The sequence below is a fragment of the Micrococcaceae bacterium Sec5.7 genome (assembly GCA_039636785.1).
Lineage (GTDB): Bacteria > Actinomycetota > Actinomycetes > Actinomycetales > Micrococcaceae > Arthrobacter.
In genome coordinates this window covers 1,840,252-1,897,922 of record CP144169.1, presented here as the reverse complement: position 1 = coordinate 1,897,922, position 57,671 = coordinate 1,840,252, and the positions used below count along the sequence as shown (strand labels likewise).

52 protein-coding genes (2 of these 52 only partly in view) are annotated in these 57,671 nt (G+C 63.9%); 41 read left to right on the top strand and 11 right to left on the bottom strand.

Annotated elements, in window-relative coordinates; all coding sequences use genetic code 11:
- From alaS to nusB, 10 genes are all read left to right on the top strand, one after another.
- Nucleotides 1-461, top strand: partial view of an alanine--tRNA ligase gene (gene alaS, locus V3C33_09020; protein ID XAS69370.1) — the end only. It extends 2,218 nt beyond the left edge of the window; 461 of the gene's 2,679 nt are visible here — the last part of the coding sequence; the start codon falls outside the window, past its left edge; its stop codon occupies nt 459-461.
- 7 nt (nt 462-468) lie between these two features.
- A complete protein-coding gene (gene ruvX, locus V3C33_09015) occupies nt 469-1,068 on the top strand; it encodes a Holliday junction resolvase RuvX (GenBank protein ID XAS69369.1) in 600 nt (199 codons plus the stop codon).
- Nucleotides 1,065-2,837: an endolytic transglycosylase MltG gene (gene mltG / locus V3C33_09010; GenBank protein XAS69368.1), complete on the top strand. Its 1,773-nt coding sequence runs from the start codon at nt 1,065-1,067 to the stop codon at nt 2,835-2,837. The genes ruvX and mltG overlap by 4 nt, the downstream gene beginning before the upstream one ends.
- Complete coding sequence (locus V3C33_09005) at nt 2,834-3,694, top strand: shikimate dehydrogenase (protein XAS69367.1); 861 nt, start codon at nt 2,834-2,836, stop codon at nt 3,692-3,694. The genes mltG and V3C33_09005 overlap by 4 nt, the downstream gene beginning before the upstream one ends.
- 26 nt (nt 3,695-3,720) lie before the next feature.
- Nucleotides 3,721-4,920: a chorismate synthase gene (aroC, locus tag V3C33_09000; GenBank protein XAS69366.1), complete on the top strand. Its 1,200-nt coding sequence runs from the start codon at nt 3,721-3,723 to the stop codon at nt 4,918-4,920.
- Entirely contained in the window at nt 4,920-5,489 is a 570-nt protein-coding gene (locus V3C33_08995) for a shikimate kinase (protein XAS69365.1), read from the top strand. The genes aroC and V3C33_08995 overlap by 1 nt, the downstream gene beginning before the upstream one ends.
- Nucleotides 5,486-6,577, top strand: coding sequence for a 3-dehydroquinate synthase (gene aroB, locus V3C33_08990; protein ID XAS69364.1), 1,092 nt, complete (start codon nt 5,486-5,488; stop codon nt 6,575-6,577). The genes V3C33_08995 and aroB overlap by 4 nt, the downstream gene beginning before the upstream one ends.
- Nucleotides 6,577-7,095, top strand: a complete 519-nt coding sequence (locus V3C33_08985) for a tetratricopeptide repeat protein (GenBank protein XAS69363.1) — start codon at nt 6,577-6,579, stop codon at nt 7,093-7,095. The genes aroB and V3C33_08985 overlap by 1 nt, the downstream gene beginning before the upstream one ends.
- Nucleotides 7,096-7,253: 158 nt before the next feature.
- Entirely contained in the window at nt 7,254-7,817 is a 564-nt protein-coding gene (gene efp / locus V3C33_08980) for an elongation factor P (GenBank protein ID XAS69362.1), read from the top strand.
- Nucleotides 7,817-8,227, top strand: a complete 411-nt coding sequence (gene nusB, locus V3C33_08975; protein ID XAS69361.1) for a transcription antitermination factor NusB — start codon at nt 7,817-7,819, stop codon at nt 8,225-8,227. The genes efp and nusB overlap by 1 nt, the downstream gene beginning before the upstream one ends.
- A gap of 84 nt (nt 8,228-8,311) precedes the next feature.
- Here the strand turns inward: nusB and V3C33_08970 are convergent, their stop codons facing one another.
- Entirely contained in the window at nt 8,312-9,484 is a 1,173-nt protein-coding gene (locus V3C33_08970) for a PrsW family intramembrane metalloprotease (GenBank protein XAS69699.1), read from the bottom strand.
- Nucleotides 9,485-9,775: 291 nt separating this feature from the next.
- On the opposite strand from V3C33_08970, the gene pyrR reads away from it, so the two are divergent.
- The 13 genes from pyrR (at nt 9,776) to V3C33_08905 (ending at nt 24,879) form a co-directional block, all read left to right on the top strand.
- The gene (pyrR, locus tag V3C33_08965; protein XAS69360.1) at nt 9,776-10,360 is read left to right on the top strand and encodes a bifunctional pyr operon transcriptional regulator/uracil phosphoribosyltransferase PyrR; all 585 of its coding nucleotides are present in this window, start codon (nt 9,776-9,778) and stop codon (nt 10,358-10,360) included.
- Nucleotides 10,357-11,355, top strand: coding sequence for an aspartate carbamoyltransferase catalytic subunit (locus V3C33_08960; protein XAS69359.1), 999 nt, complete (start codon nt 10,357-10,359; stop codon nt 11,353-11,355). Before pyrR ends, V3C33_08960 begins: the two co-directional genes overlap by 4 nt.
- Nucleotides 11,355-12,719 carry a dihydroorotase gene (locus V3C33_08955; protein ID XAS69358.1) on the top strand — a complete coding sequence of 455 codons (1,365 nt, stop codon included), beginning with the start codon at nt 11,355-11,357 and terminating at the stop codon, nt 12,717-12,719. The genes V3C33_08960 and V3C33_08955 overlap by 1 nt, the downstream gene beginning before the upstream one ends.
- A complete protein-coding gene (locus tag V3C33_08950; protein ID XAS69357.1) occupies nt 12,719-13,237 on the top strand; it encodes a hypothetical protein in 519 nt (172 codons plus the stop codon). Before V3C33_08955 ends, V3C33_08950 begins: the two co-directional genes overlap by 1 nt.
- Nucleotides 13,238-13,259: 22 nt before the next feature.
- Complete coding sequence (gene carA, locus V3C33_08945; protein XAS69698.1) at nt 13,260-14,486, top strand: glutamine-hydrolyzing carbamoyl-phosphate synthase small subunit; 1,227 nt, start codon at nt 13,260-13,262, stop codon at nt 14,484-14,486.
- Entirely contained in the window at nt 14,486-17,797 is a 3,312-nt protein-coding gene (carB, locus tag V3C33_08940) for a carbamoyl-phosphate synthase large subunit (protein XAS69356.1), read from the top strand. Before carA ends, carB begins: the two co-directional genes overlap by 1 nt.
- 7 nt (nt 17,798-17,804) lie before the next feature.
- A complete protein-coding gene (gene pyrF, locus V3C33_08935) occupies nt 17,805-18,671 on the top strand; it encodes an orotidine-5'-phosphate decarboxylase (protein ID XAS69355.1) in 867 nt (288 codons plus the stop codon).
- 109 nt (nt 18,672-18,780) lie between these two features.
- Nucleotides 18,781-19,098, top strand: coding sequence for an integration host factor, actinobacterial type (mihF, locus tag V3C33_08930; GenBank protein XAS69354.1), 318 nt, complete (start codon nt 18,781-18,783; stop codon nt 19,096-19,098).
- A gap of 25 nt (nt 19,099-19,123) precedes the next feature.
- Entirely contained in the window at nt 19,124-19,696 is a 573-nt protein-coding gene (gene gmk / locus V3C33_08925; GenBank protein XAS69353.1) for a guanylate kinase, read from the top strand.
- A gap of 39 nt (nt 19,697-19,735) precedes the next feature.
- Nucleotides 19,736-19,996, top strand: a complete 261-nt coding sequence (gene rpoZ / locus V3C33_08920; GenBank protein ID XAS69352.1) for a DNA-directed RNA polymerase subunit omega — start codon at nt 19,736-19,738, stop codon at nt 19,994-19,996.
- A 40-nt stretch (nt 19,997-20,036) separates the two neighbouring features.
- Entirely contained in the window at nt 20,037-21,335 is a 1,299-nt protein-coding gene (locus V3C33_08915) for a bifunctional phosphopantothenoylcysteine decarboxylase/phosphopantothenate synthase (protein XAS69351.1), read from the top strand.
- A 79-nt stretch (nt 21,336-21,414) separates the two neighbouring features.
- A complete protein-coding gene (gene metK / locus V3C33_08910) occupies nt 21,415-22,650 on the top strand; it encodes a methionine adenosyltransferase (protein ID XAS69350.1) in 1,236 nt (411 codons plus the stop codon).
- 129 nt (nt 22,651-22,779) lie between these two features.
- Nucleotides 22,780-24,879: a primosomal protein N' gene (locus tag V3C33_08905; GenBank protein XAS69349.1), complete on the top strand. Its 2,100-nt coding sequence runs from the start codon at nt 22,780-22,782 to the stop codon at nt 24,877-24,879.
- Here the strand turns inward: V3C33_08905 and V3C33_08900 are convergent.
- The 4 genes from V3C33_08900 to V3C33_08885 are packed head-to-tail and all read right to left on the bottom strand — an operon-like array spanning nt 24,876 to nt 28,753.
- Nucleotides 24,876-25,952, bottom strand: coding sequence for a glycosyltransferase family 1 protein (locus V3C33_08900; GenBank protein ID XAS69348.1), 1,077 nt, complete (start codon nt 25,950-25,952; stop codon nt 24,876-24,878). The two genes, V3C33_08905 and V3C33_08900, sit on opposite strands and share 4 nt — an antisense overlap.
- A complete protein-coding gene (locus V3C33_08895; GenBank protein ID XAS69347.1) occupies nt 25,949-26,872 on the bottom strand; it encodes an alpha/beta hydrolase in 924 nt (307 codons plus the stop codon). Before V3C33_08895 ends, V3C33_08900 begins: the two co-directional genes overlap by 4 nt.
- A 13-nt stretch (nt 26,873-26,885) precedes the next feature.
- On the bottom strand, nt 26,886-27,755 hold the full coding sequence (locus tag V3C33_08890) for an aldo/keto reductase (protein XAS69346.1): 870 nt from the start codon (nt 27,753-27,755) through the stop codon (nt 26,886-26,888).
- Nucleotides 27,756-27,790: 35 nt separating this feature from the next.
- Entirely contained in the window at nt 27,791-28,753 is a 963-nt protein-coding gene (locus V3C33_08885) for a sugar-binding domain-containing protein (GenBank protein ID XAS69345.1), read from the bottom strand.
- Between the two features lie 124 nt (nt 28,754-28,877).
- On the opposite strand from V3C33_08885, the gene V3C33_08880 reads away from it, so the two are divergent.
- The 8 genes from V3C33_08880 to holA all read left to right on the top strand — a co-directional run bounded on the left by V3C33_08880 (nt 28,878) and on the right by holA (nt 41,098).
- Nucleotides 28,878-30,695, top strand: a complete 1,818-nt coding sequence (locus V3C33_08880) for a glycerol-3-phosphate dehydrogenase/oxidase (GenBank protein ID XAS69344.1) — start codon at nt 28,878-28,880, stop codon at nt 30,693-30,695.
- Nucleotides 30,696-30,857: 162 nt separating this feature from the next.
- Nucleotides 30,858-31,607, top strand: a complete 750-nt coding sequence (locus tag V3C33_08875) for an MIP/aquaporin family protein (protein ID XAS69343.1) — start codon at nt 30,858-30,860, stop codon at nt 31,605-31,607.
- Nucleotides 31,608-31,655: 48 nt separating this feature from the next.
- The gene (glpK, locus tag V3C33_08870) at nt 31,656-33,170 is read left to right on the top strand and encodes a glycerol kinase GlpK (GenBank protein XAS69342.1); all 1,515 of its coding nucleotides are present in this window, start codon (nt 31,656-31,658) and stop codon (nt 33,168-33,170) included.
- 342 nt (nt 33,171-33,512) lie between these two features.
- Nucleotides 33,513-36,044 (top strand): leucine--tRNA ligase, encoded by a 2,532-nt coding sequence (gene leuS, locus V3C33_08865; protein ID XAS69341.1) that lies wholly within the window; start codon nt 33,513-33,515, stop codon nt 36,042-36,044.
- A 57-nt stretch (nt 36,045-36,101) separates the two neighbouring features.
- Nucleotides 36,102-37,148, top strand: a complete 1,047-nt coding sequence (locus tag V3C33_08860) for a DegV family protein (GenBank protein XAS69340.1) — start codon at nt 36,102-36,104, stop codon at nt 37,146-37,148.
- 48 nt (nt 37,149-37,196) lie between these two features.
- Nucleotides 37,197-38,081: a helix-hairpin-helix domain-containing protein gene (locus tag V3C33_08855; protein ID XAS69339.1), complete on the top strand. Its 885-nt coding sequence runs from the start codon at nt 37,197-37,199 to the stop codon at nt 38,079-38,081.
- Between the two features lie 216 nt (nt 38,082-38,297).
- Nucleotides 38,298-40,148 carry a ComEC/Rec2 family competence protein gene (locus tag V3C33_08850; protein XAS69338.1) on the top strand — a complete coding sequence of 617 codons (1,851 nt, stop codon included), beginning with the start codon at nt 38,298-38,300 and terminating at the stop codon, nt 40,146-40,148.
- Entirely contained in the window at nt 40,082-41,098 is a 1,017-nt protein-coding gene (gene holA / locus V3C33_08845) for a DNA polymerase III subunit delta (protein ID XAS69337.1), read from the top strand. Before V3C33_08850 ends, holA begins: the two co-directional genes overlap by 67 nt.
- Before the next feature lie 175 nt (nt 41,099-41,273).
- Here holA and rpsT read toward each other — a convergent pair whose 3' ends face one another.
- Both rpsT and V3C33_08835 read right to left on the bottom strand, forming a co-directional pair.
- Nucleotides 41,274-41,534, bottom strand: coding sequence for a 30S ribosomal protein S20 (rpsT, locus tag V3C33_08840; GenBank protein ID XAS69336.1), 261 nt, complete (start codon nt 41,532-41,534; stop codon nt 41,274-41,276).
- A 168-nt stretch (nt 41,535-41,702) separates the two neighbouring features.
- Nucleotides 41,703-42,266, bottom strand: a complete 564-nt coding sequence (locus V3C33_08835; GenBank protein XAS69335.1) for a type II toxin-antitoxin system PemK/MazF family toxin — start codon at nt 42,264-42,266, stop codon at nt 41,703-41,705.
- A 160-nt stretch (nt 42,267-42,426) separates the two neighbouring features.
- On the opposite strand from V3C33_08835, the gene lepA reads away from it, so the two are divergent.
- Both lepA and hemW read left to right on the top strand, forming a co-directional pair.
- Complete coding sequence (gene lepA, locus V3C33_08830) at nt 42,427-44,280, top strand: translation elongation factor 4 (GenBank protein ID XAS69334.1); 1,854 nt, start codon at nt 42,427-42,429, stop codon at nt 44,278-44,280.
- 42 nt (nt 44,281-44,322) lie between these two features.
- Nucleotides 44,323-45,552, top strand: coding sequence for a radical SAM family heme chaperone HemW (gene hemW / locus V3C33_08825; GenBank protein ID XAS69333.1), 1,230 nt, complete (start codon nt 44,323-44,325; stop codon nt 45,550-45,552).
- A gap of 55 nt (nt 45,553-45,607) precedes the next feature.
- Here hemW and V3C33_08820 read toward each other — a convergent pair whose 3' ends face one another.
- Together V3C33_08820 and V3C33_08815 are read right to left on the bottom strand one after the other, a co-directional pair.
- Nucleotides 45,608-46,027, bottom strand: a complete 420-nt coding sequence (locus V3C33_08820; protein ID XAS69332.1) for a DUF4870 domain-containing protein — start codon at nt 46,025-46,027, stop codon at nt 45,608-45,610.
- Nucleotides 46,028-46,175: 148 nt separating this feature from the next.
- The gene (locus V3C33_08815; protein ID XAS69331.1) at nt 46,176-47,033 is read right to left on the bottom strand and encodes a DUF3097 family protein; all 858 of its coding nucleotides are present in this window, start codon (nt 47,031-47,033) and stop codon (nt 46,176-46,178) included.
- Nucleotides 47,034-47,222: 189 nt separating this feature from the next.
- On the opposite strand from V3C33_08815, the gene hrcA reads away from it, so the two are divergent.
- From hrcA to V3C33_08800, 3 genes are read left to right on the top strand one after another with little or no spacing between them, the layout of a single operon-like run.
- On the top strand, nt 47,223-48,236 hold the full coding sequence (gene hrcA / locus V3C33_08810; protein ID XAS69330.1) for a heat-inducible transcriptional repressor HrcA: 1,014 nt from the start codon (nt 47,223-47,225) through the stop codon (nt 48,234-48,236).
- Between the two features lie 58 nt (nt 48,237-48,294).
- Entirely contained in the window at nt 48,295-49,419 is a 1,125-nt protein-coding gene (gene dnaJ / locus V3C33_08805; protein XAS69329.1) for a molecular chaperone DnaJ, read from the top strand.
- A gap of 2 nt (nt 49,420-49,421) precedes the next feature.
- Nucleotides 49,422-50,189: a 16S rRNA (uracil(1498)-N(3))-methyltransferase gene (locus tag V3C33_08800; GenBank protein XAS69328.1), complete on the top strand. Its 768-nt coding sequence runs from the start codon at nt 49,422-49,424 to the stop codon at nt 50,187-50,189.
- A gap of 17 nt (nt 50,190-50,206) precedes the next feature.
- On the opposite strand, the gene V3C33_08795 is transcribed toward V3C33_08800, so the two are convergent.
- Entirely contained in the window at nt 50,207-51,076 is an 870-nt protein-coding gene (locus V3C33_08795) for a GerMN domain-containing protein (protein ID XAS69697.1), read from the bottom strand.
- A 460-nt stretch (nt 51,077-51,536) separates the two neighbouring features.
- On the opposite strand from V3C33_08795, the gene V3C33_08790 reads away from it, so the two are divergent.
- From V3C33_08790 to V3C33_08770, 5 genes are all read left to right on the top strand, one after another.
- On the top strand, nt 51,537-52,625 hold the full coding sequence (locus V3C33_08790; protein XAS69327.1) for a PhoH family protein: 1,089 nt from the start codon (nt 51,537-51,539) through the stop codon (nt 52,623-52,625).
- A complete protein-coding gene (gene ybeY / locus V3C33_08785) occupies nt 52,622-53,095 on the top strand; it encodes an rRNA maturation RNase YbeY (protein XAS69326.1) in 474 nt (157 codons plus the stop codon). Before V3C33_08790 ends, ybeY begins: the two co-directional genes overlap by 4 nt.
- Nucleotides 53,092-54,423 carry a hemolysin family protein gene (locus tag V3C33_08780; protein ID XAS69325.1) on the top strand — a complete coding sequence of 444 codons (1,332 nt, stop codon included), beginning with the start codon at nt 53,092-53,094 and terminating at the stop codon, nt 54,421-54,423. Before ybeY ends, V3C33_08780 begins: the two co-directional genes overlap by 4 nt.
- On the top strand, nt 54,407-55,366 hold the full coding sequence (gene era / locus V3C33_08775) for a GTPase Era (protein XAS69324.1): 960 nt from the start codon (nt 54,407-54,409) through the stop codon (nt 55,364-55,366). The genes V3C33_08780 and era overlap by 17 nt, the downstream gene beginning before the upstream one ends.
- 102 nt (nt 55,367-55,468) lie before the next feature.
- The gene (locus V3C33_08770; protein XAS69323.1) at nt 55,469-57,058 is read left to right on the top strand and encodes an LCP family protein; all 1,590 of its coding nucleotides are present in this window, start codon (nt 55,469-55,471) and stop codon (nt 57,056-57,058) included.
- 101 nt (nt 57,059-57,159) lie between these two features.
- Here V3C33_08770 and V3C33_08765 read toward each other — a convergent pair whose 3' ends face one another.
- A protein-coding gene (locus V3C33_08765) for a M13-type metalloendopeptidase (protein XAS69322.1) crosses the window boundary here: on the bottom strand, nt 57,160-57,671 show its 3' end. It continues 1,441 nt past the right edge of the window; only the last 512 of its 1,953 coding nucleotides appear in the window; its start codon lies off the right edge, out of view; it ends in the stop codon at nt 57,160-57,162.

Sequence of the window (57,671 nt, the reverse complement as noted above, 5' to 3'; positions counted from 1 at the left end):
GCCTGCTCGCGGACCGGGTTGCCACGACCCTCACCAAGCTGAAGACGGCCGAAAAGGAGTTGGAGCGATTGCGCAGGGAACAGCTGACGGCCGCGGCAGCCCAGCTCGTTGGAACTGCGCAGGACGCCGCCGGCATCAGTGTCATCGCACACGACGCAGGTCAGGTCAGCGGCGCTGACGACCTCCGGGGCCTCGCACTGGACCTGCGCAACCGCCTCGGGTCAGCAGCCTCAACTGTCGCCGTGGCCGGTGTCAGCAATGACCGCCCAGTAATTCTGGTGGCCACGAACGAGGCAGCCCGTGAGGCTGGCGTGAAGGCCGGTGCGCTGGTCCGGCTGGCGGCCGGAGTTCTTGGCGGCGGCGGCGGCGGTAAGGACGACGTCGCCCAGGGCGGCGGCACGGACACCGCAAAGGTCGCCCCGGCGCTTGCCGCCGTCGTGGATGCCATTTCTCGGCGATAACCGGCCAATGAACAGTTCCTCTGCGCCCGCCGTCTACCCCCAGGGCATCAAACTGGGGGTGGACGTGGGCACCGTCCGGGTGGGAGTGGCCATCTGCGACCGCGACTCCATCCTGGCAACGCCTTTTAAAACCCTGGACCGGAATCCTAAGAAGAATTCGGACATCCGGGTTATTGTAGCTCTTGCTCAGGAACTCGGGGCGGCGCAGATCATTGTAGGCCTTCCGCGGACCATGAAGGGCGAAGAGCACGCCTCCGCCCGAATGGCCAGCGAATATGCAGAACTGCTGGTCCTGGAACTTGCACGCCGCGGTTCAGACGTTCCGGTGAATCTGGTTGACGAGCGGCTGAGCAGCGTCACGGCGCACCGGAACCTCCACGAGGCTGGCATGAGCAGCAGAAACCACCGTAAAGTAGTGGATCAGGTTGCGGCTGCGGGAATACTGCAGCACGCCATAGACATGCAAAAAGCCAGGGGAACGGATGTAGGACGCCGCGTTGACGTGGTTTCCCAGCCGGGGCATTCCGGAGAGCCTGCAGCGGTTATTCCTGTGCAGTCCATTCCGGGAGACGCGACTCGATCCTCAGAAGATGGAAGGCTACAGTGAGCCCGGTCAATAGCGACGACTCCTCCGGCAGCGCAGACAACGGCGCTGGACGCCCGCTGACACGCAGGGAACTCCGGGCCCGGGAGAAGTCCCAGGGCACAGGAAGCAACAGCGTCATCCCTGAACAGGCATACCAGACAGGTCAGGACATTCCCGCGCCGGCACACACACCGGCGGTTCCCGCTGCGCCCGTGGTTCCGCCAACCGTCCAGATGCCGGCACCTGAACACAGCGATTCGGTTCAGGATCCAGGCGTCCCGGATCACCCGAACCCGGAACCCGACCCTTATGTGGAACCTCCGGAGGATGCGCACCGCGAGGATGCCCACGATGAGCTTGTCGTTGCCGAGGACGTGCAGCACGAAGCCGTCCACCCGGAGGATGTCCACCACGAAGCCGTCCACCCGGAAGATGTGCAGCACGAAGCCGTCCACCACGAAGCCGTCCACCCGGAAGATGTGCAGCACGAAGCCGTCCACCCGGAGGATGTGCAGCACGAAGCCGTCCACCACGAAGCCGTCCACCACGAAGCCGTCCACCCGGAAGATGTCCACCACGAAGGCACCGGAGACGGCGAGTACGCCGGCCACCATGCGGAGCACGCCTACGCGCTGTACGACGATCACCCTGGGTACCACGAGGCTGAACCAGCGCATGAGCACTCCCTGCTTGGCAGCACCCCTGCCGTGGAGCTGTTCTCCGCTCCATCGAAAAAGGTCCGGCGGCGGCGGCGCTTCGTGGCGCTCCTTATTACGCTGACCGTATTTGTTGCCGCCATCGCCGTCGGTGCCCAGTTCCTCAAACCGCTGCTTGGGATGGACAGGCTGACGGACTTTCCGGGCCCGGGAACAGGCCAGGTTCACATATCAGTGCTGACGGGCGAAGGCCCCAGATCAATCGCCACCAAACTGGAAACCGAGAAAGTCATCGCGAACGCCGACACCTTCGCGGAGGCATTCGCCACCGCCGGCGGAACCCTGGCGCCCGGTGACTACACCTTCCGCCAGGAGATGAAGAATTCCGACGCGGTGGCGGTGCTGCTCGGCCAGGAAAAGGGCAAGGTCATGTATTTCGCCCTCAACGCAGGGCTGAGAATCACCGAGTCGCTGGAGGCCATTTCCGAAGGCTCAGGGATCCCCGTTGCGGAGCTGAAAGCGCTCAGCGACTCGGCCTCACAGTTCGGTGTTCCCGCCAAAGCGAAGAATCTTGAGGGATTCCTGGCCCCCGGCGAATACAGGTTCCCGCTGGGTACAGCTGCCAAGGACATCCTCCAGGCCCTTGTGAAGGTCACACTGGACGAACTCAAGGCGCAGGGCATCACGGAGCCCGCCAAGCGGTACGACGCCATTATTGTCGCCAGTATTGTCCAGGCGGAAGGCGGCCAGGCCGAATACGGTGATGTTGCCGGCGCCATCTATAACCGGCTCAAGCCCAAGAACACCGAGACGAACGGCCTGATTCAATCGGATGCCACTGTCACGTACGGTCTGGGCAGAAAAAGCTTCCACATCGATGAAAACGAGAAGGCTGACAAGTCCAATCCCTACAACACGTATGCGAACACCGGGCTGCCGGTTGGCCCCATCGGCTCGCCCGGCAAGACGGCAATAGACGCTGCCGCGAAGCCCAAGGCCAATGACTACCTGTACTGGGTGACCATCAACCTTGATACCAAAGAGACCAAGTTTTCGAAGACTCTGGCGCAACATAACGTCTATGTTGCCCAGTACAACTCCTGGTGTGACGCCCACGCAGGCCGTTGCGTATGAGCCTCCGGGCCGCTGTCCTAGGACATCCGATCAGTCACTCCAAATCCCCGGCTCTCCACCTGGCTGCCTACGCGCGGCTCGGCCTGGAGATCGGCTACACAGCCATTGATGTCACGGAAGACACCCTGCCGGCCTTTATGGAGGCCGTACGGTCCCAGGAAGGCTGGTGCGGACTCTCTGTCACCATGCCGTTGAAAACGGCCATGGTTCCTGAAGTGGACGAAGTCCGCGGGGTGGCCGGCGTCCTGGGCGTCGTCAACACGGTGGTATTTGAAGGCACGGGGGAGTCAATCCGCAGGATCGGCTACAACACCGACGTCGCAGGCATTGTCAACGCCGTCCTCAACGCCGGTGCGGTCAAGGCGCCGGCCGCCGTGATTCTGGGTGGCGGTGGTACGGCGGCAGCGGCAGTAGCGGCGCTGATGGATCTCGGCGCCAAGCACGTGGATGTCTTTGTCCGCGATGTCAGCCGCGCAGCGCAAGCCCGAGCCGCGGCATCCCGCGTGGGTCTGGATATCAGCGTCCGCCCCATATCTGAAGCTGTGTCAGCCATGGCCGCCGCCGACGTCGTGATTTCCACTCTTCCGCCCCGCGCGGCGGACGGCATGGCCGCGGAGCTGGCCGGACTGCGGGCGGATACCTCCGGCGTCCTACTGGATGTGGCCTATGATCCGTGGCCGAGCCGTATTGCCGCGGCCTGGCATCAAGGCGGAGGTTCCGTGGTCCCGGGGCTGGAAATGCTGCTGTACCAGGCCGTCGAACAGGTGCGTTACTTCACCGGGCGTGGCGATGAAGTCAACGCCGGTGTCATAGATGTGATGTGTGACGCAGTCGGGGCTCCCCGACGGGTGTTCTGACAGCCATACGTGGCAGGATGGATTCCATGTTGCGTTGGTTGACTGCCGGTGAATCCCATGGTCCGGCTCTGATGGGAATTATTGAAGGCGTCCCTGCAGGTGTTGAACTCACCAGCGGGCAGATCGCGGACTCTTTGGCCCGCCGCCGCCTTGGTTACGGCCGTGGCGCCCGGATGAAGTTTGAACAGGACGTTGTCACCATCCTCGGCGGAGTCCGGCACGGACTCACCCAGGGCGGACCTGTTGCCGTCCAGGTCGGAAACACGGAATGGCCCAAATGGGAGCAGATCATGTCTGCCGATCCGGTTGCCCCGGAGATTCTTGCCGACCAGGCCCGCAACGCCCCGTTGACGCGCCCTCGCCCGGGCCACGCGGATTTCACCGGCATGCAGAAGTACGGCTTCGATGAAGCCCGCCCCGTCCTTGAGCGCGCAAGCGCCCGCGAGACCGCAACACGTGTGGCGATGGGAACTGTGGCGTCACAGTTCCTCAAGCAGCTTGGCATAGAACTGGTGAGCCACACCGTGTCCATCGCCAGCGTCACTGTCCCTGAAGGGCGCCCGCTTCCGGTCCCGGCCAATGTCCTCGCGCTGGATGCCGATCCCCTGCGCTGTTATGACCGCGAAACCTCAGACGCCATGGTTGCCGAGGTTGATGCCGCCCACAAGGAAGGCGAAACCCTGGGCGGAGTGGTTGAAGTCCTGGCCTACGGACTGCCGCCGGGTCTCGGCAGTTATGTGCACTGGGACCGACGCCTGGATTCGCGGCTGGCTGCTGCCCTTATGGGCATCCAGGCAATCAAGGGTGTGGAGGTCGGCGATGGCTTCCTCACGGCAGCCCGCCGGGGCTCGGCCGCGCATGATGAAATCGTCAAGGACGCCGCCGGCAAGATCATCCGCACCAGCAACCGGGCAGGCGGCATTGAAGGTGGCATGAGCATCGGCGATGTACTGCGCGTTCGCGCCGCCATGAAGCCGATCGCAACAGTGCCCCGCGCGCTCCGGACCATCGACGTGAGCACCGGCGAAGCCGCGAGGGCCCACCACCAGCGCTCCGACGTCTGTGCCGTCCCTGCCGCCGGCGTAGTCGCGGAAGCCATGGTGGCGCTTGTGCTGGCAGACGCCGTCACCGAGAAGTTCGGCGGCGATTCCGTTGCCGAAACGGCGCGAAACATCAAGGGCTACCTGGACAACATTCCGGCTTCCCTGGACTCGATCGGCCTGTAATGCCTGCGAGTCGCAAGGCCGGTGCCGCGGCCGCCGGTCCCATTGTGCTAATCGGACCGATGGCAGTGGGCAAGTCTGCCATCGGGCAGCAACTGGCGCATCAGCTTGGTGCCGCGTTTGTTGATACCGACGTCGTGATCGTGGAAAACAACGGCACTATTGTTGACATCTTTGCCGGCCGCGGTGAACATGCCTTCCGCGAAATTGAAGCCCGGACCGTAGCCCGGGTGGTGGAGGAAGCTGCCGCTACCGCCACGGTGATCTCGCTGGGCGGCGGCGCAGTACTCGACTCCGGCACCCAGCAGCTTCTGGACCACTGCACGGTGGTGTATCTCGAATGTGATGCCGAGACGGTTGCCGGCCGTATTGCGCGGAACTCCGGCCGGCCGCTCCTGGCCGGAGATGCAATGGGCCGCTGGAAGACATTGTTTGCCACACGGCGGCCGGTCTATGAGCGGCTGGCCGACCTCGTTCTGGACGTCCGGCACGGATCCGTAGCTGAGCTTGGACGCCGGCTGGAAGATGAGCTGCGCGAATTCGCAGCCGCCAAAAAGGAAGTTGAAATTTGAGCAGCGAATCAACAGTCATCAAGGTCACCGGCGAGTCGGCGGGGGACAACTACGACGTTGTAGTCGGCCGCGGCCTGCTGGGTTCCCTCCCTGGCCTGCTGGGAGAACGCGTCAGGCGCGTCCTGGTTATCCATCCCCGGGCGCTGAGGCTTACCGGCGATACGGTGCGCGACGAGCTGGCTGCAGCCGGCTTCACCGCCCTCACCGCGGAGATCCCGGACGCCGAGGAAGGCAAGCACATCCAGGTTGCCTCATTCTGCTGGCAGGTCCTGGGACAAAACGATTTCACCCGTTCGGATGCCGTGGTCTCGGTTGGCGGCGGGGCAGTGACAGACCTGGCCGGTTTCGTCGCCGCCACATGGCTACGTGGTGTCAAAGTCATCCACATGCCCACCAGCCTGCTTGGCATGGTGGACGCGTCCGTCGGAGGCAAAACCGGCATCAACACCGCCGAAGGCAAGAACCTCGTAGGCGCCTTCCACCCGCCCGCCGCTGTCCTTGCCGACCTGGACACATTGAATACCCTGCCGAAAAACGAAATCATCTCCGGCATGGCCGAGGTCATCAAGTGTGGCTTCATCGCCGATCCGGCAATCCTGGAGCTTGTCGAGAAGGATCCGGCTGCCGTCTCCGATCCCGGGTCCGACGCCATCCGGGAGCTGATTGAGCGCGCCATCACCGTGAAGGCAAAGGTAGTTTCCGAGGACCTCAAGGAATCCGGACTCCGTGAAATCCTCAACTACGGGCACACCCTGGGCCACGCCATTGAGCTGGTGGAGCGGTACTCATGGCGCCACGGTGCTGCGGTGTCAGTGGGCATGATGTTTGCAGCCGAACTTGCCCGCAGCGTGGGACGCCTCAGCGACGAAGACGCTGACCGGCACCGCAGCATCCTGGAGTCGCTCGGACTGCCGGTTACCTACCGGCGCGACCGCTGGCAGGGGCTGCTGGACGGTATGCGGCGGGACAAGAAATCCCGCGGTGATCTGCTGCGGTTTGTCGTCCTGGACGGCGTGGCAAAGCCGGGCATTCTCGACGTTCCGGATACCTCGCTGCTTTTCGCTGCCTACCAGGAGATTGCCTCCTGATGGAGGACATTCTGGGCGGAACCAGCGAGTGGCCTGACGCCGGATTCCCCGGGGTCAGGATCAGCCCGGATACCCTGCTGCCCCGGATCGTTAATGAAGAATTGTGCCGGACGGCGCTGGAGCGGTCCACGGACCCGGCGGACCGGATCTTTGTTCTCCTGGTCGAAGGCCACGCGGCGGAGGCCGCGGAGCTGCTCGCCGAGGAGAGATACAAGGATCCGGAATCGTTCCGGCTCCGCGCCTTTGAAGCCGAGGTGCTCCGTGTTTCCCACCGCCTCGACCTCGCGGTGGAGCTCTTCCGCCAGCTGCTTACGGAAGTGCAGGGCACCCCCAACGAGGCTCTGGTCCATCAGTTCCTGGGCAGAACCCACTACGCCGCAGGGCATGCGTCTGCGGCCGTGGAATCGTTCGCCCGCGCCCTGGATCTGAGGGTGGCCGGGTCGGCGGATGCGGCATTGATCTATTCGTCCACGGTGGCCCTGCAGCGTGCCCGCAACGTGCTTGATCTGGCTTCCTGAAGACCCTGCATCAGGCCCCCACGGAAAGCTGACCGCTTTTACCGGTAGAATGATTCTTGGATTTTTGATAAACACGCGCTGGCGGGCCGTTTGGCATGCCTGCCTGGCATAGAACGTCTGGCAGATAGAACCAGACAGATAGAAACCAGAGGATACCAGTGGCAACCACAAACGACATCAAGAACGGAACGGTCCTGAAGCTTGAGGGCCAGCTCTGGAACATCATTGAGTTCCAGCACGTAAAGCCGGGCAAGGGTGGCGCGTTCGTGCGTACCAAGATGCGGAACGTCATGTCCGGCAAGGTGGTCGACAAGACCTTCAACGCCGGCCTCAAGATCGAAACTGCAACGGTTGACCGCCGCGACTACCAGTACCTGTACCAGGATGGCGCGGACTTCGTGTTTATGGACACCCAGGACTTCGACCAGATAACGGTTTCCGGGGCCACCGTGGGCGATGCCACCAACTTCCTGCTCGAGAACCAGAACGTCAACATCGCCATCCACGAAGGCAACCCGCTCTACATTGAGTTGCCGCCGAGCGTTGTCCTCGAAATCACCTACACCGAGCCTGGCCTGCAGGGCGACCGGTCCTCCGCCGGCACCAAGCCGGCAACGCTGGAAACCGGCTACGAGATCCAGGTTCCGCTGTTCGTTGAGAACAACACCAAGGTCAAGGTCGATACCCGTGACGGCAGCTACCTCGGCCGGGTCAGCGAGTAGTGAGCGCCCGCGGTAAAGCCCGTAACCGGGCCCTTGACGTCCTCTTCGAAGCGGAGCAGCGTTCCGTTTCGGCCTTTGATGTGCTCCGGGCCCGCCGGGAGAAGACGGACCAGATCATCAACCCCTACACTCTCGAGATCGTCGAAGGCGTGGTCTCACAGCAGGCTGCCATCGACGAATTCCTGGAGACGTATTCCCAGGGCTGGACGCTGGAGCGGATGCCGTCAGTGGACCGCATCATCCTGCGGATCGGCACCTGGGAGCTGCTCTACAACGATGACGTTCCTGACGGCGTGGCCGTGAGCGAAGCCGTGGCACTGGCCAAGACCCTCTCAACGGATGAGTCGCCGTCGTTCATCAACGGTCTTCTTGGCCGTCTGCAGCAGCTGAAGCCGTCGCTGCTGGCCTGATTCGAGGCAGGTTCCAAATCAGGAAGGGGCCGGTGTCCGCCGCAAGGCTGGCAGCGGCCCCTTCTGCTGTTCCCGGCAGATTGCCTAGAGTCCGACGGCGGCACGCATCGCCACAACGTCGTGCAGCTGCTGGCGTTCGTCCGACTGATGTGTCTGGATGTCCCGTCCGCTGAGAATTCTCTGCCTGGTGAAGGCAAGCCGGGTGGCCGCCTTGAGGAAGGTCTTCATCTGAGGCCCGCGGTTGTACGTTTTCGCCCATCGGACAGCTGCCCTTCTGCCGCCTGCAGTGGCCAGCAAGTCCACTTCGGCGGGGGTGAACCATCCCGCCGCCGCGTACTCAAGGAGCCTCTGGCGGGTGAGCCTGTTTTCCGCAATGCGCAAGAGCACGATCATTCCGATGGCCAGCAGAAATATGGGTATCTGGATCAGCACATAGTCCGCGAGGAATCCCTCGCCCATGCTGTTCCATCGGCTGTGCAGGAACATTGCGGGGATCAGCCCGACAAGAAACGCACCCACGGAAACGCCTGGCTGCCAACGGCGGGCCGCGAAGCCCATGATGAGCCCGGTAGCACCGATGAAGATGGCGTGGGCGAACGGGGACATTACGCCGCGGAGGAAGAAGATCCGGGCGAGGTCGGTGGCGGGGCTGCTGGATTCGGCGATCGCCCGGCCGAAGTAGAGGATGTTTTCCGTAAACGCGAATCCGCCGGCGATGGTGAAGGCGAACACCACACCGTCCACGGGGCCGTCAAAGTGTTTCCGCGCCAGCAGCAGAAGGAGCAGCAGGCCAAGTCCTTTGGCGAATTCCTCCACTACCGGCGCCTGCACTGTGGTCATGAAAGTCAGATAGCCCTCGTCTGAAGGTCCGGCATACGCGAGCGCGAAAACAGGCTGAACAAGCAGGGTCACCGCAATGGAGACCGCCGCTCCCCACGTAAACGCGAAAAGCAAAAGGCGTTTCGGTTCGGGCTCCCAGCGGTCGATCACGTAGACGGCCAGCAGTACCGCGGCCAGCGGGACCAGTGACGCCACGAAGCCGATGAAGAATCCTGCGCTTCCGGTGCTGGCCAGCAGAAAGGGGATGACCACGAACAGGCTGAAGAAGGCCAGGATGCCACCACCAACCACCAGGCCCAGCTCCCCGGCGGGCTTCCGCCTGCCGGGGAGCGGCGGCAGCGGCGGGACCCGCTGTTGAACTGGCTGCGCGCTGTTGCCCGGCGCCGGCTGGTAGTTCTGTTCCTGGACGTGACCCATCCAGCTGGGATTGGTCTGCTGCCGGAATCGGCCCTGCAGCCCCGAAGCAGGCCTGCCGGGTTGTCCCGGGTCCGGCATATGGTGGTTCATCGACATAACAGAGAGCCTATGTGCCGCAGCTCGCACCTCCAAGGTGCAGCCGGCGAAGGGAGGCCGTCGCAGCCGTGGCCGGTGTGTGACCCAGAACGCTCTGAGCAGCCGCCGTCTGGAGGGACGCGGTGTGGTAATTTTGGAAGGCAAATTGTTCCTTTTTAATTCCGTCCTGTGAGGCGGGGAAAGGGGAGACGAGCGTTGACTTCTGTCACAGACGCACCGGTTCCGGCCAGGGTTGTACTCAACCAGGCGGATATCGACCGTGCACTAACTCGTATCGCCCATGAGATTCTCGAAGCCAATAAGGGCTCCAAGGATCTGGTCCTGTTGGGCATTCCGCGCCGCGGCTATCCGCTGGCCGTCCGGCTGGCCCGGAAAATTGCCGCCGCAGACCCCACCGTTGATGCCGCCGCGATCGTCGGCCAGCTCGATGTCACCATGTTCCGCGATGACCTTTCACACCACCCCACCCGGCCGCCCTACCCCACCCAGCTGCCGCAATCGGGAATCGACAACAAAGTGGTGGTCCTCATCGATGATGTTCTGTATTCGGGCCGCACCATCCGCGCCGCCCTGGACGCCATCATTGATCTGGGCCGGCCGCGCATTGTGCGCCTGGCAGTCCTGATAGACCGCGGACACCGTGAACTGCCCATCCGCGCTGACCATGTGGGCAAGAACCTCCCCACGTCCTCGTCCGAGAAGGTGCGTGTCCGGCTGGAGGAGACCGATTCCGGCGACGGACAGGCAGTCAACGAAGTAGTCATCGAGGCGGGCGTATGAAGCACCTGCTTTCCACCGAGGACCTGAGCCTCGCCAACGCCGTCCGCATCCTCGATACAGCCGAGGAAATGGCGGCGGTGGGGGACCGGGAGGTCAAAAAGCTGCCGGCACTGCGCGGCCGCACCGTGGTCAACCTGTTCTTTGAGGACTCGACCAGAACACGGATCTCCTTCGAAGCCGCCGCGAAACGGCTCTCCGCGGACGTTATCAACTTTGCTGCCAAAGGATCCTCTGTCTCGAAGGGTGAGTCCCTCAAGGACACAGCCCAGACGCTGGCAGCGATGGGGGCGGACGCCGTCGTCATCCGCCACTGGGCCTCCGGTGCCCCGCACCGGCTTGCATCAACCGACTGGATCGACGCAGCCGTCATCAATGCCGGTGACGGCACCCACGAGCACCCCACCCAGGCTCTCCTGGACGCGTTCACCATGCGGCGGCACTGGTCAAAGCTGGCCGGCACACCTTCCACCGGGGCGGATCTGACAGGAATGCGCGTGGCCATGGCCGGCGACGTTCTGCACTCGCGCGTGGCCCGCTCCAATGTCTGGCTGCTCCGCACCCTTGGTGCCGAAGTCACGCTGGTGGCGCCACCCACGCTGCTGCCCGTCGGCGTCGAAAAATGGCCGTGCAGCATCAGCTACAACCTGGATGAAACCCTTGAAAAGGGTGTGGACGCCATGATGATGCTCCGGGTGCAGGGCGAACGGATGAACGCGTCATTCTTCCCTTCGGCGCGCGAATATTCGCGCCGCTGGGGATTCGATGACAACCGGCTGCAGACCCTGGACCGACTGGGCCTCAAAGACACCATCATCATGCACCCCGGCCCCATGAACCGGGGCCTCGAAATTTCCTCGGCCGCCGCGGATTCGCCCCGTTCCACGGTGCTTGCGCAGGTGCGCAACGGCGTGTCCATCCGGATGGCTGCCCTGTACCTGCTGCTCTCCGGGGACACCCGCGAACCGGCCGCCAACACGAGCAAGGAGAGCCACTGATGGCACAAGATCAAAAGGACGCAGGCAACAGCGGGGCCTACCTCATCAGGGGTGCCGCTATTCTCGGCGGGGCAACGGAAGACCTCCTGATCCGCGACGGCATCATCGCCGGGCGCGGCCAGAACCTCTCCTTCGACGGCGCCACGGTCATCGAAGCCGGCGGCCTTGTCGCACTGCCTGGCATGGTGGACATCCACACGCACCTGCGCGAACCCGGGCGTGAAGACGCCGAAACGGTTGAAACCGGGACCCGCGCCGCGGCCCTGGGCGGCTATACGGCCGTGCACGCGATGGCGAACAGCACCCCCGTGGCGGACACCGCCGGCGTAGTGGAACAGGTGCACAGCCTGGGCCGTGCGGCCGGCTGGGTTGACGTCCGCCCAGTTGGCGCCGTGACCGTCGGGCTCGCGGGGGAACAACTGGCGGAACTCGGTGCGATGGCCGACTCCCGCGCCCGGGTCCGCGTATTTTCCGATGACGGCATCTGCGTGCACGATCCCGTGCTCATGCGCCGCGCCCTTGAATACGTCAAGGCGTTCGACGGCGTGGTGGCCCAGCACGCGCAGGAGCCGCGGCTCACCGCCGGCGCCCAGATGAACGAAGGCGAAGTCTCGGCCGTCCTTGGCCTGACAGGCTGGCCGGCCGTTGCCGAGGAAAGCATCATTGCCCGCGACGTCCTGCTGGCGCAGCACGTGGACTCCCGGCTCCACGTCTGCCACGTTTCCACTGCGGGTTCCGTGGAGATCATCCGCTGGGCCAAGGCACGCGGCATCAAAGTCACGGCGGAAGTGACGCCGCACCACCTGCTGCTCACGGATGAACTGGTCCGCAGCTATGATCCCGTCTACAAGGTAAACCCGCCGCTCCGCACGGACTCCGACGTCCAGGCGCTCCGGGCAGGACTCGCCGACGGCACCATCGACGTCGTCGGCACGGACCACGCCCCGCACCCGAGCGAACACAAGGAATGCGAATGGGCGCAGGCGGCCATGGGCATGACCGGGCTGGAAACCGCACTGTCCGTGGTTCAGGAGACCATGATCGAAACCGGGCTGATGGGCTGGGCGGACTTCGCCCGGGTCACGTCCACTGCCCCCGCCGCAATCGGCGGCGTGGGCGACCAGGGCCGTCCGCTGGAGGCAGGCGAACCTGCCAACGTCACACTTGTGGACCCGGCTGCGCGCTGGACAGTCGACCCTTCTAAGATGGCAACCATGGGCCGTAACTCACCGTTTGCCGGCAGGGAACTCCCCGGCAAGGTGGTGGCGACGTTCTTCAAGGGCCACCCCACCGTCCTGGACGGGAAACTCAACAGCCCCTACCGGTACCCCGCGGACACCAACGCCCCGGCAGGCGCATCCTGATGGACAGAATCCTTCCCGGAATTCTCATGCTGGCGCTGGTTGCCGTTGTGTTTGTCCTGATTGCCATCGGCTGGCGCAACCGCCTCAGGCGGCAGTCCGGCGTCGAACAGCTCCCGGCAGTTCCTGCCGAACTGAGCGCCCCGCTGGTCTCGGCCGACGGCCAGTACGTGGCGTCCACAACCGCCGGCGACTGGCTGGACCGCATTGCGGTCCATGGCCTGGGGATCCGGACCAATGCAGGACTCAGTGTGCACCCCGAAGGCGCGTTGTTTGACCGTGCCGGAGCGCCGGCGGTTTTTATCCCGCTCGCGGCGCTCACCGGCGTCCGGCACGACAGCGGCATGGCCGGCAAATTCGTGGAAAAGGATGGACTGCTGGTTTTGAGCTGGACGCTGGGCTCCCACGAACTGGACACCGGATTCCGGACCCGCCGGGCGGCCGACAAGGACGCCCTCTACGACACTCTTCAAAAATTGATCTCCGCAGCCCCTCATGCAGATGCCCATAGTGGAAAGTAATACAGTGACGGACACCAACGAAATGACAGCAAACACAGGAACTGCGCCGCAGGCAGCAATTTCCACGCCCGCGGCCCTGGTGCTTGAAGACGGCCGGATTTTCCGCGGCAGCAGCTACGGCGCCACAGGCACGGCCCTCGGCGAGGCGGTCTTCGCTACTGGCATGACCGGCTACCAGGAGACCATCACGGACCCCTCCTACGCCCGCCAGCTGGTGGTCCAGACGGCACCGCACATCGGCAACACGGGCGTCAACAGCGACGACGCCGAGTCCCGCCGCATCTGGGTGGCCGGCTACATCGTCCGCGACGCAGCCCGGCGCCCGTCCAACTGGCGTTCCGAGCGCAGCCTCGACTCGGAACTCGTGGAACAGGGGATCGTGGGTATCCAGGGTGTTGACACCCGCGCCATCACCCGCCACCTGCGCGAACACAAAACCATGCGCGCCGGCATCTTCTCCGGCGAGGCCGCCCAGGTCACCGACAAGGAGCTGGTGAACGCCGTGCTGGCGAGCGCGCCGATGGAGGGCTCCCGGCTAGCCGAGGAGGTCAGCATCGATGAGGCCTACGTGGTGGAACCTGCGGACCATGGCTGGGATGGTGAGGCAAAGTTCAGCATCGCCGCGGTGGACCTCGGCATCAAAGCAATGACGCCCGTCCGCTTTGCCGAACGCGGCGTGCGGGTGCACGTGCTGCCGGCCACCTGCACCCTCGAGGACGTCAAAACCGTCAACCCGGACGGTTTCTTCATGTCCAACGGCCCGGGCGACCCCGCCACGGCGGACAACCAGGTCAAGCTGCTTCGCTCGGTGCTGGATGAAAAGATTCCGTACTTCGGCATCTGCTTCGGCAACCAGATCCTGGGCCGCGCCCTGGGGTTCGGCACGTACAAGCTCCGCTACGGCCACCGGGGCATCAACCAGCCCGTCCTGGACCGCCGCACAGGCAAGGTGGAAATCACCTCCCAGAACCACGGCTTCGCTGTGGACGCACCGCTCGACGGCGCCACCCGGGCCCCGGAAGAACGCTACGGTCGTGTTGAGGTCAGCCACATCAGCCTCAACGACGACGTCGTGGAAGGGCTGGCATGCTTGGACATCCCGGCGTTCTCGGTCCAGTACCACCCCGAAGCCGCAGCCGGCCCGCACGACGCCGCCTACCTGTTCGACAGGTTCATCGATCTCATGGCGGACACCAAAAACGCTGCCACTGCCAATAAGACTGAACACAAGACTGAGGACAAGAAGTAATGCCTAAGAGAACTGACCTTAAGAGCGTCCTGGTCATCGGTTCCGGCCCGATCGTGATCGGCCAGGCGGCCGAGTTCGATTACTCCGGTACGCAGGCACTCCGTGTCCTCAAGGAGGAAGGCCTGCGCGTAATCCTGGTCAACTCCAACCCGGCCACCATCATGACGGATCCCGAGTTTGCCGACGCCACCTACATTGAGCCCATCACCCCCGAGGTGGTGGAGAAGATCATCGCCAAGGAGCGCCCGGATGCGCTCCTGCCCACCCTTGGCGGCCAGACGGCCCTGAACACGGCCATTGCCCTGGACAAGAACGGCGTGCTTGAGAAGTACAACGTGGAGCTGATCGGCGCCAACATCGCCGCAATCGAGCTCGGCGAGGACCGCGAAAAGTTCAAGGGTGTGGTGGAGCGCTGCGGTGCCGAGTCAGCGCGCAGCCACATCATCCACAACATGGACGAGGCACTCTCCGCCGCCGAGGACCTGCTGTACCCGATGGTGGTCCGTCCGTCCTTCACCATGGGCGGACTGGGTTCCGGCCTGGCGTACAACGAGGATGACCTCCGCCGGATCGTGGGGCAGGGACTCCAGTACAGCCCCACCAGCGAAGTGCTGCTCGAAGAGAGCATTCTTGGCTGGAAGGAATACGAGCTGGAGATGATGCGCGACAAGAACGACAACGTCGTGGTTGTCTGCTCCATCGAGAACTTTGACCCCGTAGGTGTCCACACCGGCGACTCCATCACGGTGGCACCGGCGCTCACCCTCACCGACCGCGAGTACCAGCGCCTGCGCGACATCTCCATCGCCGTCATCCGCGAAGTGGGCGTGGACACCGGCGGCTGCAACATCCAGTTCGCCGTCGAGCCTGATACCGGGCGTGTGGTGGTCATCGAAATGAACCCGCGCGTCTCGCGTTCCTCGGCATTGGCCTCGAAGGCAACGGGCTTCGCGATCGCCAAGATCGCCACCAAGCTGTCACTGGGCTACACACTCGATGAGATCCCCAACGACATCACCCAGAAGACCCCCGCCTCCTTCGAGCCCACCCTGGACTACGTTGTGGTCAAGGTTCCGCGGTTCGCGTTCGAGAAGTTCCCGGCCGCGGATCCCACGCTGACCACCACCATGAAGTCTGTGGGCGAAGCCATGGCCATGGGCCGCAACTTCACCGAGGCATTGCAGAAGGCGCTGCGTTCCCTGGAGCAGAAGGGCTCTCAGCTCGACTTCAGTTCGGTTCCGGAATGGGAAGTTCCTGAGCTGATCGAGAAATCCAAGCGTCCCACCACCGAACGCCTGCACCAGGTGCAGCGTGCCCTGCTCGGCGGCGCCACCGTGGAGCAGCTGTTCGAGGCCACCAGGATCGACCCGTGGTACCTGGACCAGCTGCAGCTGCTCAACGAGATCTCGCTGGAGATCCGCAAATCCGCTGCCCTGACCCAGGAGATGCTGAAGCGCGCCAAGCGCCACGGTTTCTCCGACGAGCAGATCGGTTCACTGACCCACAATCCGGAAGCCGTGGTCCGCGGAGTCCGCCAGGCCCTCGGCATCCGCCCGGTCTACAAGACCGTGGATACCTGCGCCGCGGAATTCGCCGCCTACACGCCGTACCACTACTCCTCGTATGACGAAGAGGACGAGGTGGCGCTGCACTCCAAGCCGTCCATCATCATCCTGGGCTCCGGTCCGAACCGGATCGGCCAGGGCATCGAGTTCGACTACTCCTGCGTGCACGCCTCCATGGCGCTGCGCAAGGCCGGCTACGAGACGGTCATGGTCAACTGCAACCCCGAGACGGTCTCCACCGACTACGACGTCTCCACGCGTTTGTACTTCGAGCCGCTGACGCTCGAGGACGTCCTGGAGGTCATCGCGGCCGAGGAACGCACTGGCGGCGTCATGGGTGTGTTTGTCCAGCTCGGCGGCCAGACCCCGCTGAAGCTCGCGCAACAGCTGGCCGACGCCGGTGTGCCCATCCTGGGTACCTCTCCCGAGGCGATCGACCTCGCTGAGCACCGCGGAGCTTTTGCGCGCGTCCTGGACGAAGCCGGCCTGATCTCCCCGAAGAACGGCACCGCCGTTTCCTTCGAGGACGCCAAGAAGATCGCCGACGAAATCGGCTACCCCGTGCTTGTCCGGCCGTCCTATGTCCTGGGCGGCCGAGGGATGGAGATCGTCTATGACGAAGCCAACCTTTCCCGCTACATCGCCAACGCCACGGAAATCACGCAGGACCACCCGGTGCTGATTGACCGGTTCCTGGAAGATGCGGTTGAGATCGACGTCGACGCCCTCTTTGACGGCACGGACATGTACCTGGGCGGCATCATGGAGCACATCGAGGAAGCCGGCATCCACTCCGGTGACTCCGCCTGTGTGCTGCCCCCCATCACCCTGGGCAACAATGTGATTGAGCGTGTCCGCGTTGCCACCCGGGCCATTGCCGAAGGTGTGGGCGTCCGCGGTCTCATCAACATCCAGTTCGCCCTGGCCTCGGATGTGCTCTACGTGCTCGAAGCCAACCCGCGGGCCTCCCGCACCGTGCCGTTCGTCTCCAAAGCAACGGGTGTGCAGATGGCCAAAGCCGCGGCCCTGATCGGCACCGGTGTGACCATCGGCCAGCTGCGCAGTGCTTACAAGATGCTGCCGGAAACCGGCGACGGCTCCACGCTGCCGCTGGACGCCCCCGTTTCGGTCAAGGAAGCTGTCCTGCCGTTCAGCAGGTTCCGCACGCCTGAGGGCACCGTGGTGGACTCGCTGCTGGGTCCGGAGATGCGTTCCACTGGCGAAGTCATGGGCATCGACAAGCACTTCGACACGGCCTTCGCCAAGAGCCAGGCGGCGGCCAACAACGCCCTGCCCACCGAGGGCAAGGTGTTTGTCTCCGTCGCGAACCGTGACAAGCGGGCCATCATCATGGCCGTCAAGCGGCTTCACGACCTCGGCTTCGAGATCGTCTCCACCGGCGGCACCGCGGACGTCCTGCGCCGCAACGGGCTCCAGGCCACCACGGTCCGCAAGGTCGCCGAGGGCTCCAGCGCCGAAGGTGAAGGAACCATTGCAGATCTCATCATCGCCGGTGAAATCGACATGGTGTTCAACACCCCCTCCGGCGGCGAAGCCCGCGGCGACGGCTACGAAATCCGGGCGGCGGCGACGTCAATCGGCATCCCGTGCATCACCACGGTGGCGGAATTCAATGCCGCCGTGCAGGCCATCGAGGCCATGCGCACGTACGAATGGACGGTCACGAGCCTGCAGGAGCACGCTGCGAACCTGTTGGCCTCGCAGATGGCCGCACAGAATGCCTGAGCGGGACATGGCTGGACCCAACACGGATCCGCCCGCCGGCAGGGAGTCTTTCGGCTCCCGGCTCGGGGCGGCAATGGCTGCCCGCGGCCCGCTGTGTGTGGGTATCGATCCGCACCCCGCACTGCTGAAAAGCTGGGGACTGGACGACGACGCCGCCGCCCTGTTGCGCTTTTCGCTGACGGTTCTGGAGGCTGTAGGTTCGCTCGCTGCCGCAGTCAAACCGCAGGTGGCGCTCTACGAGCGACACGGTTCCGCGGGAATTGCGGTGCTTGAGCAAGTGCTCGCTGAGGCGGCCGGGGCCGGCGTCCTGACCATCGCTGACGCCAAGCGAGGGGACATCGGTTCCACAATGGCCGCCTACGCCGATGCCTGGCTCCGGGACGGCTCCTCGCTGGCGGCGGACTCTGTCACGCTGAGCCCGTACCTTGGCTTCGAGTCCCTCCGCCCTGCATTGGACCTCGCCGCCGAGTATGGGCGCGGAGTGTTTGTCCTCGCGCTGACTTCCAACCCGGAAGGCGCCTCCGTCCAGCACCAGGGCGGCAGCGATTCGGTGGCGCGCAGAATTGTGCAGGCGGCGGCAGCAGAGAACGGGCGCTACCAAGGAGCCATGGGTTCTGTTGGCCTGGTTGTGGGCGCAACCGTGGGTTCGGCACTGGAGGAACTGCAGCTGGACCTGGCTGCAGTCCGCGGGCCCATCCTCGCACCCGGGCTGGGCGCGCAGGGGGCCACGCCGGCCGATCTGCGCCGGACCTTCGGCGGCGCTTACAGCCGGGTCCTCGGAACCTCCAGCCGCGACATCCTGGGCGCAGGGCCGGATGTCCGCGCTCTCCAGGACGCCGCCAAGCGGACGTTGGATGGTCTCCGGGCGGTCTGATCCATGGATATGCCCGGTGCATTGATTTACCCGGCCGGCAAAGGGTAGGTTCAGGAAAAGCCCAACGGCCGAAGCCTTGGATTCGTCGGCGAGCAGGGGGATGACTTAAATGACATTGCGAGCCTTGACCGCACGGGAACGAGCGGACGCCCTCAACAAAGCCGCCGCAGCGAGGGCCGTCCGTGCGGCAGCCAAGGAGCGGCTGAAGTCTGGCGAGCAGTCAGTTGCTGATGTCATCAGCTCAGGTGCGGCAGATGACGCCATTGCCCGGATGAGGGTCGCTGAGCTGCTTGAGGCGCTGCCGGGCATCGGGAAAGTCCGTGCAGCCGCCATCATGGAACAGCTGGGCATCGCCGCCTCCCGGAGAGTACGGGGACTGGGCGTCCACCAGCGCCGGGCGCTGGTAGATTTTATAGACGAGAAATAGACCGCACACCGTCCCAAAGGAATATGTGAGCAAGAAACCGGGATTGACAGTCCTCGCAGGCCCTACGGCTGTTGGCAAAGGCACCGTGTCCACCTACATCCGGGACAACTATCCCGGCGTCTGGCTTTCTGTTTCAGCCACCACCCGCCCGCCGCGGCCGGGGGAGCATGACGGCGTCCACTACTTCTTCAAATCGGCCGAGGAATTTGATGCACTTATCGAGGCCGGGCAGCTGCTGGAGTGGGCAGTTGTGCACGGCAGAAACCGCTACGGTACCCTCCGGAGCACAGTCGACAAGGCCATTGCGGACGGCCGCTCAGTCCTGCTGGAAATCGATCTGCAGGGCGCACGCCAGGTCAAAAAGGCCGTACCGGATGCGAACTTCGTGTTCCTTTCGCCGCCCAGCTGGGAAGAAATGGTCCGCAGACTGGTGGGCCGCGGCACGGAAACCGCCGAGGAACAGCAGCAAAGGCTGGAAACCGCTAAACTAGAACTTGCCGCTGAACCGGAATTCGATCACACCGTCATCAATGATGACGTTCGACGGGCAGCGGACGAGCTTGTTTCACTCATGGGGCTGACCCCGAACCCGCGCTAGGCGCCGGAACGTTTCAGCCCGTTAGAATTTGGAGAATTCGTGTCCACGAACCTTGAAGGCATCATCAACCCGCCGATCGACTCGCTGCTTGAGGCAGCCGATTCCAAATACGGCCTGGTGATCTTCGGTGCCAAGCGTGCACGTCAGATCAACGCTTACTACGCCCAGCTGCACGAGGGCCTGTTCGAGTACGTCGGCCCGCTGGTCGACACCAAGCTGAACGAGAAGTCGCTGTCCATCGCCTTGCGCGAGATCAACGAAGGAAAGCTCGTTTCCACGCCGATCGAACCTGCAGAGTAATTTCCGTAGAGTAAACAGACTGCCTGTTGACGGAGGTCACGTGCGCATAGTCCTCGGAGTCGGGGGAGGGATCGCTGCCTACAAGGTGGCATCGCTCCTCCGGCTTTTTACTGAAGCCGGCCACAACGTCACGGTGATCCCCACCGAAGCCGCTACCCGGTTTGTTGGTGTTGCCACGTGGGAAGCCCTCTCCGGCAACCCGGTGACCAACAGTGTTTTCGACGACGTTCCGCAGGTGAACCACGTCAGGCTTGGCCATGAGGCAGCACTCATGGTGGTGGCGCCGGCCACAGCCGATCTCCTGGCCCGCGCCGCAACAGGCCAGGCCAACGATCTTCTCACCAACACTCTCCTGATGGCCCGCGGGCCGGTGCTCTTTGCCCCCGCCATGCACACCGAAATGTGGCGGCACGCAGCCACACAGGCCAACGTCGAAACCCTGCGAAGCCGTGGCATCACCGTACTGGATCCCGCCAGCGGGAGGCTGACAGGTGCGGACTCGGGTGCGGGCCGGCTGCCGGAACCGGCAGCAATCTTTGAAGCCGCCATGGCACTCACCCAGGGCCTGACCGAAGTCACGCAGGTCCAGTCCGAGTCGGCAAACCCCCTCTCACCCGCTACGGCTGCGGTGGAGCCCGGCTATGTTCTCCCGCTGGCCGGGCGGACAGTGACCATCAGTGCCGGCGGTACCCGCGAGCCTCTGGACCCGGTCCGGTTCCTCGGCAACCGTTCCTCCGGAAAACAGGGCGTTGCCCTCGCCGTTGCCGCCCGGAACGCCGGCGCAAGGGTAAGGTTGCTCGCCGCGCACATGGAGGTGCCGGTGCCGGCCGGCGTGGAACTGGTGGAGGTGGAGACTGCGCTGCAGCTCCGGGAAGCCGCGCTGACAGCGGCCGTGGATTCCGACGTCGTTATCATGGCCGCAGCCGTTGCAGACTTCCGCCCCGCAGACGTTTCGGACACCAAGATCAAGAAGCGCGATGACACGGCCGATCCCGTTATTTCATTGGTGCGGAACCCGGATATTCTGCGGCAGCTGGTGGAGATCCGCAACACGGCCGGAAGCAGCCAGCTGATCGTGGGATTCGCTGCCGAAACCGGTGATGCCCAGGGTGATGTCCTGGAATACGCCACGGCGAAACTGCAGCGCAAAGGGTGCGACCTCCTGGTGCTCAACCACGTGGGCCAGGGCAAAGTCTTCGGCCAGGACAATAATTCGGTGATCATCCTTTCCCGCTCCGGCTCCGAACCCCAATCGGCGTCGGGCTCCAAACAGGACGTCGCCGCCGCGGTCATTGACCGCATCAGCTCCGAGCTGAGCCACGCAGTACCCCGAGCCTGAACGCCGGCCCAGGCAACGTTTCCTTAGTACTGGGACACATGCCGCCGGACGTCCGTTTCCCAACCAGTAAGGTAGTTGAGTGACTTTACCGCTGCATATTCCTGAATCCCACCGGGCTACGCCCCCCGCGCTCCGGCTCTTCACGTCCGAGTCGGTGACTGAAGGCCATCCGGACAAGATCTGCGACCAGATCAGCGATGCGATTCTGGACGCCCTGCTGGCAGCCGACCCCGAATCGCGCGTTGCCGTGGAAACCATGGCCACCACGGGCCTGGTCCACGTTGCCGGTGAGGTCACCACTGACGCCTACGTTGAAATCCCGCAGATTGTGCGTGAGACGATTCTCGGCATTGGCTATGACTCCTCGGCGAACGGGTTCGACGGCGCCCGGTGCGGTGTGTCCGTGTCCATCGGGCAGCAGTCGAACGACATCGCCGGCGGTGTTTTCAATTCACTGGAGGCCAGGGAGGGACGCCAAGAGGACGACTACGATCTCCAGGGTGCCGGCGACCAGGGCATGATGTTCGGCTACGCCAGCGACGAAACACCCTCGTACATGCCCACGCCCATCTGGCTGGCCCACCGGTTGTCCGAGCGGCTGACCGAAGTGCGCAAGAACGGCGAACTCTCCTACCTCCGGCCCGACGGCAAAACCCAGGTGACTGTCGGTTACGACGGCGACCGCCCCGTATCCGTGGAAACCGTGGTGATCTCCAGCCAGCATGCGGAAGGCACCAGCCTGGACCGGCTCCGCGCCGATCTGGTCTCCTTTGTGATCGATCCCGTGCTGGCAGTCGCCAACCTGGATATCTCGCGCGCAGCCAACATTCTTAACCCTGCCGGCGAATTTGTGATCGGCGGACCTGTTGGTGACGCCGGCCTTACCGGCCGTAAAATCATCGTTGACACCTACGGCGGATTCGCCCGCCACGGCGGCGGCGCATTCTCCGGCAAGGATCCCTCAAAGGTTGACCGCTCTGCCGCCTACGCCATGCGCTGGGTTGCCAAGAACGTGGTGGCCGCAGGGCTGGCCAAGCGGGCAGAGATCCAGATCGCGTATGCAATCGGCCAGGCACGGCCCGTCGGCACATACGTGGAGACGTTCGGAACCGAAACGGTGGACCCGGCGCAGATCAGTGCCGCAATCGCACAGATCTTCGACCTCCGCCCGCGCGCCATTATCGATGCCCTGGATCTCAAGCGCCCCATCTACGCCAAAACGGCCGCGCACGGCCACTTCGGCCGTGACGACCCCGATTTCACCTGGGAACGGCTGGACCGGGTGGAAGACCTCAAGGCTTTCTTCAACGCCTGAGTTTCCGGGAGCAGGCCGGCGAACCCTGCCTTGCCGAAAATGTCGTTGGCATGTGGTTGGCTATGGCATGGCCGTAGCAGGATGGCCGGCCCGCTTTCCACCCTTGGATGCTGAACGGAGGTACCAGCCGTGGCTGTCCATGAACCCGTTCAGCTGTCCCTGTTGCAGGGCTTTCCGGCGCGGCCGAAGGCTGCCTCCGGCCCTCCGCTGGCCGCGGAGAATCCGGTGGCGAGGGTCCTGGTGGAATCTCCGCTGCCGCATCTGGACCGTCCTTTTGACTACAGCGTGCCGGCTGACCTTGATGACGCGGCACAACCCGGTGTCCGGGTCAAAATCAAATTCAACGGGCAGGACCTCAGCGGTTACATCCTGGAACGCTTGGACGAATCCGATGCCGGACATGCACTGATACCCCTGCACAAGGTGGTTTCATCCGTAGCCGTTCTTACACCGGCCATCCGGGACCTTGCCGCAAACGTGGCTGCCCGCTATGCCGGCACGGTCAGCGACGTCCTCCGGGGTGCCATTCCGCCCCGCGTCGCAAAGCTTGAGAAGGAACTGGCCGCAGCTGGGGCGGAGGCCCTGTCACCCCACGCGGCAGCTGCTGGCGGAGCCCGGATCGCATCCACGGGCGGTGGAAACTGGTCCGGTTACCGCAACGGGGCTGCCTTCCTCCAGCACCTGAACGCCGGTGAATCGCCCCGGGCCGTCCTCAGTGCGCTGCAGGGCTTCGGTTCAGCCGGCTGGCCGCGGCTGATAGCGGAAGCCGTGGCAGCAGTGCGGGCCTCCGGCCGCGGTGCGGTGGTTGTAGTCCCTGACTACCGGGACCTGGATCGGCTGGAGGCTGCTCTGACAGACCTCCTTCCTGAGGAAGACATCGCCCGGCTGACGGCCGACGACGGCCCCACACCCCGCTACCGCAGCTTCCTCCGCCTCCTGGGCGGCACGGCGCGTGTGGCCATAGGCACCCGTTCGGCGGCCTATGCGCCGGTTCATGGTCTGGGACTCCTGGTGTGCTGGGACGACGGCGATGATCTCCACATCGAGCAGCGCTCTCCATATGCCCATGCACGCGAGGTCCTGCTCTTGCGCGCGGAGCAGGAGGGCGCGGCATGCCTCCTGGCGGGCCACACACGCAGCACCGAGCTGCAGCGTCTGGTCGAGGCGGGCTGGGCCATGCCCGTAGAGGCGGAACGCACAATTGTCCGCCGGACAGTTCCGCGGATACTGAACACGGCAGACAGTTTCGAGCAGGAACGTGATCCGTTAGCCAGGATTGCGCGGCTACCCGGCGCCGCGTGGCGGGCTGCCAAGGAAGGGCTGGAACGGGGTCCCGTGCTGGTGCAGGTGGCACGGTCCGGTTATGCACCGTCGCTGGTGTGTGACACCTGCCGTGAACCCGCCAGGTGCGGCTTGTGCCAGGGTCCCCTGGCGGTGGCCGGAGCCAGCGGCAGTTCCGCCGTTCCGCAATGCCGCTGGTGCGCCACCCCGGCGCCGGCCTGGCGGTGCACCCACTGCAACAACACGAGGCTCCGACGGAGCGCCACGGGCGTGCTGCGTACTGCCGAAGAGCTGGGGCGCGCGTTCCCCGGCAAGCCCGTCATTACGTCCTCCGGCGATCACGTCAAGGCCACCGTCACGGACAGTAAGGCCCTGGTGGTGGCCACCGTCGGCGCAGAGCCCGTGGCCAGTGGCGGTTACGCAGCAGCACTCCTGCTCGACGGCGATTCCCTCCTTCGCCGCGAAAACCTACGTGCCGGGGAGGACGCCGTTCGGCGCTGGTTCAACGCGGCGGCCCTGGTGCGTCCGGCGTCCGAAGGCGGTCTGGTGGTCATCACGGCCGACGACACCGCGGGCGTTGGCGCGCTGCTGCGGTGGGATCCTGCCGGATATGCGCAGAGGGAACTGTCGCTGCGGCAGGAACTCCAGCTGCCGCCCGCGGTACGGATTGCTTCAGTCACCGGCGCCCGCAACGCCGTCGGGCATTTCACTGTCACTGTGGCACAGCGGCTGGCCGCCAATGGCGTGGAGCTCCGCACAGCGGGTCCTGCGCCGCTGATCCTGGCCGGATCCCGCGAAGCCGCCGAGGACTTCCGGGCCCTGCTGTTCATCCCCTATGGGCAGGCGGCACTGGTGACGCGGGTGCTGAGATCGGTCAAGGCGGCAGGAGCGGCCAGACGTACCGGCGACCCGGTGCAGTTGAGGCTCGACGGCGTGGACGTGCTCTAGCGAGTGCGGAGGGCCATAACGTCGGCAGCGATCCCCACGAGCTGCCGTGCAGACTCGTCCCAGCTGAAATCATGCGCCCGTTCCACTGAACGGCGCGACTTCTCATGCCAGCTCGCTGCGTCGCTGAGGCTGCTCACGGCGGCGGCAAAATCGGCGGCGGAGTCCGGATCAACGTAGGACACCACGTCGGAGCCCACTTCGCGGAAGATCGGAATGTCGCTGGCAATGACCGGGGTGCCGAGGGCCATGGCTTCCACGAGGGGCAAACCGTACCCTTCCGCCCTGGACAGGCTCACCAGCGCTGTGGTGCGCCTCAGAAGAGCCGTGTATTCGTCGTCCGTGACGCCGTTGTGGAACACCACCTTGGCTCCCGGCGGAACCATGATCTCCAGCTCCGTACGGCGCTGCGGCGTGATCCGGCTCAGCAGGTGAAGCGTGAACTCCGGCAGCGCGGACATCCCGGCAAGCATGGTTTCCACATTCTTGTAAGGCATGAACGAACCCATGTACAGGAGTGTCTTTTCAACTTCCGCTGCAGGGTCGCGGGGTTCCTGGGCCGGCTGGGGTGCGTTGCTGACAATCCGTACCGGACGGCTGGTGAGCCGGTATTTAGCCATCAGCGCCTCGGTGGTCCGGCTGATCGTGGCAACGATGTCGGCCCGGTTGAGCAGGAATCGCTGTGGCCAGAAGGCCTTGTGGTAGAGCCGCCACAGGATCCGGACCGGTGCCGGGAGGAAGCCCGGAGGCGCAGGGTGTTCGTAGTAGATCAGATCGTGGAGCGTGAGCACCAGTCCGTACTTCCGGCCCCAGCTGCCCATGGTCTGCATGGGACAGACCACCACATCGGCGCCCAGTGTGTTGACCTTGCGGGCTACGAAGAGTTCGGTGGGGGAGAGCGGGCTGTTGATGAGCGTGTAGGGCACATCCGGCAGCAGCGCGAGCTGGCGGGTGTCGCTGATCAGCATGGAAACGTCTGCGATTTTCGCGGTGGCCGCGATGAGGCTCGCCCCGTAGCGGCTGATGCCGTCGTGGTGGTCGGTCCTGGTGAAGCGGGCGTCAATGACTATTTTCACTCGGGGTGGTCCTTCAGGAAGCTGCGGATGAAGCCGGCTGCCGGTTGCGGGGTTTCGTAATGGATCAGATGTCCAACGCCGGGAATCACCTTGAGTGTGCCGTCCCGCAACAGGGCGGCCAGGCGATGCTGGTCCGGGAGGGCGGCGATCTCGTCCTTTTCTCCGGCGACCAGCAGCACGGGAAGCGTCAGCTGGGCCGCCACCTCGGCCACGTTTCCACTGACGGAGGCCCGGAAGGATTCCAGAAGACTGTCCCGGTTGGCGAAGGCGCTGAAATAGGCATGATGCTGCCCGTGGATGAACCGGCGCAACTGTTTGTCCTTGGTCTTCGCCATGGCCACGCTCATGGTCCGGACAATCAGGGGGCTGCGGAGCAGGGCTAGGCCCACCGGCCGGGGCAGCCTGGCTGAGAGCTGGTAGTAGAGCACCGCGAGCCGGGTCATGACGCCCTTGCGGCCCTCAAGAGCGGGTGCGGCGATGGGATTGATCAGGATCAGGGGTCGGACGGCCCCCGGATGGGCTGCAACGAAGTGCGAGGCAATGATGGACCCGAACGAGTGGCCCAGCAGCACGGTGTCCGGGCCGAGCCCGAGCGCTTCCATGAAGTCACTGATGAAATCCGTGTACCGGTCCACGCTGTGCTCCGCGGATTCAAAGGCTTCCGAGCTGCCGAAGCCGGGAAGATCCGGCATGATGATCCGCATTTCAGGCAACTGGTCGGCTACCCGGAGCAGACCATGGTGGTCGCCGCGGAAGCCGTGGATCACCAGAATGGTCCGGGTCTCCGGCGTCACCTCAACGGGCTCATAGCTCCAGAACGCCACATTGGTGCCGTTAAGGTCCACGTCGGACGCCCGCGTTCTTGCGGGGAGCTGGCGGCTGAAGAAAGTCGGTGTCTGTGCGGGGTCTGCTGTCTGCATGCTTTGGGAGTTCCTATGCGTCGGTGCTGGCGCGCGAGCCGGTGCTCTGCCCGCGGTCCAGGGCTGCCATGCGCTGCATGTCGGCGGCGTCCAGTTGGAAACCGAAGATGTCCAGGTTCTCCTTGATCCGGCCGGACGAACTGGCTTTGGGAATTGCGACAGTACCCAGCTGAACATGCCATCTGAGGATGATCTGGGCGGCTGTCCGTCCATGTTGGGCGGCGAGTGCCAGGACCTCAGGATCTGCCAGGATCCGCCCTCGTCCCAAGGGACTCCAGGCCTCAGTCAGGATGCCCAGCCTGCTGTGAAGTTCGCGAAGCTCGTTCTGCTGCAGCCAGGGCTGGAGCTCGATCTGGTTCACCGCCGGAACCACTTCGGCGGTTTCGAGGAGCTTATGCAGATGCTCGGGCTCGAAGTTGGACACGCCGATGGCCCGGACTTTGCCTTCTCTGTACAGCGTCTCAAGGGCACGGTAGCTCTCGGTATAGAGCCCCTGTTCCGGGCAGGGCCAATGAATAAGGTAGAGGTCGATGTATTCCAGCCCCAGATTGATCATGGAGTCGTCGAACGCTCGCAGGGTGGCATCGTAGCCGTGGTCCTCGTTCCAGACCTTGGTGGTGACAAAAAGGTCTTCACGGGAGACGGACGGGGCAGCCTCGCCGGACCCGCCGCCAGGTCCCTCGTAGCCAGACAGGGCGCCGATTCCTTTTCCCACCCCTGTTTCGTTTCCGTACAGGGCTGCGGTATCGAAGTGGCGGTAACCGGCTTCCAGCGCCATGGTCACCAATCCGGCGGCATCTGCCGGAGGGACTTTGTAGAGTCCGAAGCCGAGCTGGTCGATCAGCACACCGTTATTGAGACTAAGACGGGGCGGGGTTTTCATACCAATGACTCTACCGACTCGCCACGCTGGTTCCCTCAGGACAGGCCGTCGAAACTGACCAACCTGCGTGCGGTGGCCTCGTCAAGGATCAGGTCCGTGGCAAGACCTGCTGTCAACGCGCCGCGCAGGCCATTGATCTTCGAGGCACCGGACACCACGCAGATGCGCCGCCGCACCTGGCGCAGCTGGGAAAGCGCCGGGCCGGTGGCGCGTTCGTTCAGCATGATGCCGTGGGAGGAACCGTCGGCACGGAAGAATACTGTTGCCACGTCCCCCACAACGTCCGAGTTTGCCAGGACGTTAAGGTCGTTTTCATCGAGATAGCCGCCGGCATAAACGTGGCTGGGGTAGTCGGCATCGACGGATCCGACGCCGAAAATGGCGATGCTCATGCGTGACTGCAGTTCGAGGATCCGTTGCACACTGCGTTCATTCCACATGGCCGTTTTTGTGGCCGCATGGTCAAAGAACGCAGGTACGGGGAACTGCTCAACGCGGGCACCATACGCAACGCCGAAGCGCCGCATGATGTCGCTGGCGTAGGTGATGCCTGTTGTCTGCATGTTTCCGGCGCCGTTGAGCTGGACAATCACGCTGTCATGGGTGATCTTCCGGGTGAGATGCCGGCTGACAGCACTGAGGGTAGAGCCCCACGCCACGCCGATGATGGCGTTGGAATCCACCAGCGGACCAATGGTCCGCGCGGCCTGCATGGCCACACGGTCAAGTGTTTCGGCCTCATTGAGCGTGTCCAGGACCGGGACGACGTGCACATCCAGTTTGTACTGGCTGCGGATCATGCCTTCCAGCTCCGGCCCGGTGTCCATAGGGTTACGGATCTGGATCTGGACCAGGCCCGAATCCCGTGCTGAAGAAAGCAGCCGCGAAACAGTGGACCGGGAGGTCCTTAGTTCCCTGGCTATCGCGTCCATTGTCAGGTCCTGGAGGTAATACAGCTGTGCGGCCCTGAGGGCCTCGGAGTGGCGCGAGCGTGGCATCCCGAATCCGTTCTGCACGTTTGTGCATATAGCTTGACTACATTTTCCATTACTTCAAAGAATAGTGGAGAACGGCGCCGCGTCTTGTGGCGCGCCGCACAGGACCAAACCCAAGGGAGTTGTTTTGGGACTCAAGGATTCATCCGGCCATCCGGCCACATCAAGCGGGCATGCATCAACACAGCGCACATCAGTGGAGAGCCTGCGTCAGCGGCCCCGCGCACAGGTGCTGATCGTCGGTGGCGGAATCAACGGAGTGGGGACCTTCCGGGATCTGGCCCTGCAGGGCGTGGACGTTGCCCTGGTTGAGCGCGGCGACTACTGCCAGGGTGCCAGTGGCGCGTCATCGCACATGATCCACGGTGGTATCCGCTACCTGGAAAACGGTGAGTTCCGGCTGGTCCAGGAATCCGTGGTGGAGCGCAACCGGCTCCTGCGGATTGCGCCCCATTACGTCAAGCCGCTCCAAACCACCATCCCCATCTTCAGCACATTCTCCGGAGTTCTCTCCGCACCGCTGCGGTTCCTGACTCACAAGCAGCACGGCAAGCCCAAGGAGCGCGGTGCATTCCTCATCAAGCTCGGGCTGAGCATGTACGATTCGTTCTCCCGCGATGGCGGCAATGTGCCGCGCCACCAGTTCCGCGGACGCAAGCGGGCCCTGGCCGAGCTGCCCATGCTGCACCCGGGCATCAAGTACGCGGCAACCTACTTCGACGCCTCTGTCCACAACCCGGAGAGGCTCACCCTGGACGTTCTTCAGGACGGCGAGAAGGCGGGCGCCGCGGACGGCGCACAAAGCGCCCGGGCCAGCAACTACCTCTCGCTGGTGTCCACGGAGCGTGCTTCTGCACCCCGTGCTGAAAAGGGCACCACGGTGCAGCTTCGCGATGAACTGACAGGCGGGGTCTTTGACTTCACAGCGGACGTCATCGTCAACACCACAGGAGCGTGGGTGGATCTGACCAACCAGGCCATGGGTGCCGCGTCATCCTTTATGGGCGGCACCAAGGGCTCGCATATCGTGCTTGACCACCCGGCGCTCCTCGAGGCCTGCAACGGCCGCGAAATCTTCTTTGAGCACACGGACGGGCGGATTGTCCTGATCTACCCGATGGGAGACCGCGTCCTGGTGGGCACCACGGACGTGGACGCCGACATGGCCCAGGATGCTGTCTGCACCGAGGCGGAGATCGACTACTTCTTTGACCTCATCGGCAACGTCTTCCCCGAAATCACGGTGGACCGCGGGCAGATCGTCTATACCTTCGCCGGCGTCCGCCCCTTGCCGAAGCACGACGACACGCAGCCCGGATTCGTTTCCCGGGACTACCGGATCGAGCGCCGCGCTCCAGAAGCGGGAGCGGCGGCCGCCGGCGGAAGCGCCGCCGTCGTACTAAGCCTGGTGGGCGGCAAATGGACCACGTTCCGGGCGCTGGCCGAACACATGACCAACGACGTGCTCGCTGAGCTGGGACTGGAACGTAAGGTCTCGACGGCGAAACTCGCCATCGGCGGCGGGGCCGGCTTCCCGGACAGTGACGCCGGCATCCAGAAGTGGATCAAGGCGCACATGTCCACGGGCCGGGATGCCGCCCGTGCATCCGTACTCCTGACCCGGTACGGGACCCGTGCCGAGGACGTCATCAGCTATCTCGATGGCGGTCCGGACAGGCTCCTGCAATCGACGCGTGAACTCAGCGTGCGCGAGCTGGAATTCATGGCCGGGAGCGAACAGATCGGACACCTGATCGATGTCCTGATCCGGCGGACGTCACTGGCATTCCGCGGGCTTGTCACGGGAGAACTGCTGCACGAAATTGCCGAGGTGCTTGCCGGCCCGCTCGGCTGGGATGCAGCGGCCCGCACTGCGGAAATCCGCCATGCACAGGAGGTGCTGATGAGCTACCACGGCGTCGAAATCCACAGCCTGGTCGACTAAAGTCTTGCACGCCCGGGCAGGGGAAGCCCGGGCACAAGGGACGGGCGGTCCGCACAACTTTGCGGGCCGGCCCGGCCGACGGCCGGAAGTGTATAAGCACCTCCGGTTTAACGGTCCTTCAAACTCGCGAAGGACTGACAACAGAAAATAGAGGAGTCAAAGATGTCTCTTGGAATTGTTTTTCTTTCCGAAGTATTCGGAACCGGGATGCTGACCCTGCTGGGTTGCGGCGTGGTGGCCAACGTCGCTCTCAAGGGCACAAAGGGCAACAACGGCGGATTCCTGATGGTCACCTGGGGGTGGGGCATTGCTGTCTTCGCAGGTGTCTTTGTAGCCGCCAAGTCAGGTGCCCACCTCAACCCGGCCGTCACGCTTGGCCTGCTCGTGAACGGCAAGGGTGAATACGCACCGGGCGTGCCGGTCGACTTTGCATCCACGCTGACGTACTTCGGTTCGGAACTGCTGGGCGCATTCCTCGGTGCGATCGTGTGCTGGGCGGCCTACAAGCAGCACTTCGATGCAGAGCCCGAAGCCGCCAGCAAACTTGCTACCTTCTCGACGGGCCCGGCCATCCGCTCCACACCCTGGAACCTGGCCACGGAAATCATCGGCACCTTTGTGCTCGTTTTCGTTATCCTCACCTTCGGGGGCACGCCTTCCGGCCTGGGCCCCCTGGCCGTGGGCCTCCTGGTTGTGGGCATCGGCGCGTCGCTGGGCGGTCCTACCGGTTACGCCATCAACCCTGCCCGTGACCTCGGCCCGCGCATCGCCCACGCCCTGCTCCCCATCAAGGGCAAGGGTTCCAGCGACTGGAGCTACTCGTGGATACCGGTTGTGGGTCCGCTGGTTGGTGGAACCCTTGCGGGCGTCATCGCCAAGGTCCTGCCGATCGTCTTCACGGCCGCCGCATAAATTCCCTGCACCAAGCCACCACTGCTGCAAACAGACAAGGACGTCACCATGAATCAATACGTAATTGCCATTGACCAGGGCACCACCAGCTCGCGTGCCATCGTTTTTGACCACAGCGGAAACATCGTTTCCCAGGGCCAGATGGAGCACGAGCAGATCTTCCCGCAGGCTGGATGGGTTGAGCACAACCCCGCCGAAATCTGGAACAACACCCGCGAGGTCATTGCCTCGGCGCTCTCAAAGGCAAATCTGACCCGGCATGACATCGCCGCCGTCGGCATCACCAACCAGCGCGAAACCGCAGTGGTGTGGGACAAGACCACCGGCGAGGCCGTGTACAACGCCATCGTCTGGCAGGACACCCGTACGCAGGACATCGTGGATGAACTCGCGAAAGACGGCGGTCCGGAGCGGTTCAAGCAGAAGGTGGGACTGCCGCTCGCCACCTACTTCTCGGGCACCAAGATCAAATGGATCCTGGACAACGTGGACGGCGCCCGCGCCAAGGCTGAGGCAGGGGACCTGATCTTCGGCAACACGGACGCCTGGGTACTTTGGAACCTGACCGGCGGTGTGGATGGCGGCGTCCACGTCACCGATGTCACCAACGCCTCACGCACCCTGTTCATGGATCTGGAATCGCTGCAGTGGGATGAGGAAATCCTGGGCATCTTCGGCGTTCCGGTCAGCATGATGCCTGCGATCAAGTCCTCTTCCGAGGTCTACGGCACGGTCCATACCTCGCAGCTGCTCCGGGAGGTGCCCGTGGCAGGCATCCTGGGCGACCAGCAGGCGGCGACCTTCGGCCAAGCGGCGTTCCAGGCCGGTGAGGCAAAGAACACTTACGGCACGGGCTGCTTCCTGATCTTCAACACCGGTGAGGAGATCATCCACTCCAAGAACGGACTTCTCACTACCGTTGGCTACAAGCTCGGGGACGCGGCGCCGCACTATGCGCTGGAAGGCTCCATCGCCGTCACCGGTTCACTCATTCAGTGGCTGCGCGACAATCTGGGCATGATCAGCAGCGCTCCCGAGGTGGAGACGCTCGCTGCCTCCGTGGAGAACAATGGCGGAGTCTACATCGTCCCGGCATTCTCCGGACTGTTCGCACCGTACTGGCGTTCCGACGCCCGTGGCGCCATCGTGGGGCTCACACGCTTTGTGAACAAGAGCCACATTGCCCGTGCAGCGCTGGAAGCCACCGCTTTCCAGACCCGCGAGGTGCTCGACGCCGTCAACGCAGACTCGGGTGTTCCGCTCACCGAGCTGAAGGTCGACGGCGGCATGGTGGCCAATGATGCCCTCATGCAGTTCCAGGCAGACATCCTGGGCGTTCCGGTGATCCGGCCCAAGGTTGTGGAGACCACCGCCCTCGGTGCCGCGTATGCGGCAGGCCTGGCCGTTGGCTTCTGGAAGGACCTCGGCGAACTTTCGGCGAACTGGTCCGAGGACAAGCGCTGGGAACCCAAGCTCGAAGCCGCCGAGCAGGAGCGGCAGCTGCGGCTCTGGAAGAAGGCAGTGACGAAGTCCATGGATTGGGTGGACGAGGACGTGAAGTAGGCCGCAACCTCTGACGAGGGAGGCCGCACCCGCCCTGCCCGCTTCGCGGTGCCCATCACACCCTGGCGGGGTGCGGCCTCCCTCTCCGTTGGCGCTCTGACTTCAGCCGCTCGTGGCGACTTGTTGCGTGTAGCGGATCGTGCCGGTGCGCTAGAGTGGTGGTATGCGTGCGATCCTTCTGCTTAGCTAGCCGCCCGGTATCCTGACACCTACGGATTTACCGAGCGGCAGCCCCTCCATGTCGAGGGGCTTTTGTGTGTCCGGGATTCTTTTGCGGCCGGCACCAGGGGATCAGACCGTTGTGACAGGACAGACGTCATAACAGAACAGAAGAGGGCAGCAGTGAGCGTTCAGCCGGAGACAGAGACCGGAACAACTTCAGTCGGACCGGACGGCCCGGAGGAGGGCACCTACAGCTTCGCGGCCATGGAGGCCAAGTGGCCGCAGGTGTGGGAAGACCTTAAGGTCTTCACCCCGGCCGACGACGGCTCCCGCGAGCGCCGGTACGTGCTGGACATGTTCCCCTATCCTTCAGGCGATCTCCACATGGGTCACGCCGAGGCGTTCGCCATGGGCGACGTCGTGGCCCGGTACCTCCGGCAGCAGGGCTTTGATGTCCTGCATCCGATTGGCTGGGATTCCTTCGGTCTGCCTGCCGAGAACGCGGCCATCAAGCGCAACGCCCACCCCAGTGAGTGGACCTATGCCAACATCGAGACCCAGGCCGCTTCCTTCAAGCGCTACGCCATCTCCGCTGACTGGTCGCGGCGACTGCACACCTCGGATCCGGAGTACTACCGCTGGACGCAGTGGCTGTTCAAGCGTTTTTACGAGCGTGGCCTGGCCTACCGTAAGGACCACCCCGTCAACTGGTGCCCGAAGGACCAGACCGTACTGGCCAACGAGCAGGTGGTCAGCGGCGCCTGTGAACGCTGCGGCACCCCGGTGACCAAGAAGTCCCTGAACCAGTGGTACTTCAAGATCACCGACTATGCCGACCGCCTGCTGGACGACATGGAAGAGTTGCGTGGCCACTGGCCCGAACGTGTACTCGCCATGCAGAAGAACTGGATCGGCCGCTCTGAAGGCGCCCACGTCAACTTCGTTATTGAGGCCGACGGCGACAAGCCTGCCAAGGACGTCAGGGTCTTCACCACCCGCCCGGACACGCTGTACGGCGCCACGTTCTTCGTCGTCGCCGCCGATGCCCCGCTGGCTCTGGAACTGGTGACGGACGAACACGCCCAAGCCCTTGACACCTACCTGGACAAGGTCCAGGCGCTCTCCGAAATCGAACGCCAGTCGACCGAGCGCGAAAAGACCGGCGTCTTCACCGGTCGCTACGCCATCAACCCCCTGAACGGCGAAAAGCTGCCGGTCTGGGCCGCCGACTACGTACTGGCCGACTACGGCACCGGCGCCATCATGGCCGTGCCGGCGCACGACCAGCGCGACCTCGACTTTGCCAAAGCCTTCGACCTGCCGGTACGCGCCGTCCTGGACACGGGCGAGGAGGACCCGGGAGTATCCGGAACGGCGACTTCGGGCGAGGGCACGCTGATCAACTCCGGCTCCCTTGACGGACTGCCCAAGGCAGAGGCCATCCCGGCGGCCATCGCCATCCTGGAGAAGCAGGGCACCGGCGAGAAGTTCGTGAACTTCCGCCTGCGTGACTGGTTGCTCAGCCGCCAGCGCTTCTGGGGCACGCCCATCCCCATCATTCACTGCGGCGAATGCGGCGAGGTCCCGGTACCCGACGAACAGCTGCCGGTAACGCTGCCTTCCGATCTGCGCGGCGAGGACCTGTCCCCGAAGGGAACGTCCCCGTTGGCGGCAGCCGAAGCCTGGGTCAACGTGGAGTGCCCGAACTGCCACGGACCGGCCAAGCGGGACACCGACACCATGGACACCTTTGTGGATTCGTCCTGGTACTTCCTGCGATTCGTCTCCCCGCAGTACACCGAAGGCCCGTTCGATCCCGAGAAGATCAACGACTGGATGCCCGTCGGCCAGTATGTGGGCGGCGTGGAGCACGCCATCCTGCACCTGCTGTATGCCCGGTTCTTCACCAAGGTCATCCACGATCTGGGCATGATCGAAGCCGATGAGCCCTTCAGCGCGCTGCTGAACCAGGGCCAGGTCCTCAACGGCGGCAAGGCCATGAGCAAGTCACTGGGCAACGGTGTTGACCTCGGTCATCAGCTGGACAAGTTCGGCGTGGACGCCGTCCGCCTGACCATGATCTTCGCCTCCCCGCCGGAAGACGACGTCGACTGGGCGGATGTCTCGCCGTCGGGATCAGCAAAGTTCCTCGCCCGCGCGTGGCGTCTGGGGCAGGACATCTCGAGCCAGCCTGGCGTGGACTTCAGCACGGGCAGCCGCGCCCTGCGCTCAGTTACGCACCGCACCATTGCGGATGCTGCCGAGCTTCTGGACCACAACAAGTTCAACGTCGTGGTGGCGAAGCTGATGGAACTGGTCAACGCGACCCGCAAGACCATAGATTCAGACTCCGGAGCCGGCGGCGCCGATCCCGCAGTACGCGAAGCCGCCGAGGCCGTTGCCGTCATCCTGAGCCTGTTCGCGCCGTATACAGCCGAAGATCTGTGGAACGTCCTGGGGCACCCCGCCTCGGTGGCCAACGCAGGCTGGCCCGTACATGACGAAGCCCTGTTGGTGCAGGACACCATCACGGCCGTGGTCCAGGTCCAGGGCAAGGTCCGCGACAGGTTGGACGTCTCGCCCGACATCACCGAAGACGCCCTGCGTGAGCTGGCGCTGGCCTCCGAAAATGTCCAGCGCGCACTCGATGGCCGGGGAATCCGCACGGTGATCGTGCGGGCGCCTAAACTGGTGAACATCGTCCCGGCATAGCCGGGCTGCGGCCGCCAGTTGATGCCGGCGGCCGGCCATCATCTGCAGGAGGCGCAAGTGCCTGACCGTGATCTGGCCGCTTGGCTATGGCTGAAGGAACGTCTTGTCCGCCTCCGCCAGGCCACCATGCCGGGGCCGGTCCCGCCCACCGGGGAACCCGCCGTCGTGGTCCGGACCGCCGTCGTGACCGATTCCGCAGGGGCGCTCCCCGCTGACTGGGTTGCCGCTTTTTCCGGTGACGGACGGCTGACGGTCATCCCCATGCCCGTTATGGTGGGCTCGGAGATCTATGGCGAAGGCGAAGACAACATCGCCGACACCATTGCGCTGGCGCTGGCCGGCGGCAAACCGGTGAAGACGTCGAGGCCATCTCCCGGCCAGTTCGAAAAGGCCTTTCTTGCCGCCCAACAGCGCGGATTCGAGTCGGTGGTCTCCATCCATATCTCCGGCGGGCTGTCCGGAACGGCGGATTCAGCGAGGCTGGCGGCCGGCCGGGTGGGCATCCCGGTGGAGGTGGTTGACTCCAGGACAGTAGGCATGGCCCAGGGAATGGGCGTCCAGAGCGCGGTGGTGGCGGCCGCTGATGGCCGCAACGCTGCGGATGTCCGTGCTTTTGCGGAGGAACGGCTGGCACGCACCAGGGTGTATTTCTACGTACCCAGCCTGGAACAGCTCCGCCGTGGGGGAAGGATCGGCGCTGCGGCTTCTCTCCTAGGAACAATGTTTTCCATCAAGCCCATTCTGGCGGTCCACGACGGGAAGATCGTCCCGCTGGAAAAGATCCGTTCAGCCGCGAAGGCCATCGCCAGGCTGGAAGAGATTGTTGCAGCGGATGCAGCATCCAGGCCTCCGGGGGAAGCAAGGCTGGCAGTCCACCACTTCGGAAACCGGGCCGAGGCAGAAGCGCTGTCCGCACGGCTGGCTGCAGCCCTTCCTGATTGCCCGCCGGCCCAGATCAGCTCGCTGCCTGTGGTGCTGGCCGCGCACGCCGGCCTGGGCGTGCTGGCCGTGATTGTAGGGGAGGGCAGCACGCCGTCGGCCGTCGCACCTGGCCGTGGCTTCACCGCCAAAACCGCCGGCGATTCGCCGGAGCTTTCCACATAACAGAATCCGGTGCTGTCCGCGGGCGGCGGCGCACTTTACGGTGGTGGAATGTCACGCCGGAATGCTGGAGCCAATGCCAGTCTTCCGGCGCGCCGTGCACGAAGCCGGCTGCAGGCCACCCTGGGTGATTCCCGCGGGGGCCTGCTGGATACGGAGGATGGCAGCCCGGAGTTTATGTACGACGGCAGTGCACGGCCAAGTGCCGATCAATCCGATGCTGATCCTGCCGTTGGCTTTCCTCCATGGGCGGGCATCAGGTGGAGGCTTGGAATCCGGGTTGCAGTGCTGCTGGGAATTGTGTCGATTCTGGTGGGCGGTTGGTTCTGGTGGCAGGTTTCAGCTGCCCGTCCGGACGTTGTTCCGCTGGGCCGCGTCACGGCGTCGAGCAGCGGACCGGCAGCGGACGCGGGCGATTCCGGCATCGTCGGAACGGACGGCGCCACAGGGTCCGTTGGTGATGCAGGGCCCCCAGCGGATCCTGATGCGGCGAACATCGTGGTCCATATGACCGGCGCCGTAAAAAAGGCGGGCGTGGTTGAGTTGCCGAAGGGCAGCCGGATCCACCAGGCCATCACCGCTGCCGGTGGAAGCACGGCAACAGCGGACCTGAACCGGCTCAATCTGGCGGCGGTTATCGAAGATGGGCAGAAGATCCATGTACCCCAGCAGGGGGAGGTTTTGCCCGCCGGGGAAGGCTCTGACGGTGGCGGCGCCGCGGAGGGTGCCGGGAAACAGGCGGGGGAGCGGATCAACCTCAACACCGCCGGCGTCGAAGAACTCGGAACCCTTCCGCGGGTAGGGCCTGTCCTGGCACAGCGCATCGTGGACTGGCGGAAAGAACACGGCACGTTCAAGACTGTGGAGGAACTCGATGCCGTAGACGGCGTGGGGCCCAAGATGCTTGAAACCCTCCTCCCTTTGGTGAGTGTCTGACATGAGTGCTGCATCCAGGTCTGATAGACCGCCGACAGGGCACCAGCGGTGACGCAGCCCAGCCGCTGGCAGCGCTACGTCGAGTCGGCAGTCCGGCCACCGGGAACGGGGGCGCCGGGGACGGAGGGACCGGGAACGGAGGGACCGGGAACGGAAGGACCGCCACGTGGGGGCGAGCCGGATGCCTACGCCTTCAAAGTCCGTAAATTGTTGCCCGTGCACAATGATTCTCGACGGCGAAAGACGCCCGGCCTTCGCGCACGCGCCCTGGAACGTTTGCAACTCTGGCTCCTCCCCGAGGCCAGGGCCACTTCAGACGCCGGGCAGACCAGGCGCCGCGCTGACCTGAGGCTGGCTCCGCCGGCGCTGCTGGTATGGGGTGCAGCCATAGCCGGCGTCTGGCTCCCGCCCGTCGCACTTATGGTTCTGTGCGGTGGGCTGCTTGCCGGTTCGGCGCTGCTGCTTTTGCTGGTTCTCCGCCGCCAGAGGTCCGGCGGCCCCACACCTCGCAGCTTCCTTATGACCCTCGCAGTTGCTCTGCTGCTGGCCGTGGCCGCCGCTGCGCACTCGGCCGTCTCGTCATCGCAGCGCCACGACGGTCCGCTGGCAAAGGCCATCGCAGCCAGGGATTCCGTGGTGGCGGAAGTAGAAATCACGGGCGCAGCACGCGAGCTCAAGATGCCAGGGTCATCGGGGCCCTCCGGCAGGTGGTCTGTCCAGGCGGGTGTCTCGTCCATAATTTCCCGCGGCGAAGTGATCCGTGCCCCCGCCGATCTGGTAATTATGGGCGGGAGGGGCTGGGAGCACACGATTCCCGGACAAATGATCCGGACCACGGGCACGCTGAAGCCGCCCGAAGATGGGCAGGTGGAAGCCGGCATCCTCTCCGCGTCATCCGCGCCCGTTGTGGTTGTCGGATCCGAGGGGTGGCAGGAAGTGCCCAAGGATCTCCGGGGACGGTACGTCGCCGCCGCCGATTGGCTGGGCGGCGATGCCCGAGGCCTCCTTCCCGGTATGGTCACCGGCGACACCAGTGTGTTGGACGAGGAGCTGAACGTGGCAATGAAGTCCGTCGGAATGACTCATCTGACCGCGGTCAGCGGGGCCAACTGCAGTCTTATCCTCGGTGCTTTGCTGCTGGTGGCCCGCAGCTTCAGGCTGCCCAGAGCACCCGCTGCGGGTTTGGCGCTGGCCGGCCTGGGACTCTTCGTTCTACTGGTCGGCCCGGATGCAAGCGTCCTGAGGGCCGCGCTGATGGGTTCGATTGCGCTGGCCTCGCTCGCAGGGGGCCGTACCGGACAGGGCCTGAGCTTCCTGTGCCTGGCGGTGATGGGTCTGCTATTGCTTGACCCCGGCCTTGGCACGAGCTTCGGCTTTCTGTTATCCGTGCTGGCAACGTTGGGCATCATCGTGCTCGGAAAACGGATGATGGAGTGGACGCCGGCGGCTATTCCGCGCTGGCTTGCCGCCGGCTTCGCCGTGCCGCTGTCGGCCCAGCTGCTTTGTGGTCCTGTCATTATTGTGCTCCAGCCACAGTTCTCCACCTACTCTCTCCTGGCCAATGTGGTGGCCGCCCCGCTGGTGGCACCGGTGACCATCCTGGGAACAGCCGCCGTGCCGCTGGTTGCATTTATGCCGTGGCCGGCGGTCGCCCTGATTGCCGCCGCAGGCACGTTCGCGGCCGGTGTGGCGGGTATTGCACGGTTTATGGCTGCGCTGCCCGGCGCGGCAATGCCCTGGCCGGAAGGGGTGTTCGGGCTGTCAACCATGGCATTGTTATCAGCGCTCACCATGCTGGCACTATGGATGGCGGTCCGCCCGGTCAAAACGCTACGCCTGATCGTGGCCGCACATGCTCAAACAGTGCAGCTGCTGGACCGGTTGGCTCAGAGCCGGGGCCGGGGACCCGGCGGCGGAGCCCGTCCACCCCGTGGCTTGGTGCAGCGGGTCCGCCGTGGCAGGCTTAGAGCCTGCAATCCGATTTCCGGGAGGAACCAAGAGTGGCCGCTGCACAGACTCAACGAACCAAGACCCAGGCGTCGAATACGGCCACCTGGCGGGACGTAACTGCTGCCAGCGTTGTGCTCATCGGAGGCCCCGAAGAATATCTTGGCATCCGCTCCATGGACCGTATTCGTTCGCAGGTCAGGGAAGCCTTTCCGGATGTTGAACTCACGCGTCTCAGTGCCGGCAGCTATGAAGCCGGCTCACTCGCAATGAACGTCAGTCCCTCTCTGTTCGGCGAAAGCAAACTGATTGAGGTAGACGGCCTCGAAGCGATGAACGATGCCTTCCTGACCGACTGTCTGGCTTACCTCGCAAATCCGGCACCCGATGCTGTGCTGGTGCTTCGGCATGGCGGGGGAGTGCGCGGCAAGAAACTCCTTGATGCCATTAAGGCCGGCGGTTGGCCAGTTGTGGACTGTCAGCCGCTGAAAAAAGATGCGGACAAGTCCTCCTTTGTCGCCTCGGAGTTCAAGGCGGCCGGACGGCGAATCGAGCCGGAAGCCGTCCAGGCCCTGGTTAACGCAGTAGGGGCCAGCCTCTCCGAACTCGCCGCCGCCTGCAGCCAGTTGATCGCGGATGCCGCCACAGCAGTGGATGCGGAAATGGTGGACCGCTACTACGGCGGTCGCATAGAAGCTACCGCGTTCAAGGTTGCAGATGCCGCCATGGCAGGTAACGGGCCGGTTGCACTTTCAACCCTGCGCCATGCACTCGCCACCGGAGCAGATCCTGTGCCGTTGGTAGCAGCGTTGGCCGCGAAGCTCCGCACGGTCGCCAAGGTTGCCGGCGCGCAGGGTTCCTCGGCACAGATCGCCCGGCAGCTGGGAATGCAGCCCTGGCTCGTGGAGATGGCACAGCGTGATGTCCGGCGCTGGACACCGGAGGGCCTGGTGAGGTCAATCCAGGTGACCGCCGAGGCCGACGCCCAGGTCAAGGGCCTCTCTCGGGACCCCGTTTACGCGGTAGAGCATGCCGTCACCGTGATCGCCACGTCGGTGCGGCGGGGTTAGCCGGTTGCGCCGGCTCTGTTGCAGCCGGTTCGGTTACATCCCGCTGCAACTGCCCAGGTCTGTGCCTCTTCAGCGACCAGCCCCCTCTTAGCGCTCCGGCCCTCAGCGCTTAAATGAGAAGTGGCCGGCACCTGGGTGCCGGCCACAATCATCAGTTCAGTTGAACTGGAAAACCTTAGAGCGCGTTGACCTTTTTGGAGATCGCCGACTTGCGGTTTGCTGCGTTGTTCTTGTGAAGAACACCCTTGCTGACAGCCTTGTCCAGCTTACGGCCGGCAGCAACCAGTGCAGCAGCAGCGGCTTCCTTGTCAGTGGACTCAACAGCGGTGTTGACGGCGCGGATGGCCGTCTTCAGCTCAGACCTGACTGCGTTGTTGCGCAGGCGGGCCTTCTCGTTGGTCAGGATGCGCTTCTTCTGGGACTTGATATTAGCCACGTGTGAACTCTCTTTTTAATGCGGAAATGGTCTAGAGGGCTTTCAGATTGGCCATTGACTGAGCGGCGTGGGGATACCTATGGCGGCCAACCATCAGTGGCCGTCGACCTGCACGGACACACAGCTATAAAGACTAGCAGATTTGCCGGAAACGTGGGTACCTGGGGCCTAGGACCAGCCGTGTCGCCGGCGCATCCCGGCAGCCACGGGATCGAAGCGGGCGCGGTCCAGAACGGCGCCTTCGCGGCGGATATCCTGCACACGGATCTGCAGGACGCGGTCCAGCCGGGCTTCGCCCGGACGCCCTTGCCGGTCCCAGCCGCCCGTTCCAATGTCAACGAAGTCGTTGTCACCCCGGTGGCCCTGGTCATGATCCTTGCTGGTCAGCATGAGGCCCAGAAGGTAGCGTCCGCTACCGCCAATCAACAGGACGGGTCTGTCTTTCCCGCGTGAGTAGTCCTCTTCATAGGGCACCCACGTCCACACCACTTCCCCCGGATCCGGGCTGCCATCCGGCGACGGCGCGTACCGGATGGTGGAGGTGCCCGCGAAATCGCCCGGATAGCCAGCCGACAGCCCCGCGCCGGTTCCTGGTGTCCCGGGGTCCGCCGGACGCTGCGTTGCGCCAACGTGCGGATCTGCCGTCCTGCCGGGCTCCGTGGGGCGGAGCTTCCCGAGAAACCGCAGCGAGGTACGGACAATAGTGCCTATTGAGCGGAGGTTGATGGCCATGCGGCAACCCTACCGCCCGTCCGGCGAAGCCCCGGCTGTGGAATGCGGTGCGAGGGGCGCGGACGTGGGAGACTAGGGGTTCAGATACGCGGTGTGCCCGCAGGGTGGCGTGAGTGCAACCTGACGGACGCCGCGTGAATGCCAACAGTAAGGACCCTGCGTGTCTCCCATGGCCCGCACCGCCCCGGTGCCCGCCGCGACAGATCCGGCCATCATTCGGAATTTCTGTATCATCGCGCATATCGACCACGGTAAGTCCACCCTGGCCGACCGGATGCTGCAGTTCACCGGCGTCGTTCAGTCCCGCGACATGAAAGCCCAGTATCTGGACCGCATGGATATCGAGCGGGAGCGCGGTATCACCATCAAGTCCCAGGCTGTTCGCATGCCCTGGGAGCTGGACGGTGTCAGCTACGCGCTGAACATGATTGATACACCGGGACACGTTGACTTCACCTATGAGGTATCGCGGTCCCTGGCCGCCTGCGAAGGTGCAGTCCTCCTGGTTGACGCCGCGCAGGGAATCGAAGCCCAGACTCTCGCAAACCTGTACCTGGCGATGGAAAACAACCTCACCATCATCCCGGTCCTGAACAAGATCGACCTCCCGGCCGCCCAGCCCGAGAAGTACGCGGCCGAACTGGCCAACCTGATCGGCGGCGACCCCGACGACGTGCTCCGCGTCTCCGGCAAGACGGGCATGGGCGTCGAGGTCCTGCTGGACAAGATCGTCCGCGACCTGCCGGCCCCCGTGGGTGACCCGAACGCCCCCGCCCGCGCCATGATCTTCGACTCGGTCTACGACACGTACCGCGGTGTGGTCACCTACGTCCGCGTGGTCGACGGCATGCTGCACCCCCGCGAACGCATCCAGATGATGTCCACCCGTGCCACCCACGAACTCCTCGAGATCGGTGTGAGCTCCCCGGAACCCACCCCCTCCAAGGGCCTCGGCGTCGGCGAAGTCGGCTACCTCATCACCGGTGTGAAGGACGTCCGCCTGTCCAAGGTGGGCGACACCGTCACCAATCTTGCCAAGCCTGCCACCAATTCCCTCCCCGGCTATGCGGATGCCAAGCCGATGGTCTTCTCCGGCCTGTATCCGTTGGATGGCACGGACTATCCGGTGCTCCGCGATGCGCTTGAGAAGCTGATGCTCAACGATGCCGCGCTGGTGTACGAGCCCGAAACGTCCGCCGCGCTGGGATTCGGCTTCCGGGTGGGATTCCTTGGCCTGCTGCACCTGGAAATCACACGCGAGCGGCTCGAACGCGAATACAACCTGGACCTGATTTCCACCGCCCCCAACGTGGAATACGAGGTGACGCTGGAGGACAAGAAGATCGTCCACGTCACGAACCCCAGCGAATACCCCACCGGCAAGATCGCTGAAGTCCGCGAGCCGATGGTTTCCGCCACCGTCCTGGCGCCGAATGAGTTTGTCGGCGCGATCATGGAGCTGTGCCAGAGCCGGCGCGGCGTCATGGGCGGCATGGACTACCTTTCCGAGGACCGGGTGGAGATCCGGTACCGCCTGCCGCTGGCGGAGATCGTCTTCGATTTCTTCGACATCCTCAAGTCCAAGACCCGCGGCTACGGGTCGCTGGACTGGAAGGCCGACGGCGAGCAGGTGGCCGATCTCGTCAAGGTGGACATCATGCTCCAGGGCGAGCAGGTGGATGCCTTCTCCGCCATCACGCACCGTGACAAGGCGTACGCATACGGCGTGATGATGACGGGCAAGCTGCGTGAACTCATTCCACGGCAGCAGTTCGAGGTGCCCATCCAGGCGGCCATCGGCTCCAGGATCATCGCCCGTGAAAGCATCCGCGCCATCCGCAAGGACGTGCTCGCCAAGTGCTACGGCGGTGACATCACCCGAAAGCGCAAACTGCTGGAAAAGCAGAAGGAAGGCAAGAAGCGTATGAAGATGGTGGGCCGCGTCGAGGTCCCGCAGGAAGCCTTCATCGCTGCCCTCACCACGGACGAGTCCAAGGACAAGGCCAAGAAGTAGCGGTGCTTGTGATGACTGTCCCCATGCAGGCGGGCACGGCCCGTGCCTAGCGTTCTCCCGCTGGGCGACCCGGCGCCGTCGGACGGGCTGCTGCCCGGCCAGGCGCTCGAGGACGCCGCGGCCCGGGCCTTCGGGCTCTACGTGCATATTCCTTTTTGCGCCGTCCGCTGCGGCTACTGTGACTTCAACACCTACACTGCAACCGAGCTTGGCGGTGGCGCCTCACAGGACGCCTATGCGTCAACGGCCATCACTGAAGTCAGCCTGGCGGCGCGGGCCCTACAGGCGTCAGGCCTGCCCCCGCGCCGGCTCAGCACGGTCTTCTTCGGCGGCGGAACCCCCACACTGCTCCCGGCCGAAGACCTCGCGCGCATCCTCGGCGCCGCCGTCGCGGAATGGGGGATCGTGCCGGGTGCCGAGGTCACCACTGAAGCAAATCCGGACTCCGTCACGCCTGAATCTCTACAGCTGCTGGCCGACGCCGGGTTCACCAGAGTCTCGTTCGGCATGCAATCGGCGGTGCCCCATGTCCTGAAGGTCCTGGACCGTACCCACACGCCCAGCCGCGTTCCGCAGGCTGTGCAGTGGGCCAGGGACGCCGGGCTTGCGGTCAGCCTCGATCTGATTTACGGCACGCCGGGGGAGTCCCTCGAAGATTGGCGGTTCTCGCTCGAAACAGCACTGTCCTATCAGCCCGACCACATCAGCGCCTACGCGCTGATCATTGAGGACGGCACCAAGCTTGCCGCGCAGATCCGCCGTGGCGAAGTTCCGGGAATCGACGACGACGACCACGCGTCGAAGTACGAACTCGCCGACCAGCTGATCACCGAAGCCGGCCTCGGCTGGTACGAGGTCAGCAACTGGTCCCGTACCCCGGATCAGGCATGTCGGCACAACCTTGCCTATTGGCGCGGAGACGACTGGTGGGGGATCGGCCCAGGCGCCCACTCGCATGTGGGCGGAGTCCGCTGGTGGAACGTCAAGCACCCCACCGCGTACGCCGGAAGAATGGCGGCGGGATTGTCTCCCGCCGCGGGCCGCGAAACCCTCGACGCCGAAACCCGCTATGTTGAACGGGTCATGCTCGAGGCCAGGCTTGCTTCAGGGCTTGAGGTCAAGGGCCTGGGGAATTCAGGCCGGCACGCAGTTGCCGGGCTCATCGCGGACGGACTGGTGGATCCCGCAACCGCTTTTAAGGGCCGCCTCGTTCTGACGCTCAGGGGCCGGCTGTTGGCTGACGCCGTGGTGCGCAGGATCCTGCCGGACTGAACTGTGTTGGCGGTCCTGTGTGAGCGGTCACGTGCAGAATTGAACAGGCTCCAGCCTAATTGATCCAGCGAAGGTTCAGCTCGTAACGGTGCGGCTGGCCACGGTTGACCTGGATCCCTGCAGCCACGGAGAAGCAGGTCAGCGCAATCCAGATGAGGGTTGCAAGCACGGCAAACAAATTCCCCACCACCGGAATGAGCACCAGGAAATTGGCGATGATCGCAGCGATGGTGGGCGGAAGGCTGAAATTGAGCGCTTCCTTGGATTCCTGTGCCGTGAACGGTCCGCGGTCCTTGAAGATCAGGTAGATCAACAGCGAAGGTACACAGCCGAGTATTCCGCCAAAATGCGCCAGCGTGGCCCACTGCCTGTCCTCGTTGGCGGTCAGCGGAAGCGCATTCGCCGGAACGCCATGGTACTGGGCCCGGTCCTGGCCGGACTGGTCGTCCCTGTGTTCACGAGCGTTTTCTGCCACGGTGTATTCCTTCGGTGTGCGTTGGTGCGTCGGTACGGTGGTGCATGGTGAAGCATAAACACCCTCCGCCGTACCAAGAATACTGGGTCGGGCACGGATTGGCAGAGCCGCTGCGCGCGCCGTCAGTCGAGGTGCGTCCAGTGAGCCGCTACGGCACCGTCAGGAAGTCAATGACCTCTTCCACCCGGCCGAGCAATGAAGGCTCCAGATCCGCATAGCTGCGGACAGCGCCCAACAGCTTTTGCCAGCCCAGGCCGATGTCCTCCTTGGTGGAATGTGGCCAGCCGAAGGCCGTAAGGATACCCGTCTTCCAGTCCACGCCACGAGGGATGACCGGCCACTGTTCGATTCCCAGGACTCCCGGCCGGATGGCCTGCCACACGTCAACATATGGGTGACCCACAATGAGGACGTTGCCGGCTGAGCCTGGCGAGGACATAACCGCATCGGCGATCCGGGATTCCTTGGAATCCGGGACCAGATGGTCGACCAGAACGCCCAGCCTTCGGCCCGGTCCCGGGCCGAAGGACGCCACCGCGGCGGTGAGATCGTCGATCCCGTGCAAAGGCTCGACGACGATCCCCTCCACCCGGAGGTCGTCACCCCAGACTTTTTCCACGAGTTCGGCATCGTGCTTGCCTTCAACCCAGATCCGGCTGGCCTTTGCCACCTGTGCACGCTGCCCTTCCACCCGGACCGAGCCGGAGGCAGTCCGCCGGGTTCCGCCGGCAGCAGCGCCGGCTTTTGCACGCGGAGCCGGTGGCATCAGCCGGATCGGCCGGCCTTCCATGAGAAAACCGAAGCCGAGACGGAACGACCGTGACTTGCCGCGTCGGTCCTCCAGTGCCACGACGTACATTCCGCCGGATTTCTCGACCCGTGTCACAGCACCTACCCAGCCTGACTGGACATCCTCGAGCACCATGCCGCGCTCAACAGGCACGTCGGGCAATTCGTTCCTGACGGGGGCGGAGATTTCCTGCGGACCCCAATTTTGGTACTGCATGGTTTCACACTGCCTTGCACTAGGAGCCTGCGTTGGTACATGGCCCGGAATTTCGCCCGGAGCGGTACCAATGCTAACAACGCGGCGACTCATATTAGACTGGTTAGCACTTAGGCATGTCGAGTGCTAATGATGGGTTGGTGAGGCGCAACAGGCCCCGGCCCCGTGACGGTTGATGGGAGGTGGATCATGAGCGAGCCACGCAAGCTGGAAGTATTGCGCGCCATAGTTGAGGACTACGTACATTCGCGCGAGCCCGTCGGTTCAAAGGCCCTCGTGGAACGCCACCACCTGGGTGTCTCGAGTGCCACCATACGCAACGACATGGCAGCGCTTGAGGACGAAGGACTCATCACCGCGCCGCACACCAGCTCCGGCCGGATCCCCACAGACAAGGGCTACCGCCTCTTTGTGGATCAGATCTCCGCGGTTAAGCCGCTTTCGCAGGCGGAACGCCGCGCCATCCAGTCGCTGCTCGAGGGCTCCGACGACCTCGACGACGTCCTGGACCGTACCGTGAGACTCCTTTCGCAGCTGACCAACCAGGTCGCCGTCGTGCAGTATCCCCACCTGAGCCGCGCCCTGGTGCGGCACATCGAATTTGTCCTGCTGGCGCCGCGCCAGGTCCTTGTGGTGCTCATCGCGAATACCGGGAAAGTGGAACAGCGGGTCATCGACGTAGGGCAGGAGCTGGGCGACGATGCCTTGGCGTCACTGCGTGCACGCTTCCTCGGCAGCCTCTCCGGGACACCGCTGACCCTGCTCCCTCAGACCCTGCAGGCGGTGGTGGCTGCGTGCAGTCCCGGGCAACGCCATGCGGCCCAGGCCCTGTGCCGTGGCCTGGAAGCCCTGGCCCACAGCAGCAGGGAAGAACGTATGGTTATGGCCGGCACAGCCAATCTGGCCAGGTCCAACGTCGACTTCCCGTTGAGCATAGGGCCGGTCCTGGAAGCCCTCGAGGAGCAGGTGGTGATGCTGCGGCTGCTCGGTGACATGGCGCAGGATCCCCGCGGTGTCACAGTGAGCATCGGCCGCGAGAACCCCTACGACGGGCTGGCAGAAGCCTCGGTCGTGGCAACAGGCTATGGCCCGGACAGCACTGCCAAAATCGGTGTACTCGGCCCCACCAGGATGGATTACCCCACAACCATGGCCGCCGTTCGCGCGGTGGCCCGCTATCTTTCGAGGATTCTGGGGCCGTGACACCACGGACCCCTGACCCTCGCACAACAAGCAGTACAACCAGGAAGAGATACGAACTTTGAGCAGCCACTACGACGTTCTTGGAGTCTCACCGGAAGCCACCGGAGAAGAGATCAAGAAGGCCTACCGCAAGCTGGCCCGCACCCTGCACCCGGATGTCAACCCGGGTGAGGATGCCTCTGACCGCTTCAAGGCAGTCACACATGCCTACGAAGTGCTCTCCGACCCGCAGAAGCGCCGGGTGTATGACACCACCGGTAATGAAAACGGCACGGACAACGGGTCCGGGGGCGGCTACGCCGGCCAGGGATTTGCCTTCCAGGACATTTTTGACACCTTCTTCGGCGCAGGCGGTTCCTCCGGACCCGCCTCGCGCGTCCGGCGCGGACAGGACGCCCTCATCAGCGTTCGGATCGAGCTGCGCGACGCCGTTTTCGGCGTCAACCGGAAAATTGAGGTGGACACCGCTGTCACGTGCCCCATCTGCGGGGGTTCGTGCTGTCGGGAAGGAAGCCACCCGGAGCGCTGCGACATCTGCGGCGGCAGCGGCCAGGTCCAGCGGGCAGTGCGCTCCATCCTCGGCCAGGTCATGACGGCCGCCCCGTGCGGTTCGTGTGAAGGCTTTGGAACTGTGATCAAGGATCCGTGTAACGAATGCAACGGCCAGGGCCGGATCCGCAGCCGCCGTTCACTGACCATCAAGGTCCCTGCCGGCGTTGCCACGGGTACCCGCATCCAGTTGTCCGGCCAGGGCGAAGCCGGTCCGGCAGGCGGCCCCGCCGGGGATCTCTATGTGGAGCTCCGGGTCAACAATGATGCCACCTACGTCCGGGACGGCGACGACCTCCATGCCACGCTCAACATCCCCATGACCGCTGCGGCCCTCGGCACCGAGCTGAGCCTTGACACCTTCGACGGCCAGCAGGAGATCGATGTCAGAGCAGGGACCCAGTCAGGCGAAATCATCACCGTCCGCGGTCTGGGCGTGACTCACCTGCGCGGCTACGGTCGCGGTGACCTCAAGGTGCATCTTCAGGTGGAGACACCCGCGAAGCTTGACCCCGCGCAGGAGGACCTTCTCCGGCAGCTGGCAAAACTCCGCGACGAACAGTTCACTGAAGGAAAACTCGCGGCAAGCGGCGGTGTCTTTTCCAAGCTGCGGGACAGACTCGGTAACCTGTAGCAGTGAGCAACCCGGTCTTTTTTACTCCTGCAGGGACCCTGGACCACGTTGTTCCCGGCGGGCAGTTTGTTCTCCGGGGAGCGGAAGCCCGCCACGCAGTCACAGTCAAACGTCTGGCAACGGGTGAGGCTGTGGATATCGCGGATGGTGCAGGGAAACGCCTCACCGGAACGGTCTCGGCCGCAAGCCCCGCCGAGCTGACAGTGGACTGTTGCACACTGGACGTCGAGGAGCAGCCGGAAGTCCGCCTCGTTTTGGTGCAGGCCCTTGCCAAGGGCGACCGTGCCGAGCTGGCCGCCGAGATGGCGACTGAGCTTGGAATAGACGCCGTTATCCCCTGGCAATCGGAGCGTTCGATTGTCCGGTGGAAGGGGGAACGTGCCGCCAAGGCGCATGCAAAATGGACGTCCGTGGTGACCGCGGCCGCCAAGCAGGCGAGGCGCTCATGGATCCCCGAGGTGAGGGCCGCAATCGACACCCATGGGCTAACCGCGGCAGCGGCAGCGGCTGATCTTGCGGTCATTCTTCACGAGGACGCGGTCAGGCCGCTCCGGCAGGTACTGGAGGCATGGGCGATTCCGGTCCAAGGCGAGGGCCCGTGCGAGATCCTGCTGATAGTAGGTCCTGAAGGTGGCATCAGCCCTGGCGAAGTCACCGGACTGTGCAGCGCAGGTGCCGTAACGGCGCTGCTTGGACATCACGTTCTTCGTTCATCCACTGCGGGTCCGGCTGCGCTTGTCCTGGCAAACGACGTCTTGGGTCGCTGGTAGCCTGCCGCTGGTAGCCGCTAGCGTATTGAAAAGCCCCGCGTGTCAACGTTCAGTTCCTGCTCGCTCTGAGCGGGATCCACCTGTGATACCCGCAGTTCGTAGTTGCCTGCCCCCAGATTCAGGGCCAGCGTAAACACTCCCGACTGTCCCGGCTCCGGTGCGGCCGTAGTTTCGCCGCTGAGGTAGGAATCCTTGTCCCCGTTGTCCTGCGCCCGCAGGATCTTCCAGCGAAGCTTGCCGCCCGGCACTGTGCTTCGGCCCGTGATCTTGACGCTGCCGTCGGGCACTTCCACGCCTTCCTGCGGATCGATGATCCACACGGGCGCCACCAGTCCCACACTGCGTGAGGTCGGTGCGCCCAGTTTGACGTGGCCAAAGGCGAGGTAGTCGGTGTGCCCGTCAACCAGAACCACCACCTGGATCTGCTGGCCGGTGTCAATAAGTCCTGAGCTCGCGCCTGCGGCAGTGGCTGTATAAACCAGCTGCTGGATGGCGCGCTCGGCCGTATCGGCGTCGAGGTTGCTGTTGAAAGCGTCAGCAGAGACGTCAACAGTGATGACGTTCTTGCCGGAAATTGATGTGGCGAGCGTCTTGGGGTTCTGCCACGGTGTAAAGAAATCCGGATCGAGCGGCTTGTCCGACATCATCGCACGAAGGGCTCGCGTGATGGGGTTCTCCTGATCTGGAACATCGCGGAATTCCCGGTACAGAAATGCATTGTTGTTGCTGCGGCCGATCCAGTACACGGGCGCCTTGTTGGTGGACTGCGTGGTTTCCAGCGGCGCACTGGTGGTGGAAACCCCGGGTGAGGCCGGGGCAGCGGCCTGGGACGGGCTGGTTGCCGTTGATGTGTCAGGTTCAGGGGTGGCAATGCACCCGGAGAGCATCAGGGCAGCAGGAAGCAACCCCAGCAGCACAGCGGAACGGATCCGCCTGCCTGCCAACGGTCGTGAAATTCCTGGCTCTCGAATGTGCTCGGTCCCTTCGGTGTGGTGTCGCAATGTTGTGCGCCTGACCGTGACGGCGGCTTTGCACGGGTTCCTGGGCCACCCGCTTTTCCAGCATTACACATGACGGAAGACCGCAGTGGCGGATTTCCGGCCGGTTGGCGAACTGCAACGGGAAAGATACGAGGCCGATACAAAGTTGATACCTAATGACGGGAACACGCCACGGAACCGTGGCCTGTCCGTCATCAATCCCGAGGCATTCCAGCTGACGTGCTGGCGTAAGATGGTAGGACTCTGATGAGTACCGGTGAACGGCGAAAGCAACCCCGGCCGCATCGGATCAGCCACAGATTCATATTCCGAACTGGAGGGGACCAGAGGCCCGCGGGCCATCACCATGACTGAATCAGCAAACGGGAAGCGCCGGTTGAACACCGGAGAACGCACCTCCGGCGAATTTCCACATACTCTCTCGGGCGTCCGGACGGAGGTGGTTATATTCGACAACTCTGATCAGATGGTCCAGTCCCTCGGCAGTCATGACGAAGCGCTGCGCTTTATTGAAGAGCAGTTCCCCGCTGTGAGTTTCCATGTCCGAGGCAATGAGCTCACCATCAGCGGCCCGGCCGCTGACGTCCCGCGCATCATGCGCCTGCTCCAGGAGGTGCGCGGCCTGGTTGCACGCGGCACTGTCATCAATCCGGCAGTATTGCAGCAGCTGGCTGCCCTTCTTCGGAGCCAGTCCCTTCAGAATCCGGTGGACGTGCTGACGCACGATATTCTGTCCAGCCGTGGAAAGACCATCCGTCCCAAAACGCTGAACCAAAAGAACTATGTTGACGCCATTGACTCCAACACGGTGATCTTCGGGATCGGCCCGGCGGGTACCGGGAAGACATATCTGGCAATGGCCAAGGCAGTCCAGGCCCTGCAGCAGAAGGAAGTCAGCCGTATCATCCTGACCCGTCCTGCCGTTGAAGCGGGGGAGCGGCTGGGGTTTCTGCCAGGCACCCTGAGCGACAAGATCGACCCCTACCTTCGCCCACTTTACGATGCCCTGCACGACATGATGGATCCCGAATCCATCCCGAGGCTTATGGCGGCGGGGACCATCGAGGTGGCACCTCTGGCCTACATGAGGGGCCGGACCCTCAACGACGCCTTCATCATCCTTGACGAAGCGCAGAACACCACGCCCGCACAGATGAAGATGTTCCTGACCCGGCTTGGCTTCGGATCAAAGATGGTGGTCACCGGAGACGTCACGCAGGTGGATCTGCCCTTTGGCACCAGGTCCGGGCTGCGCATTGTGGAGGAAATCCTGCAAGGAATCGACGACGTCAATTTTTCCGTGCTGGACGCGGCCGACGTGGTCCGCCACAAGCTCGTCGGCGATATCGTCAGGGCCTACAGCGTCTGGGATGACGCGCAGAGAAACCGGATGCAGCATTCCGTCGCCCGGGAGAAGCGGGGGGAGCGCGCATGAGCATCGAAGTGAACAACGAGTCCGGAATCCAGGTCGATGAGGCCCAGCTGGTGGCGCTGTCCCGGTTCATCCTGGAGCAGCTCTATATTCATCCTCAGGCTGAGTTGTCCATCCTGCTGGTGGACGAGCCGGCCATGGAGAAGCTGCACATGGAACTGATGGACGAGCCTGGTTCAACAGATGTGCTTTCCGTGCCGATGGACGAGCTCACGCCCGGCACACCGGACAAGCCGACTCCTCAGGGCATGCTCGGTGACATTGCTGTCTGCCCGCAGGTCGCGGAAGTCCAGGCGCGGAATGCCGGGCACTCCACACAGGATGAAATGCTCCTCCTGACCACCCACGGAATACTGCACCTGCTCGGCTATGACCATGCTGAGCCGGAAGAGAAGGCCGAAATGTTCGGTCTCCAACGCGAACTGTTGTCCGGCTTCACCGGCAAAGAAGCGCCGTCCGAGACGACGCAGTGACGTCACTGATCCTTGTCTGCATGGCGCTGGCATTCCTCAGTTTCGCGGCGCTGCTGACGGCCGCCGAGGCAGCGTTCAATTTCCTTCCCCGGCACGACGCCGAAGAGGCTCTCCTGAAGAGCCGCGGAAACGCCCTCGAGCGCATCCTGGCACAACCGGTGGCGCACATCCGCGCCTTGCGGTTCTGGCGGATCTGGTTCGAAATGGCCTCCGCTGTCGCTGTCGCCGTACTACTTCACAGCCTTCTGGACAATGTGTGGCTGGCCGGGCTCGCAGCGACCGGCATCATGGCCATTCTAGGGTTTGTGATCGTGGGCGTTTCGCCCCGGCAACTTGGCCGGCTGCACTCCGCAGCGGTGGTCAGGTTCACCGCCCCCCTGATCCGTTCGCTTGCCTGGAGCCTTGGCCCCATTCCGGGATGGCTGGTCGCACTGGGGAGCGCTGCCGCCCCGGGTGCACCCGGCGGTGATGAAGCTTTTTTCAGTGAAGAGGAGTTCCGCGAACTCGTGGACAGGGCCACGGAATCGGACATGATCGAGGACAACGAGGCGGAGATGATCCAGTCCGTGTTCGACTTCGGTGACACGCTGGTCCGTGCTGTCATGGTGCCCCGGACAGACATCCTGAGCATTGACGCCGGGTCCAGTTTGAGGCGGGCAATGTCACTCTTCCTCCGGTCCGGATACTCACGGATTCCCGTCATCGGAGACAACACGGACCAGATTCTGGGCATCGTTTACCTCAAGGATGTGGCCGCGACTCTGCACAGGCTGGGCCCCGATGAGGTGGCTCCTGTGGTTGACGCCCTGGCGAGGGAAGTCCGGTACGTTCCCGAGTCCAAGCCTGTCAGCGATCTCCTTCGCGAGCTTCAGAAGGAATCCACCCATGTTGCCATTGTTATAGATGAGTATGGAGGCACGGCCGGTCTGGTCACGCTGGAGGATCTCATCGAGGAGATCGTCGGCGAGATCGTGGACGAATACGACACCGAAAGTGCTGAGGCTGTCGAGCTCGGTGACGGTAGGTACCGCGTCAGCGCCCGAATGAGTATTGACGATCTCGGCGAGCTGTTTGACATCGAACTCGACGACGACGAAGTGGACACGGTGGGCGGGCTGCTGGCGAAAGCACTCGGCCGTGTGCCAATTGTGGGCAGCACCGTCGAGGTGGACGGGGTCTCCTTGCGGGCCGAGCGCCTCGAAGGTCGCCGAAACCGCGTCAGCCACATCATTGCGGCAGCTGCACCAAAGGAAGAAACTGACCTTGTAGACCATATCGACGAGGCCGAACCAACGCAACAGGGAGTTCCACGTGAGCAAGAAGAATAAAGCCGACGGCGGCGAGGACTTTGGGGGGTTCCACGCCGGGTTTTCGGTCCTTGTAGGCCGGCCTAATGCCGGGAAATCGACACTGACCAACGCTCTGGTTGGCAAGAAGGTGGCCATCACCTCAGCCAAGCCGCAGACCACGAGGCACACCATCAGGGGAATAGTGCACCGCGAGGATGCCCAGCTCATTCTGGTGGATACACCGGGGCTCCACAGGCCGCGCACGCTGCTGGGCAGGCGGCTCAATGACCTCGTGGCGGGCACGTTGTCCGAGGTTGACGCGATCGGCTTCTGCCTTCCCGCAAACGAGAAGATCGGCCCCGGCGACAAATACATCGCCGCCCAGCTTGCCGCGGTGGGCAACAAGCCCATCATCGCAATTGTGACCAAGACTGATCTGGTGGACCGCCAGGCCCTGACCGAACAGCTTCTGGCTGTTGCCGCTCTGGGGCGCACTGTCCTGGGCGAAGACGGATGGAAGGATATTGTCCCCGTGTCCGCCACGGACGGCTTCCAGGTGGGGACAGTAGCGGACGTCCTGATCAGTCACATGCCGCCGTCGCCGCCGCTCTATCCTGATGGTGAACTGACGGACGAACCCGAAGCTGTGATGGTGGCGGAGCTCATCCGCGAGGCAGCCCTCGAAGGCGTCCGGGACGAGCTTCCCCATTCCCTGGCTGTTGTGGTCGACGAGATCGTGCCCAGGGAAGGACGGCCCGAGGACAGCCCGTTCCTCGACGTCCGTGTGAATCTGTACGTCGAACGGTCGTCGCAGAAGGCAATCATCATCGGCAAGGGAGGGGCCCGGCTACGTGAAGTGGGCACCACTGCGCGCAAGGGCATTGAAGCGCTGCTTGGTACCCGGGTATATCTGGACCTGCATGTCAAGGTGGCCAAGGACTGGCAACGCGATCCCAAGCAGCTCGTTAAGCTCGGATTCTAGGAGGCTCGTGTACACGCAAGGCTCCGGCCTGCCCTTCGGGCGTTTTCCCAGACTTGCCCACTAAAATGGGCCGGATCCAGTTTTTAGAGGAAGGTACACCCAGTGGTGCGACGCCGCGAGAACCGCGAGCACGGAGCTGATACTTCAGCCATCCCGGAATCGGCTGCCAGGCACACGGAGGACGCTGCTATCCTCGGAGCCCGCCATCTGGGCTCGGCGCGCCGCATGCCCGGCTGGCTCAAGGTGACAACCGCGGTTGCGTCAGTCCTTCTCGTCGCAGGGCTGGCGTTCGCGGGATATTGGTTCATCCGGCTGCAGATGAACATCTCGAAGGCCCCTCTCGGCGCCGGCAGCGGTAAGACCGAGAATCCGGTTGACGATTCCAGGGACAGGATGCAGATCCTGATTCTCGGTTCGGATACCCGCGACGGCAAGAATTCCGAGTACGGCAGTGCGGAGGACTCCACCGGCTACGGGCAGTCGGATGTGATGATGCTGATGGACATTTCCGCTGACAACAAGCGCGTCAGCGTGATCAGCTTCCCGCGGGACCTGCTGGTGGACATCCCTGAATGTACCGACCCGAAGACGAAGAAAGTTTTCGCCGCCCGCAGCGGGGTCATGATCAATGAGGCCATGGCGCAGGCTGGCATCGGCTGTGCCGTGGACACCGTCAACCAACTCACCGGGCTGGAAATCGACCACTTCATGATGGCGGATTTCACTGCCGTCAAGGAGCTCTCCAACACGGTGGGCGGCGTGGAAGTCTGCATCAGCGACGCCGTTTACGATCCGGATTCCAGGCTCCGCCTTCCCAAGGGGACGTCCTCGGTCCAGGGCGAGCAGGCTCTGGCGTTCCTCCGGACCCGCCACGCCTTTGCCGATGGAGGAGACCTTGGCCGGATCAAGGCCCAGCAGGGTTTCCTGTCGTCCCTCACCCGGAAAATCAAGGACGAGGGCACGTTGACAGATCCCGGGAAAATGCTGCGGATAGCTGACGTTGTGACGCAGAACCTCACGGTGGACGATGGACTCGGCTCGGTTCCGGCCCTGTTGACCATCGGCAACCGGCTCAAGAGCATCGACGTCGGGAAGGTTGCCTTTGTCGCCGTTCCCACCGCGCCGGCCGTCAGCGACCCCAACCGCCTGGAAGTAAGCGAACCGGCGGTGTCCCAGCTCTTCGCGGCACTGCGAAAGGATGTTGACCTCACGGATCCGAACGCGAAGCCCAGTGCCTCGCCATCCGCCGGCGCCTCGGCGTCGCCGGCACCCCGCCCGACAACAACTACGGCGCCGGCACCCACCACAGCCCCTTATGACAAGTCCCTCCAGCCGGTTGCAGTGGCCAACGGCAGCGGTGTACCGGCCCGCACCCAGGAAATCGCGCAGGTTCTTATCGCCGGGCGCTTCACTCAGACCACGCAGCTGGTCGCCGAGCCCGTGGCGCAATCAATGGTTTTTTATGGCGGTGAATTCGCTGATGTGGCCGCGGACGTGGCTGCGCTTCTGGGAATCCCGGCCACCCAGGTGGCGCCGGCCACTGCGGTTGCGGGAGTCCAGGTCTATCTGGGCTCGGATTTCACCACCGGCGCCAAGTACGGTGCCGTGGCGCTTCCGAAGGACATTGTGAACCAAACTGCCGGCGACACTGTATGTCAGCAGGCAAACCCGGAGCTGATAGTCCAGAAGTAAACCGGTCGCCCTCCACCCCGCCGTCAAAAAACACGCGGGTCCGGCCAGCAATGGCCGGACCCGCCTGCTGTATCCCCGGGGTCTGCAGAATCCCCGGTGAGTCACCAGATGCTGACGCGTTCCTCCCGGGGCATCCACATTCCGTCCTGCTCAGTGACACCGAATGCCTCGTGGAACGGATCGAGGTTTTTCGCGATGGCGTTTGTCCGGAACTCATTGGGGGAGTGGGGGTCGGTTGCCAGGCGCCGGATCGCTTCTTCGCTGCGGATCACCTGACGCCAGCCCGCGGCCCACGATGCGAAGAAACGCTGCTGGCCCGTCAGCCCGTCCAGCTCCTCCGGCTCGTTGCCGTCCAGGCTGATGAGGTAGGCCTTGTACGCAATGGTCAGCCCGCCCAGATCGCCGATGTTTTCGCCCAGCGTCAGCTTTCCGTTCACAGTGTGCCCTGGAGCCGCATACGGGGAGAGGGCGTCGTACTGGGCTACGAGTTTTGCCGTCAGCGCCTCGAACGCCTTCCGGTCATCTTCGGTCCACCAGTTGCGCAGTGCACCGCGGCCGTCGAACTGGGAGCCCTGGTCGTCGAAGCCATGGCCTATTTCGTGGCCGATTACAG

Bases quoted from the DNA above. Each gene is read 5' to 3' on its own strand.
- ruvX (XAS69369.1), top strand. From the start codon at position 469: ATGAACAGTTCCTCTGCGCCCGCCGTCTACCCCCAGGGCATCAAACTG.
- V3C33_09005 (XAS69367.1), top strand. From the start codon at position 2,834: ATGAGCCTCCGGGCCGCTGTCCTAGGACATCCGATCAGTCACTCCAAA.
- aroC (XAS69366.1), top strand. From the start codon at position 3,721: ATGTTGCGTTGGTTGACTGCCGGTGAATCCCATGGTCCGGCTCTGATG.
- V3C33_08995 (XAS69365.1), top strand. From the start codon at position 4,920: ATGCCTGCGAGTCGCAAGGCCGGTGCCGCGGCCGCCGGTCCCATTGTG.
- V3C33_08985 (XAS69363.1), top strand. From the start codon at position 6,577: ATGGAGGACATTCTGGGCGGAACCAGCGAGTGGCCTGACGCCGGATTC.
- V3C33_08970 (XAS69699.1), bottom strand. From the start codon at position 9,484: ATGGGTCACGTCCAGGAACAGAACTACCAGCCGGCGCCGGGCAACAGC.
- V3C33_08960 (XAS69359.1), top strand. From the start codon at position 10,357: ATGAAGCACCTGCTTTCCACCGAGGACCTGAGCCTCGCCAACGCCGTC.
- V3C33_08955 (XAS69358.1), top strand. From the start codon at position 11,355: ATGGCACAAGATCAAAAGGACGCAGGCAACAGCGGGGCCTACCTCATC.
- V3C33_08950 (XAS69357.1), top strand. From the start codon at position 12,719: ATGGACAGAATCCTTCCCGGAATTCTCATGCTGGCGCTGGTTGCCGTT.
- carA (XAS69698.1), top strand. From the start codon at position 13,260: ATGACAGCAAACACAGGAACTGCGCCGCAGGCAGCAATTTCCACGCCC.
- carB (XAS69356.1), top strand. From the start codon at position 14,486: ATGCCTAAGAGAACTGACCTTAAGAGCGTCCTGGTCATCGGTTCCGGC.
- pyrF (XAS69355.1), top strand. From the start codon at position 17,805: ATGGCTGGACCCAACACGGATCCGCCCGCCGGCAGGGAGTCTTTCGGC.
- mihF (XAS69354.1), top strand. From the start codon at position 18,781: ATGACATTGCGAGCCTTGACCGCACGGGAACGAGCGGACGCCCTCAAC.
- V3C33_08895 (XAS69347.1), bottom strand. From the start codon at position 26,872: ATGCAGACAGCAGACCCCGCACAGACACCGACTTTCTTCAGCCGCCAG.
- V3C33_08890 (XAS69346.1), bottom strand. From the start codon at position 27,755: ATGAAAACCCCGCCCCGTCTTAGTCTCAATAACGGTGTGCTGATCGAC.
- V3C33_08885 (XAS69345.1), bottom strand. From the start codon at position 28,753: ATGCCACGCTCGCGCCACTCCGAGGCCCTCAGGGCCGCACAGCTGTAT.
- V3C33_08875 (XAS69343.1), top strand. From the start codon at position 30,858: ATGTCTCTTGGAATTGTTTTTCTTTCCGAAGTATTCGGAACCGGGATG.
- glpK (XAS69342.1), top strand. From the start codon at position 31,656: ATGAATCAATACGTAATTGCCATTGACCAGGGCACCACCAGCTCGCGT.
- V3C33_08855 (XAS69339.1), top strand. From the start codon at position 37,197: ATGTCACGCCGGAATGCTGGAGCCAATGCCAGTCTTCCGGCGCGCCGT.
- V3C33_08835 (XAS69335.1), bottom strand. From the start codon at position 42,266: ATGGCCATCAACCTCCGCTCAATAGGCACTATTGTCCGTACCTCGCTG.
- V3C33_08815 (XAS69331.1), bottom strand. From the start codon at position 47,033: ATGCAGTACCAAAATTGGGGTCCGCAGGAAATCTCCGCCCCCGTCAGG.
- hrcA (XAS69330.1), top strand. From the start codon at position 47,223: ATGAGCGAGCCACGCAAGCTGGAAGTATTGCGCGCCATAGTTGAGGAC.
- V3C33_08795 (XAS69697.1), bottom strand. From the start codon at position 51,076: ATGCTCTCCGGGTGCATTGCCACCCCTGAACCTGACACATCAACGGCA.
- V3C33_08790 (XAS69327.1), top strand. From the start codon at position 51,537: ATGACTGAATCAGCAAACGGGAAGCGCCGGTTGAACACCGGAGAACGC.
- ybeY (XAS69326.1), top strand. From the start codon at position 52,622: ATGAGCATCGAAGTGAACAACGAGTCCGGAATCCAGGTCGATGAGGCC.